The organism is Natronorubrum sediminis, from assembly GCF_900108095.1.
Lineage (GTDB): Archaea > Halobacteriota > Halobacteria > Halobacteriales > Natrialbaceae > Natronorubrum > Natronorubrum sediminis.
The window spans coordinates 451,457-507,701 of record NZ_FNWL01000002.1 but is presented as its reverse complement, the minus strand read 5'-3'; the positions used below and the strand labels follow the sequence as shown (position 1 = coordinate 507,701).

General features: G+C 61.6%; 57 protein-coding genes (2 of these 57 cut by a window edge). 31 read left to right on the top strand and 26 right to left on the bottom strand.

What is annotated here, in order from left to right:
• A protein-coding gene (locus BLW62_RS09770) for a transcription initiation factor IIB (RefSeq protein WP_076582376.1) crosses the window boundary here: on the bottom strand, positions 1–458 show its start. 505 nt of this gene lie to the left of the window's left edge; 458 of the gene's 963 nt are visible here — the first part of the coding sequence; its start codon is at positions 456–458; its stop codon lies off the left edge, out of view.
• A 162-nt stretch (positions 459–620) separates the two neighbouring features.
• Between BLW62_RS09770 and rnhA the strand changes: the two genes are divergently transcribed.
• The gene (rnhA, locus tag BLW62_RS09765) at positions 621–1,214 is read left to right on the top strand and encodes a ribonuclease HI (RefSeq protein WP_090506884.1); all 594 of its coding nucleotides are present in this window, start codon (positions 621–623) and stop codon (positions 1,212–1,214) included.
• Positions 1,215–1,289: 75 nt separating this feature from the next.
• Entirely contained in the window at positions 1,290–1,955 is a 666-nt protein-coding gene (locus BLW62_RS09760; RefSeq protein ID WP_090506883.1) for a DUF7108 family protein, read from the top strand.
• Between the two features lie 25 nt (positions 1,956–1,980).
• On the opposite strand, the gene BLW62_RS09755 is transcribed toward BLW62_RS09760, so the two are convergent.
• A complete protein-coding gene (locus BLW62_RS09755) occupies positions 1,981–2,340 on the bottom strand; it encodes a PadR family transcriptional regulator (RefSeq protein ID WP_090506882.1) in 360 nt (119 codons plus the stop codon).
• Between the two features lie 205 nt (positions 2,341–2,545).
• Here BLW62_RS09755 and BLW62_RS09750 point away from each other — a divergent pair, with 205 nt between their 5' ends.
• The 3 genes from BLW62_RS09750 to BLW62_RS09740 all read left to right on the top strand — a co-directional run bounded on the left by BLW62_RS09750 (position 2,546) and on the right by BLW62_RS09740 (position 4,908).
• Positions 2,546–3,079: an inorganic diphosphatase gene (locus BLW62_RS09750; protein WP_090506881.1), complete on the top strand. Its 534-nt coding sequence runs from the start codon at positions 2,546–2,548 to the stop codon at positions 3,077–3,079.
• A gap of 149 nt (positions 3,080–3,228) precedes the next feature.
• Positions 3,229–3,363, top strand: coding sequence for a hypothetical protein (locus BLW62_RS19100; protein ID WP_257787639.1), 135 nt, complete (start codon positions 3,229–3,231; stop codon positions 3,361–3,363).
• A 201-nt stretch (positions 3,364–3,564) separates the two neighbouring features.
• On the top strand, positions 3,565–4,908 hold the full coding sequence (locus BLW62_RS09740) for an alkaline phosphatase family protein (RefSeq protein WP_090506879.1): 1,344 nt from the start codon (positions 3,565–3,567) through the stop codon (positions 4,906–4,908).
• A 90-nt stretch (positions 4,909–4,998) separates the two neighbouring features.
• On the opposite strand, the gene BLW62_RS09735 is transcribed toward BLW62_RS09740, so the two are convergent.
• Together BLW62_RS09735 and BLW62_RS09730 are read right to left on the bottom strand one after the other, a co-directional pair.
• Positions 4,999–6,006: an agmatinase family protein gene (locus BLW62_RS09735; RefSeq protein ID WP_090506878.1), complete on the bottom strand. Its 1,008-nt coding sequence runs from the start codon at positions 6,004–6,006 to the stop codon at positions 4,999–5,001.
• Complete coding sequence (locus tag BLW62_RS09730) at positions 6,003–7,322, bottom strand: aspartate aminotransferase family protein (protein ID WP_090506877.1); 1,320 nt, start codon at positions 7,320–7,322, stop codon at positions 6,003–6,005. Before BLW62_RS09730 ends, BLW62_RS09735 begins: the two co-directional genes overlap by 4 nt.
• An 86-nt stretch (positions 7,323–7,408) precedes the next feature.
• On the opposite strand from BLW62_RS09730, the gene BLW62_RS09725 reads away from it, so the two are divergent.
• The 9 genes from BLW62_RS09725 to BLW62_RS09685 all read left to right on the top strand — a co-directional run bounded on the left by BLW62_RS09725 (position 7,409) and on the right by BLW62_RS09685 (position 16,350).
• The gene (locus tag BLW62_RS09725; protein ID WP_090506876.1) at positions 7,409–8,431 is read left to right on the top strand and encodes an NrpR regulatory domain-containing protein; all 1,023 of its coding nucleotides are present in this window, start codon (positions 7,409–7,411) and stop codon (positions 8,429–8,431) included.
• Positions 8,432–8,512: 81 nt separating this feature from the next.
• A complete protein-coding gene (locus BLW62_RS09720) occupies positions 8,513–9,943 on the top strand; it encodes a sodium:solute symporter family protein (RefSeq protein WP_090506875.1) in 1,431 nt (476 codons plus the stop codon).
• A 74-nt stretch (positions 9,944–10,017) separates the two neighbouring features.
• Entirely contained in the window at positions 10,018–10,437 is a 420-nt protein-coding gene (locus BLW62_RS09715) for a DUF371 domain-containing protein (protein WP_090506874.1), read from the top strand.
• A 51-nt stretch (positions 10,438–10,488) separates the two neighbouring features.
• Positions 10,489–11,298, top strand: coding sequence for an endonuclease III domain-containing protein (locus tag BLW62_RS09710; RefSeq protein WP_090506873.1), 810 nt, complete (start codon positions 10,489–10,491; stop codon positions 11,296–11,298).
• A gap of 133 nt (positions 11,299–11,431) precedes the next feature.
• Positions 11,432–12,082: a 5,6-dimethylbenzimidazole synthase gene (gene bluB, locus BLW62_RS09705; protein ID WP_090506872.1), complete on the top strand. Its 651-nt coding sequence runs from the start codon at positions 11,432–11,434 to the stop codon at positions 12,080–12,082.
• Between the two features lie 273 nt (positions 12,083–12,355).
• The gene (locus BLW62_RS09700) at positions 12,356–13,486 is read left to right on the top strand and encodes an ABC transporter substrate-binding protein (RefSeq protein WP_090506871.1); all 1,131 of its coding nucleotides are present in this window, start codon (positions 12,356–12,358) and stop codon (positions 13,484–13,486) included.
• A gap of 41 nt (positions 13,487–13,527) precedes the next feature.
• Positions 13,528–14,679: an ABC transporter ATP-binding protein gene (locus BLW62_RS09695; RefSeq protein WP_090506870.1), complete on the top strand. Its 1,152-nt coding sequence runs from the start codon at positions 13,528–13,530 to the stop codon at positions 14,677–14,679.
• Complete coding sequence (locus tag BLW62_RS09690) at positions 14,676–15,554, top strand: ABC transporter permease (RefSeq protein WP_090506869.1); 879 nt, start codon at positions 14,676–14,678, stop codon at positions 15,552–15,554. The genes BLW62_RS09695 and BLW62_RS09690 overlap by 4 nt, the downstream gene beginning before the upstream one ends.
• On the top strand, positions 15,547–16,350 hold the full coding sequence (locus BLW62_RS09685) for an ABC transporter permease (protein WP_090507563.1): 804 nt from the start codon (positions 15,547–15,549) through the stop codon (positions 16,348–16,350). Before BLW62_RS09690 ends, BLW62_RS09685 begins: the two co-directional genes overlap by 8 nt.
• Before the next feature lie 47 nt (positions 16,351–16,397).
• Here BLW62_RS09685 and BLW62_RS09680 read toward each other — a convergent pair whose 3' ends face one another.
• Complete coding sequence (locus BLW62_RS09680; RefSeq protein WP_090506868.1) at positions 16,398–17,360, bottom strand: EamA family transporter; 963 nt, start codon at positions 17,358–17,360, stop codon at positions 16,398–16,400.
• A 280-nt stretch (positions 17,361–17,640) separates the two neighbouring features.
• Positions 17,641–19,575, bottom strand: coding sequence for a beta-CASP ribonuclease aCPSF1 (locus BLW62_RS09670; RefSeq protein WP_090506866.1), 1,935 nt, complete (start codon positions 19,573–19,575; stop codon positions 17,641–17,643).
• Between the two features lie 332 nt (positions 19,576–19,907).
• Here BLW62_RS09670 and BLW62_RS09665 point away from each other — a divergent pair, with 332 nt between their 5' ends.
• A complete protein-coding gene (locus BLW62_RS09665) occupies positions 19,908–20,390 on the top strand; it encodes a DUF7984 family protein (protein WP_090506865.1) in 483 nt (160 codons plus the stop codon).
• Positions 20,391–20,402: 12 nt separating this feature from the next.
• Here BLW62_RS09665 and BLW62_RS09660 read toward each other — a convergent pair whose 3' ends face one another.
• Complete coding sequence (locus BLW62_RS09660) at positions 20,403–21,062, bottom strand: hypothetical protein (protein WP_090506864.1); 660 nt, start codon at positions 21,060–21,062, stop codon at positions 20,403–20,405.
• Positions 21,063–21,253: 191 nt separating this feature from the next.
• On the opposite strand from BLW62_RS09660, the gene nucS reads away from it, so the two are divergent.
• Together nucS and BLW62_RS09650 are read left to right on the top strand one after the other, a co-directional pair.
• Positions 21,254–21,994, top strand: a complete 741-nt coding sequence (gene nucS, locus BLW62_RS09655) for an endonuclease NucS (protein ID WP_090507562.1) — start codon at positions 21,254–21,256, stop codon at positions 21,992–21,994.
• 107 nt (positions 21,995–22,101) lie between these two features.
• Positions 22,102–22,560, top strand: coding sequence for a DoxX family membrane protein (locus BLW62_RS09650; protein WP_090506863.1), 459 nt, complete (start codon positions 22,102–22,104; stop codon positions 22,558–22,560).
• A gap of 77 nt (positions 22,561–22,637) precedes the next feature.
• Here the strand turns inward: BLW62_RS09650 and mutS are convergent, their stop codons facing one another.
• Positions 22,638–25,439: a DNA mismatch repair protein MutS gene (gene mutS / locus BLW62_RS09645; protein ID WP_090507561.1), complete on the bottom strand. Its 2,802-nt coding sequence runs from the start codon at positions 25,437–25,439 to the stop codon at positions 22,638–22,640.
• A gap of 335 nt (positions 25,440–25,774) precedes the next feature.
• Between mutS and BLW62_RS09640 the strand changes: the two genes are divergently transcribed.
• A complete protein-coding gene (locus BLW62_RS09640; RefSeq protein WP_449289556.1) occupies positions 25,775–26,476 on the top strand; it encodes an RAD55 family ATPase in 702 nt (233 codons plus the stop codon).
• Positions 26,477–26,505: 29 nt separating this feature from the next.
• Here the strand turns inward: BLW62_RS09640 and BLW62_RS09635 are convergent, their stop codons facing one another.
• Positions 26,506–26,943 carry a universal stress protein gene (locus tag BLW62_RS09635; protein ID WP_090506861.1) on the bottom strand — a complete coding sequence of 146 codons (438 nt, stop codon included), beginning with the start codon at positions 26,941–26,943 and terminating at the stop codon, positions 26,506–26,508.
• Positions 26,944–27,228: 285 nt separating this feature from the next.
• Here BLW62_RS09635 and BLW62_RS19285 point away from each other — a divergent pair, with 285 nt between their 5' ends.
• Positions 27,229–27,360: a DUF7503 family protein gene (locus BLW62_RS19285; protein ID WP_449289555.1), complete on the top strand. Its 132-nt coding sequence runs from the start codon at positions 27,229–27,231 to the stop codon at positions 27,358–27,360.
• Between the two features lie 135 nt (positions 27,361–27,495).
• Here the strand turns inward: BLW62_RS19285 and BLW62_RS09630 are convergent, their stop codons facing one another.
• The 3 genes from BLW62_RS09630 to BLW62_RS09620 are packed head-to-tail and all read right to left on the bottom strand — an operon-like array spanning position 27,496 to position 30,951.
• Positions 27,496–28,185 carry a hypothetical protein gene (locus tag BLW62_RS09630; protein ID WP_090506860.1) on the bottom strand — a complete coding sequence of 230 codons (690 nt, stop codon included), beginning with the start codon at positions 28,183–28,185 and terminating at the stop codon, positions 27,496–27,498.
• Positions 28,148–29,680 (bottom strand): nucleoside triphosphate pyrophosphohydrolase family protein, encoded by a 1,533-nt coding sequence (locus BLW62_RS09625; RefSeq protein ID WP_090506859.1) that lies wholly within the window; start codon positions 29,678–29,680, stop codon positions 28,148–28,150. Before BLW62_RS09625 ends, BLW62_RS09630 begins: the two co-directional genes overlap by 38 nt.
• Positions 29,677–30,951, bottom strand: coding sequence for a DUF7504 family protein (locus tag BLW62_RS09620; protein ID WP_090506858.1), 1,275 nt, complete (start codon positions 30,949–30,951; stop codon positions 29,677–29,679). Before BLW62_RS09620 ends, BLW62_RS09625 begins: the two co-directional genes overlap by 4 nt.
• 150 nt (positions 30,952–31,101) lie before the next feature.
• Here BLW62_RS09620 and BLW62_RS09615 point away from each other — a divergent pair, with 150 nt between their 5' ends.
• Positions 31,102–31,494 (top strand): DUF7344 domain-containing protein, encoded by a 393-nt coding sequence (locus BLW62_RS09615; protein ID WP_090506857.1) that lies wholly within the window; start codon positions 31,102–31,104, stop codon positions 31,492–31,494.
• Positions 31,495–31,615: 121 nt separating this feature from the next.
• Here BLW62_RS09615 and BLW62_RS09610 read toward each other — a convergent pair whose 3' ends face one another.
• The 4 genes from BLW62_RS09610 to gvpA all read right to left on the bottom strand — a co-directional run bounded on the left by BLW62_RS09610 (position 31,616) and on the right by gvpA (position 34,077).
• Positions 31,616–31,948, bottom strand: a complete 333-nt coding sequence (locus tag BLW62_RS09610; RefSeq protein WP_090506856.1) for a CHY zinc finger protein — start codon at positions 31,946–31,948, stop codon at positions 31,616–31,618.
• Between the two features lie 139 nt (positions 31,949–32,087).
• Entirely contained in the window at positions 32,088–32,660 is a 573-nt protein-coding gene (gvpO, locus tag BLW62_RS19000) for a gas vesicle protein GvpO, halophile-type (RefSeq protein ID WP_090506855.1), read from the bottom strand.
• A gap of 88 nt (positions 32,661–32,748) precedes the next feature.
• Positions 32,749–33,786, bottom strand: a complete 1,038-nt coding sequence (gene gvpN / locus BLW62_RS09600) for a gas vesicle protein GvpN (RefSeq protein WP_090506854.1) — start codon at positions 33,784–33,786, stop codon at positions 32,749–32,751.
• Between the two features lie 6 nt (positions 33,787–33,792).
• Positions 33,793–34,077, bottom strand: coding sequence for a gas vesicle protein GvpA (gene gvpA, locus BLW62_RS09595; RefSeq protein ID WP_090506853.1), 285 nt, complete (start codon positions 34,075–34,077; stop codon positions 33,793–33,795).
• A gap of 435 nt (positions 34,078–34,512) precedes the next feature.
• Between gvpA and BLW62_RS09590 the strand changes: the two genes are divergently transcribed.
• The 8 genes from BLW62_RS09590 to gvpM all read left to right on the top strand — a co-directional run bounded on the left by BLW62_RS09590 (position 34,513) and on the right by gvpM (position 39,504).
• Positions 34,513–35,136: a GvpL/GvpF family gas vesicle protein gene (locus tag BLW62_RS09590; RefSeq protein WP_090506852.1), complete on the top strand. Its 624-nt coding sequence runs from the start codon at positions 34,513–34,515 to the stop codon at positions 35,134–35,136.
• Between the two features lie 3 nt (positions 35,137–35,139).
• Entirely contained in the window at positions 35,140–35,394 is a 255-nt protein-coding gene (gene gvpF, locus BLW62_RS09585) for a gas vesicle protein GvpF (RefSeq protein WP_090506851.1), read from the top strand.
• Positions 35,394–36,197: an Hsp20/alpha crystallin family protein gene (locus tag BLW62_RS19150; RefSeq protein WP_090506850.1), complete on the top strand. Its 804-nt coding sequence runs from the start codon at positions 35,394–35,396 to the stop codon at positions 36,195–36,197. Before gvpF ends, BLW62_RS19150 begins: the two co-directional genes overlap by 1 nt.
• Complete coding sequence (locus BLW62_RS09575) at positions 36,194–37,129, top strand: hypothetical protein (protein WP_090506849.1); 936 nt, start codon at positions 36,194–36,196, stop codon at positions 37,127–37,129. Before BLW62_RS19150 ends, BLW62_RS09575 begins: the two co-directional genes overlap by 4 nt.
• Before the next feature lie 167 nt (positions 37,130–37,296).
• Positions 37,297–37,953, top strand: a complete 657-nt coding sequence (gvpJ, locus tag BLW62_RS09570) for a gas vesicle protein GvpJ (RefSeq protein WP_090507560.1) — start codon at positions 37,297–37,299, stop codon at positions 37,951–37,953.
• Positions 37,950–38,294, top strand: a complete 345-nt coding sequence (locus BLW62_RS09565; RefSeq protein ID WP_090506848.1) for a gas vesicle protein K — start codon at positions 37,950–37,952, stop codon at positions 38,292–38,294. The genes gvpJ and BLW62_RS09565 overlap by 4 nt, the downstream gene beginning before the upstream one ends.
• Positions 38,291–39,211 carry a gas vesicle protein GvpL gene (gene gvpL / locus BLW62_RS09560; RefSeq protein ID WP_090506847.1) on the top strand — a complete coding sequence of 307 codons (921 nt, stop codon included), beginning with the start codon at positions 38,291–38,293 and terminating at the stop codon, positions 39,209–39,211. The genes BLW62_RS09565 and gvpL overlap by 4 nt, the downstream gene beginning before the upstream one ends.
• Complete coding sequence (gene gvpM / locus BLW62_RS09555; protein ID WP_090506846.1) at positions 39,208–39,504, top strand: gas vesicle protein GvpM; 297 nt, start codon at positions 39,208–39,210, stop codon at positions 39,502–39,504. The genes gvpL and gvpM overlap by 4 nt, the downstream gene beginning before the upstream one ends.
• 73 nt (positions 39,505–39,577) lie before the next feature.
• Here gvpM and BLW62_RS09550 read toward each other — a convergent pair whose 3' ends face one another.
• From BLW62_RS09550 to BLW62_RS09535, 3 genes are all read right to left on the bottom strand, one after another.
• Positions 39,578–39,793, bottom strand: a complete 216-nt coding sequence (locus tag BLW62_RS09550; protein ID WP_076582316.1) for a hypothetical protein — start codon at positions 39,791–39,793, stop codon at positions 39,578–39,580.
• 1,068 nt (positions 39,794–40,861) lie between these two features.
• Positions 40,862–41,923, bottom strand: coding sequence for a zinc-dependent alcohol dehydrogenase family protein (locus BLW62_RS09545; RefSeq protein ID WP_090506845.1), 1,062 nt, complete (start codon positions 41,921–41,923; stop codon positions 40,862–40,864).
• Between the two features lie 1,325 nt (positions 41,924–43,248).
• Positions 43,249–44,802, bottom strand: a complete 1,554-nt coding sequence (locus BLW62_RS09535; protein ID WP_090506843.1) for a class I adenylate-forming enzyme family protein — start codon at positions 44,800–44,802, stop codon at positions 43,249–43,251.
• A 186-nt stretch (positions 44,803–44,988) separates the two neighbouring features.
• Here BLW62_RS09535 and BLW62_RS09530 point away from each other — a divergent pair, with 186 nt between their 5' ends.
• Positions 44,989–46,239: an acyl-CoA dehydrogenase family protein gene (locus BLW62_RS09530; RefSeq protein WP_090506842.1), complete on the top strand. Its 1,251-nt coding sequence runs from the start codon at positions 44,989–44,991 to the stop codon at positions 46,237–46,239.
• A 446-nt stretch (positions 46,240–46,685) separates the two neighbouring features.
• On the opposite strand, the gene BLW62_RS09525 is transcribed toward BLW62_RS09530, so the two are convergent.
• The gene (locus BLW62_RS09525) at positions 46,686–47,843 is read right to left on the bottom strand and encodes a thiolase family protein (RefSeq protein WP_090506841.1); all 1,158 of its coding nucleotides are present in this window, start codon (positions 47,841–47,843) and stop codon (positions 46,686–46,688) included.
• A 43-nt stretch (positions 47,844–47,886) separates the two neighbouring features.
• Positions 47,887–48,924, bottom strand: coding sequence for an MBL fold metallo-hydrolase (locus BLW62_RS09520; RefSeq protein WP_090507559.1), 1,038 nt, complete (start codon positions 48,922–48,924; stop codon positions 47,887–47,889).
• Positions 48,925–49,075: 151 nt separating this feature from the next.
• Here BLW62_RS09520 and BLW62_RS09515 point away from each other — a divergent pair, with 151 nt between their 5' ends.
• Complete coding sequence (locus tag BLW62_RS09515) at positions 49,076–49,870, top strand: enoyl-CoA hydratase/isomerase family protein (protein WP_090506840.1); 795 nt, start codon at positions 49,076–49,078, stop codon at positions 49,868–49,870.
• 95 nt (positions 49,871–49,965) lie between these two features.
• Here BLW62_RS09515 and BLW62_RS09510 read toward each other — a convergent pair whose 3' ends face one another.
• The 4 genes from BLW62_RS09510 to BLW62_RS09495 form a co-directional block, all read right to left on the bottom strand.
• On the bottom strand, positions 49,966–50,703 hold the full coding sequence (locus BLW62_RS09510) for a 3-hydroxyacyl-CoA dehydrogenase family protein (RefSeq protein ID WP_076582305.1): 738 nt from the start codon (positions 50,701–50,703) through the stop codon (positions 49,966–49,968).
• A gap of 93 nt (positions 50,704–50,796) precedes the next feature.
• Entirely contained in the window at positions 50,797–52,146 is a 1,350-nt protein-coding gene (locus BLW62_RS09505) for an MFS transporter (protein ID WP_090506839.1), read from the bottom strand.
• Between the two features lie 48 nt (positions 52,147–52,194).
• On the bottom strand, positions 52,195–53,781 hold the full coding sequence (locus tag BLW62_RS09500; RefSeq protein WP_090506838.1) for a class I adenylate-forming enzyme family protein: 1,587 nt from the start codon (positions 53,779–53,781) through the stop codon (positions 52,195–52,197).
• A 114-nt stretch (positions 53,782–53,895) separates the two neighbouring features.
• Positions 53,896–54,666 (bottom strand): SDR family NAD(P)-dependent oxidoreductase, encoded by a 771-nt coding sequence (locus tag BLW62_RS09495; protein WP_090506837.1) that lies wholly within the window; start codon positions 54,664–54,666, stop codon positions 53,896–53,898.
• Between the two features lie 294 nt (positions 54,667–54,960).
• Between BLW62_RS09495 and BLW62_RS09490 the strand changes: the two genes are divergently transcribed.
• Positions 54,961–55,956: an FAS1-like dehydratase domain-containing protein gene (locus tag BLW62_RS09490; RefSeq protein WP_090506836.1), complete on the top strand. Its 996-nt coding sequence runs from the start codon at positions 54,961–54,963 to the stop codon at positions 55,954–55,956.
• Positions 55,957–56,072: 116 nt separating this feature from the next.
• Here BLW62_RS09490 and BLW62_RS09485 read toward each other — a convergent pair whose 3' ends face one another.
• A protein-coding gene (locus BLW62_RS09485) for a Zn-ribbon domain-containing OB-fold protein (RefSeq protein ID WP_090506835.1) crosses the window boundary here: on the bottom strand, positions 56,073–56,245 show its final stretch. It continues 268 nt past the right edge of the window; the window shows 173 of its 441 coding nt (coding positions 269–441); its start codon lies off the right edge, out of view — the gene reads right to left on this strand; the stop codon is at positions 56,073–56,075.

Sequence of the window (56,245 nt, the reverse complement as noted above, 5' to 3'; positions counted from 1 at the left end):
GACCGTGGGACACCCAGTGCGGATGCCATTCGGTCGATTTCGCTGAGTGCGAACTGCAGGTTTCGTTCGCCGGCGTCTTTGGTTCGGATGCGTTCTTGCCACTTGCGCAGTCGGTGCATCTGACTGCGTTTTTTGGACGAGATAGAGCGACCGTAGGCGTCTTTGTCCTTCCAGTCGATCGTCGTCGTCAGCCCCTTGTCGTGCATCGTCTGTGTCGTCGGCGCACCGACACGAGACTTCTCCTGGCGTTCCTGATGGTTGAACGCACGCCACTCGGGTCCAGGATCGATCTTTTCTTCCTCCACGACGAGCCCACAGTCTTCACAGATGAGCTCACCCCGGTCGGAGTCCTTAACGAGATTATCCGATTCACACTCGGGGCACGCACGAACCCCCTCCTGGTCTTCGGTCTCGTCCGTCTCACGCATTCGCTCCCGCTGGCGGGTGGACCGTGTCATCGCACTTTTATAGTAGTATCACCAAGGTATATAAATCCTCGGTAACCGCTTTTGCCGGTTGTCGAAATTATGCCGATATGGGGCAATAGAGGCACTCAGGTGCGAGGTTTACGATTCGGAACCGGAAAGCATTTATCCGGCTCTCGACGAGAACAGCTACGAATGCCGGTTATCGAGTGCGACGTCGAGACGGCTCGAGAACGACTCGAGGACGCAGGTGTGTCGGTCGAGTCCGGAAACACGGATCACGAACGGTGGCGAGCGAGTCGAGGTGGCGCGACAGCCGTGGCCTACGACGACAAGGTCGTGATTCAGGGCGACCGCCCACGGGATCTCGAGGCCATCCTGCGCGAGGGAGGCGGTCGCGCACACGTCTACTTCGACGGCGCTTGTCGTGGCAATCCCGGTCCTGCGGCGACGGGCTGGCTCATCGTGACGGGAGACGGTATCGTCGCCGAGGGCGGCGAACGGATCGGTACCGCGACGAACAACCAAGCCGAGTACGAAGCGCTGATCGAGGGGCTCGAGGCCGCTCGCGAGTACGGCTACGACGAAATTCACGTGCGCGGTGACTCAGAACTGATCGTCAAGCAGGTTCGCGGCGAGTACAATACGAACAACCCTGAACTCCGCGAGAAACGCGTCACGGTCCACGAACTCCTCACCTCGTTCGACGAGTGGACCCTCGAGCACGTTCCACGCGAGGTCAATGATCGCGCAGACGAGTTGGCTAACGAAGCCCTCGACGACCGCTGAGACGAGAGTCGTCTGCAACTGTCCCACGAAATCCAGACCAGCACACCAAAACCGCTCGAGTGCGTACCGACTGGTATGACCGATTCGAGCGAGATCCCTGCAGATTCTCTATCCGATGTCGCGACGCATCGAGACAAGGACGACCGGGAAGGAGACGCCGACCCAGGCGAGGACGCGGAGCTTCCGGTTGACGTCGTCGATGAGGCGGAGCGACTCGCGCGACTCGAGCGTTCCGTCGGCGACGACGGCGAAGCGCAAGCACACGCGACTCGACGAGCGACACTCCTCGCCGAGCACGACTTCACGTCGCGGATTCGCGAAGACGACGGTGAGGACGTGTTGGTCTTGCATCCGGACGAGTGGCACGACGACGAGGAAAACGTCATCCGGACCGACCGAATCGACGATACGTCCCGTGCCGTTGAACTCCCGCTCGAAGGGACGAGAGACCCCGACGATTGGGACGCGGTCAACGCTCACAACCGGGCGCTCGTCGAGCAGATTCGAGCGGCGCACGGCGACGTTCACGGCGACAACGTCGCTTCGCTCGCGGATTTTGTCGGCAACCACTACGCAAAACGGATCGAGGACCTCACCAACGAGGAACTCGAGGAGTTTCGGACGGAGTACTTCGTGCGAAACGTCTGGCCGTCCGAACGACAACGGGAGGCACTCGAGAAGTCACTCGAGTACGTGTACGAACAGGTTGGGGAATCGACCCCGGACCCGCACGATCGGTGAAATTCTGGTGGAATTGACCGCGCGATTAGTAGCTGTTCTGGACGATTTCTTCGACCTCGGCCGCTCGGTCGTCGCCGGTGACGATTTTCGAGAGCGACCACTGAACGCCGTCGAGGACGGCGTCGTAGCCGTCGTCAGTGAGCGAGTACTGATTCGTTCGTTTGTCGAGTTCGCTCTTTTCGATGAGACCGAGGTCGACGAGTTCGTCGAGGTTCGGGTAGAGTCGTCCGTGATTTACTTCCGTTCCGTAGTAGTCCTCGAGTTCGCGTTTGATCGCCAGGCCGTACATCGGCTCTTTGGCGAGAATGATGAGGATGTTGTTCTGGAACGCAGTAAGTTCGCGTGCAATGCTCTGTTCGCCGGTAATTGATTGTGCCTCTGACATACCTGTGGTAATGTCATCAGACTATTTAAGACTTGCCAACTATTCCTTCATCAGTACCGATCTAACGGCCGCTGATCGGGTTTGCGTCGCCGACTACTGGTGGATCTCGTCGGGGTGTTGTCTTGTCGGTGTCCGATGACCTTCAGTTAAGATATGACACTCGATTACGAAAGTACTTTTTGATCGACCGCGGAGAGTGCAGTACATGGTCAACCTCTGGGAAGACCTCGAGACCGGACCGAACCCGCCCGAAGAGATCTACGCCGTCGTCGAGTGTCTCAAGGGTGAGCGAAACAAGTACGAGTACGACAAGGACGTGCCGGGCGTCGTCCTCGATCGGGTGCTTCACAGCAACGTTCACTATCCGAGTGATTACGGCTTCATCCCGCAGTCGTACTACGACGACGAGGATCCCTTCGACGTGCTCGTGCTCGTCGAGGATCAAACGTTCCCCGGCTGCGTCATCGAAGCCCGTCCCGTCGCCCTAATGAAGATGGACGACGACGGTGAGCAAGACGACAAGGTCATCGCCGTTCCGAGCGAGGATCCACGCTATGACCACATCGAAGACCTCGACGACATCACCCAACAGCAACTCGACGAGATCGACGAGTTCTTCGCGACCTACAAGAACTTAGAGGAGGGCAAGGAAGTCGAAACCCTCGGTTGGGAGGACAAACAGGCCGCCTACGACGCGATCGAACACGCACAGGACCTCTACGAAGAGAACTTCTCCTAATACCAAACTCGACTCACGGCGCGTCCGTTTTCGATATTTGTCCGCGGTATCGATCAGCGCCGATTCTCGAGAGTTATCTCCACCGGCGTGACTCATGCATTATGAGCATGGGTAATTTTATCCCCGCTGCGACCGAAACACGACTCGTTATGGCAGCAACCAACTCGTCCGCCCGATCGTCCGCTCCAGCAGACGACGCGGCCAAATCCGGCGTTGGAATGGCACACCTGACGGTCGTTCCGACGAACTTCGAGCCTCCAGAATCCGACGACCGCGAGGAGTAATTCGCGACGCTCCGAGCGACGGTTCCGACCCAGACTCGCCGTCCGACGATTTCGACCCCGCCCCGCTCCGATCCCAACCCCTCTCACCAGAACTCAGCAACTCGAGCGCTCGGTGATCGCGTCACGTCAACGAGTGCCATCCCTTCTCAATACAGTGTTCCGAAACGAACCTTCTTGTATCCGGTTGAACTACGTCCGCCCATGGGTCTGTTCGACCGATTGCGGGGCGATGAAACGCCTCGAGTCGCATTTATTGGGATCGACGGCGTGCCGTACAGTCTCCTCTCGGAGAACGAAGAGCTGTTTCCAAACGTCGCTGCGATCGCCAACGACGGGACGGCCGGCGAAATATCGAGTATCGTCCCACCCGAATCCAGCGCCTGCTGGCCATCGTTGACCACCGGCAAGAATCCGGGTGAAACAGGCGTCTACGGCTTTCAGGATCGAGAGGTCGGCACCTACGATACGTACGTTCCGATGGGCAACGAGGTCCAGGCCGATCGCGTCTGGGATCGCGTCCAGGAGGAGGGACGGCGGGCGACGGTGATGAACGTCCCCGTCACGTTCCCACCGCAACGAAACGTCCAGCGGATGGTCTCGGGCTTTCTCTCGCCCGACCTCGAGAAGGCAGCGTATCCGGACGACGTTCGCGACTACCTCGAGTCGCTCGACTACCGTATCGACGTCAACCCGAAACTCGGTCACGAGGCGGACAAGGAAGCCTTCATCGAGGACGCTCACGAGACCCTCGACGCGCGCTTCGAGGCGTTCGAACACTACATCGAAGAAGACGACTGGGATCTGTTCTTCGGCGTCTTCATGACGACCGACCGGGTCAACCACTTCCTCTTCAAGGACTACGAACGCGACGGAGAGTACAAGGACGACTTTGTCGAGTTCTACCAAAAGGTCGACGACTACATCGGTCGATTGCGCGAGGCCTTGCCCGAGGACGTGACGATGATCGTCGCCTCCGATCACGGCTTTACGAGCCTCGACTACGAGGTCCACTTCAACGAGTGGCTTCGGGAGGAAGGGTGGCTCTCCTTTGGCACCGACGAGCCACAGGAACTGGGCGACATCGCCGACGAGACGACGGCCTACTCGTTCATCCCCGGGCGGTTCTACATCAATCTCGAGGGTCGCGAACCACGTGGCAGCGTCTCCGAAGACGAGTACGACGACGTCCGCGACGAACTCAAAGCCGACCTCGAGGCACTCGAGGGGCCGAATGGCAACCCGGTCGTCGACCGCGTCGTCGAGAAGGAAGCGGCGTTCCGGGGCGACCACGACGACATCGCGCCGGATCTCGTCGCGATTCCGAACAACGGCTTCGACCTCAAGTCCGGCTTCAAGGCCGATTCGGACGTCTTCACGACGGGACCGCGAAACGGCATGCACAGTTTCGACGACACCTCGCTGTACATCGATCATCCTGACGCGACGATCGGCGACGCCGACCTCTTCGATATCACGCCGACTATCCTCGACCTCATGGACGTCGAGTACAGTCGCGGCGATTTCGACGGAGCGAGCCTGATCTAAGCGTCACTCGATCGTCGACGGTCGAACGAACGAAAACGAGCGCGTCGATTTGTTTTCCTTGGAGGGGCGAAATAACGGACGCGAAAGCGGTTACGCGCTGGCGAATTTTTGCTCGAGGAATCGCACGAGGAGGTACGCCGCGAGTCGCTGGGTGCCCTCGGTCGGGTCGTACGTCGGCGCGACTTCCATCAGGTCGACCGCCCCGACGCTGTCTCGAGCGCCGAGGATGTCCATCACGGTGAGCGCTTCTCTGGCGGAGAGTCCGCCAGGGACGGGGGTTCCAGTGCCGGGTGCGACGGCCGGATCGACGCCGTCGATGTCGAAGGTGACGTAAACGGCGTCGACGCCGTCTGCGGCCGCGTCGATTGCGTCGGTGACGACCGAACGGATTCCCCGCTCGCGAACGTCGGCCATCGTAAAGAGGTTCAGCCCGGACTCGTCGGCGAACTCGAAGAAAGCGGGGCTCTCGTAGCCACGAATGCCGACGTGGCTCACGTTCTCGTACTCCGCGTACTCGGAGTCGGCGATGTGGTGGGTCGGCGAGCCGTGGAAGTGCTCGCCAAAGATGGCGCTCTCACTAACGGTATCCGTGTGCGCGTCGATCTGGACGAATCCGATGCTGTCGGCGTCGATTCCTTCCGCGAACCCTCGCACTGAGGGGTACGTACAGTAGTGATCGCCGCCGAGCAACACGGGAAACGCCTGTTCGGCCGCCGTCGCGACGTGAGCAGTAATGCTCTCGGCCGTCGTCTCTCGATCCATCGGGAAGATCGGCACGTCGCCGCAGTCCGCGACGGCGAACTGGGAGAAGTCGACTTGCTCTCCGCTGTCCATGTTCGTCAGGCCGCCTTTGTACCCCGAGAGGTACGCCCACCAGGCGCTGGCCCGTCGAATCGCTTCGGGTCCGTATCTCGCACCCGGGCGGTTGCTGACCGCACCGTCGTAGGGCGCGCCGAGTACCGCCGCGTCGACGTCGTCGAGATCGTCGACGCTTCGGGGGTCGCCTTTCAGGAACGTGTTGTGTCCCGCGTAGGCCAGTTCGACGTCCGATCCCGTCGTCTGCTCGCGAAACGCCGCCGCAGGCGACTGCTCGCTCATCGACCCACCTCCGACTCGAGCGCCGAGCGAAGCGCCGCGACGATCCGCTCGAGTTGGTCCCGGTCGATGGTCAACGGCGGTTGTAGGCGAATGACGTTCGAGTAGTAGCCGCCGACGCCGATGACGATACCTTCCTCGCGGAGATCGGCTGCGACGGACTTCGCCAACGTCGCGTCTGGTGCGGGGGCAACGCCTCGTGGCCCGTCGGTGGACGGATCGACGATCTCGAGCCCGTACATCAACCCGAGCCCGCGCGTGTCACCGACGACGTCGAACTCGGACTCCAGGGCTGCGAGTTCGTCCTCGAGCCACGCGCCCTGTTCGCGTGCGTTGTCGACGATCCCGTCCTGGAGTTCGTCGAGTGTCGCCAGCGCGGCCGCACAGGCGACTGGGTTCCCGCCGAAGGTCGAGAGGTGGTCTCCCGACTCGAAGGCGTCTGCGATCTCCTCACGGGCGGTGAACGCGCCCAGTGGGAGGCCGTTGGCAATTCCTTTCGCCTGGGTGATAATGTCCGGGACGACGTCGAAGTGATCGACGGCCCAGAGTTCGCCCGTTCGACCGTAGCCGGTCTGGACCTCGTCGGCGATCAACAGCGCGTCGTGCTCGTGAGCGATTTCCTGGACGCGCTCGAGCCAGCCCTCCGGCGGGACGATGATGCCCCCTTCGCCCATGACGGGTTCGACGACGATGGCTGCGAGGTCGTCTGCCGTGTGGGTGCCAATGACCCGTTCGACGTTCTCGGCGCACGCAGCCGTACACGTCTCGCCCTCACAGGAGGGACAGCGATAGCCGTATGGTGGCTCGACGTGGGACACGTCGTTTATCGTCGGTGCCATGCCGTTCTTGTAGGCCTTGTTGCCGGTCAGCGCGAGGCTCCCGAGGGTGCGACCGTGGAACCCCATCTCGAGGGCCAGCACTTCGGTGCTACCGGTGTACTTCCGTGCCAATTTGATCGCACCCTCGACGGCTTCGGTGCCGGAGTTACAGAAGAAGGACTTGGTGAGGTCCCCCGGCGTTTCCGTTGCGAGGCGTTCGGCGAGTTCACCGACGGGGGCGTTGGGGTGGACGTACGAACAGCCGTGGACGAACTCGTCGAGTTGATCTTTCGCCGCCTCGACGACGGCTTCGTTGTTGTGCCCGACGTTCGTCACCGAAATGCCCGAGAACGCGTCGAGATACTCGTTGCCCTCGAAATCCTCGAGCGTTTCGCCCGACGCGCGTTTGATGGGCACGTTGAGGTTCTTCCAGATCGGCGTGAGATACGCGTCGTACTGGTTCGTTACTGCCTCGTTCGACCGTGATGTCTGTTCCGACATGGTGGAAAGGTATTGCCACCATCTTTGGGGTGCACCACCAAAAGTGTGGGGTACGTTTATTTCCCAGGACTGGACAGTACTCACCAATGGCTGACTCTCTCGATCGTCGATCGTACGATCTCTTGCGTCTCATCGCCGACCGCGAGCCGATCGGCAGCATTCGACTGGTAGAGTCCATGCAACAGCGGGGATACTCGATCAAAGGACGAACCGTTCGTCTCGCGCTCTCTGATCTCGACGAACGCGGGCTAACGGAGAAGGTTCCCGGGAAGGGACGTCGACTAACGAACGAGGGCCGAGCGGAACTGACGCGTGGCGATATTCACGGTCGGCGCGAACAGGTGCGCGCACGAATCGCGACGTTAACGAGCCAGGTCACGTACGACCCCTTCGACGATACCGGCGAGGTGATCGCCTCGCGAGCGATCGTTCCGGACGACCACATCGACGACGCACTCGAGGCACTCGCTGCACTCAGCGAGACGCCGGTCGGACCGGTTCCGGTAGCGATCGAGCAGGCTGGCGACGAGTACCGACTGTTCGTCCCCTCGAGTCTCACGCTCGACGGCGTCTTACTCGCTCGCGGGATCAAAACTGATCTCAAGACGGCGGGGCTCGCGGAGTTCCATCCCGATCCAGACGCAACGGGGAGTCCCGCGTCCACCGCCTCTCACGCCGACGCGCGAAACGGCGGGACCATCGTTCGCTACACCGACGCGATCAGCGGAAAGCAATCTACGATGGACGTCGTGTCCCTGTTACTCGAGGCCGGTCGGACGACCACGAACCGGCTTCTCGATGGGGAGGATTCGGCCCTTTTAGTCGTCGACAACCGCGAAATCCCACTCGTTCGCTACGAGGAGACGCGCGATATTTCGGATGCGGTTCGAGATCGCCTCGGTGGCATACTCGACCTCCGGCGGCCACGAGCGAGCGGACCGTTCCCGCTCGAGACGCCGTCGTGGGATTTCGCCTCGCTCACGTACGGCGCGGGTGAAATCGCCCTCTCGATACTCGTCGAACGATCGTTACTGACGTCGTTCGAAACGCTCGCCGGCCTAACGGCTCGGAGCGAGTTCGAATCTGCTGCGAACACGGGCTTCACGTGATCGGTATCGGCAGTTTTGGGGTTCCGTACTAGCCACCCAGTCACGAAACTCCTAAATAGGATTAGGTGGCATGATGTTTCCATGACAGAGCTACTCATTGACGGCTCGATCGTCGCACTCTATTTCGCGGCGATGGTCGGCGTCGGGTACTGGGGATACCGACAGTCGGAATCGCTCGACGACTACTTCGTCGCGGGCCGAAACATCCCACTCTGGATGTACATTCCGGTGATGTCGGCGGTTATTCTCGGCGGGGCATCGACGATCGGCAGCGGCGGACTCGGCTACGAACACGGCGTCTCCGGTGCCTGGCTCACCATCTGGCTCGGCGTCGGTGTCGCGGCGATCGGTGTGCTCATCTCCACCGATTTGGCGAATCTCGAGGCCTACACGATCGGTGACATTCTCGAGCGTCGCTTCGACCAGTACTCCGGCACTGTCGGCGCGGCAATCGCGGGCGTCTACGCGCTGACGATCGCCATTACGCAGATCATCGCGATTGCGACAGCGCTCAACGCGCTTTTCGGCATCGAGATGACTCCAATGATCGTCGTCGCAGGCATCATCGTCGTCATCTACACTGCCCTCGGTGGGATGCTCTCCGTGACGATCACCGACTTCGTCCAGTGGTTCATCATGACGTTCGGTATTTTCCTGCTGGCACTGCCACTCGGCCTCGTCGAAGTCGGCGGCGTCTCGGGGCTAAGTGCTGAACTCGAGCCCTCGTACTTCAGTCCCACCGGAATTGGGGTCTCTACGGTCGTGAGCTACTTCCTCCTGTACTGTCTGGGGATCATGATCGGCCAGGACATCTGGCAGCGCGTCTTCACGGCCGATAGTCCAGAGACGGCCCGTATCGGAAACATCGCGACTGGGGCGTACGCGATTTTTTACGGAATCGCAACCGCAGTGCTCGGCATGATCGCGCTGATCCTGTTCCCGGGACTCGACAACCCCGATCTTGCACTCCCGATGATGGTCCTCGAGGTCATCCCCGTCGGCCTCTCGGGACTCATCCTCGCTGGCTTTATCTCCGCGATGATGTCGACCGCCGACTCGGCGCTGCTCGCCTCGAGCACCCTATTTACGAACGACGTCTACAAGCGCTTCGTCGACGACGACGCCTCGGACGAGCGCTATACGATGATCTCTCGACTGTTGATCCTCGTCCTCGGCGCGGGTGCAACTGCAACGGCCGTCTGGATCGGCGACGTCGTCAACGCGCTGACGCTCGCGTACAACCTGCTCGTCGGCTCTATCTTCGTTCCGATCTTCGGGGCGTTCTTCTGGAAAGGAGCGACCTGGCAGGGGGCGATCACTTCGATCGTCGTCAGTAACGTCGCCGTCGTGGGGAGTATGGTGCTCTACGGATTCGGATCTGACCTCCCGATCGTCATCGGACTGGCCATCAGCCTCGTCTGCTTCGTCGTCGTCAGCGTCCTCACCGGGCCGCCATCCAACAGGGAGGACACCGAGTGGATCGACACCGAGTCGACCGAACACTTCGAGTAGCTCATCCCCGCCGCCCCTACCTCGGGTGAATTCGAACCCGTTTTCCGACCGTAGCGAGTTCGCTGTCCTATCCAATGTCTCTCGAGGAAGTCATCCACGCTCGCGGTCACGAGCACGTTGCAGCCGAGCACGCGAGCACGTTCGAGGTCACGACGGACGACTATCTCACGCCGGCGGGCGACTGCATCCTCGCGATCGACGCCGACCGCGCGCCGACCGACTTCGACCCGGAGTTCGTCGACGCCTGCCGGGACGCGAACGCGACGATCACGATCACGATCGAAGCTGACGGCTACGCGGAGTCCGTGACGGGGCGTGGCGATCCCGACCTCGAGTTGACCAACGAGCGAAGTATCGTCGGCCGGACGAGCGAGTACGTCGACGACCGAACGATCGTGAACGACGCCGAGTTCGCAGCCGAGGGCTTCGATCGGGACCTCGTCGACGCGCTGGCCGACGGTGCCGCGGCGACGGTGACGATCAGCGTCGAGTGAGCGGAGAACGGGGCCCGTCGTCGTTTTGTCTCGTGGACTCCAAGGACCGCTATGAGCGACGATCCCGAGCCGACGGTCAACATCAGCGGCGGTACGGCTGGCGGCGGCGTGGCCGTCGAGTTCGACCCCGAGAGCGCGGACACTCGCGCGGAAGAAATCGTCGACCGATTAGGCGAACGCTACTGGCAGAAGACCTACGGCGGACAGGACGCCTTCACCTGCCTCGTCCGCACGATCTTGAGTCAGAATACGAGCGACAAAGCGAGTCAGCCCGCCCACGACGCGTTGCTCGAGCGCTACGGCGGGGAGGGAGACCTCGCAGAGTCCCTCGCCACTGCCGAACGCTCCCAGCTCGCCGAAACGATCAGCGCCGCGGGACTCTACAATCAGAAGTCCAAAATTATCATTGAGACGGCCGAGTGGGTGCTCGAGGAGTTCGACTCCGCCGTCGCCTTCGACGAGTACGTCACGGACGAGGCACCGGAGACGGTTCGTGACACGCTCCTCTCCGTCCGCGGCGTCGGGCCGAAGACTGCCGACTGTGTCCTGCTCTTTGCGGGGGGCCGCCCCGGAATTTTTCCCGTCGATACGCACGTCCACAGAATCTATCGCCGCCTCGGAATTGCGCCGGCCGACGCGGATCACGAAACCGTCAGGGAGGTCCTCGAGCGCGAGGTTCCCGCCCCAAAGTGTGGCTTCGCCCACACCGCGACGATCCAATTCGGCCGCGAGTACTGCACGGCCCGAAAACCGGCCTGTCTCGAGGATCCCGACGCCTGTCCGATGGGTGATCTGTGTGAGCAAGTCGGCGTCTACCCGGAGACGGACGAGGTGGTCGATCCGGCGGATGCGCCGGGGTAACCGACGAAGATTCGATTAATCGCGTCGTCTATTCTCGAGGCCTCCTTTATACGCAGGCGTCCCTCCGCGCCAGCGACGCTCCCGTCCGCGCCGATCATCGGGTTTAACCAACCGCACTTGATCTTCACAAACAATGGTTTCATTCACCGATGCAGAACGCGATGCGCTCTACAAGGCAATTTACGCGCGCCGGGACATTCGGCGATTTCGCTCGGATCCGGTGCCCGAGGACGCTCTCGATCGCCTAATTCAGGCCGCTCATCACGCTCCGAGCGTCGGCTTCTCCCAGCCGTGGGACTTACTCGTCGTCCGCGAGGACGAGACGAAAGCCGAAATCGCCGGGATTGCCGAGCGAGCGATCGCTGCCGCTCGAGAGGGCTACGAGGAGCCGCGTCGATCCGAGTTTGCTCAGTTGAAACTCGAGGGCATCCGCGAGGCACCGATCAACATCTGCGTCACCTGCGATCCGACGCGCGGGGAACCCCACGTACTCGGACGGAGTTCCATGCGAGAGACGGACGTCTACTCGACGTGTCTCGCCGTGCAGAACCTCTGGCTTGCGGCTCGAGCGGAAGGGGTGGGCGTCGGATGGGTGAGCGTGCTCTATCCTGCAGAGGTACGGGACGTATTGGAAATCCCGGCTCACATCGACCCGATTGCGTACCTCTGTATCGGCTATCCGGAGGGCGGCTTTCCCGAAAAGCCCGTCCTCGAAACCGAAGGGTGGCGCGAGCGACTCGAGGTGGACGAACTCGTCCACGAGGGAGGGTGGGGGGACGAGTGAACGTCCGGGCGGTGTGACGGAGGTCCGGGTCCCGCTCGTCGCCTGCGCGCACGTCTCGGACGGAGGCGAATGGGAGATGACTGTGGAACCGACGGGACCGATGGAACTGACGCCTGTGTCGGAGGAGTGACCGACTCATATCCATGATTGGTTTGGGGAGAGAGTCAACCGAGACGAACGCTCGAGTCGGCCTCGACCAACGACAGTCGTCTGTCCACTTCATCGGAGTTCACAACGTCTTTATGTCGCCATCAAAGAAGAACCGGATCACCAATGGCTGCAGACCCAGATGGGGTTGCAGAGACGAGCGAGACAGGTTCCGAATCAGTCGCCGACGCGTCGGCGATCTCGCGTCGAGGGCTGTTATCGACGACGGCGGTCGGTTCGGCCACCGCGCTGGCGGGATGTGCGGAACTCTTCGGTGGGGACGAGGGGCTCCGCGTCATGGTCTGGAGCGGGAACTACGCTGACCGGTTCGAAGATGGACTGGTGAGTCAGTGGGAGGCAGACCACGACACCGAGATCCAGATCGAACGCGGCTGGGGCGGCGTGTTAGAGCAGATACGAAACGCCCCCGAGGACGATCCGCCGTTCGACGTGACCGTCGCGGAGGGCAACTTCTACTACTACGGCCGTCAGGACGACCTCTTCGAGCCGATCGACCGAGACAACATCTCCAACGAAGATGAGATCATGGACTTCTTTACGGAGATTCGCGACCCCGAGTACGGGATGCCAGTCGACGGCGCGCCCTGTACGATCATCCACCGCGAGGACGCCGATGTCGACCCCGAAACGTGGGCCGACCTCTCCGGCGACACCGTCGCCGACAGCGAGGGCGTCGGCATCGACACCGGCTTCTGGTGGTACCCGATGTACGCCGCGGCGCTCGGGATGGGCGAGGAGGGCGACGCAGAAGAGATGTACGACGATACCAATCACGAGGAGATCCTCGACGGCGTCGACGAGTGGGGCGTCGACGAGTGGGCCAGTTCCGGCGAGGACATCTGGCAGGCGTTCGACAACGAGGCGATCGACGTCGCGCAGTGGTACTACGACCAGACGGCCTACGACATCGACGACGAAGACGGACTGACCCACACGATGCCCGAGCAGACGACGGGGTGGATCAACAACTGGTGTGTCGTCCGCGGCACCGACATGCAAGACGAAGCCGAGGAGTTCATCGACTTCATGCTGGACGCCGAGGTCCAGTCGGAGTGGGCCGAAACACACCCGATGATGTTCAGCAACGAGAACATCGAGTATCCCGAGGAACTCGAGGACGACCTCCCGACGACCGACGAGGAGGCTCGAAATGTCGCGTTCCCGGATTGGGAGTACCTCTCGGATTACGACGGCGAACTCTCCGAGGCGTTCGACAGTATGCAACACTCATCATAGACAACTCACACGGATTTCCATTTCACTTCATTTCAACAGTCATGACCGATATAACCCTGCAGAGACTCGAGAAACGATACGGAGAGACCACCGCCGTCGAAGACGTCTCCGTCGAGATCGACGACGGCGAACTGCTCTGCCTGCTTGGACCGAGCGGTAGCGGCAAGTCGACGACGTTGCGAATGCTCGCCGGCCTCGAGACGCCAACCGAGGGCGCGATCCGACTCGACGGCGAGGACGTCACCGATCAGCCGGCCTACGACCGAAACACGTCGACCGTGTTCCAGGACTGGGCGCTGTTCCCGCACAAGACGGTCCTGGAGAACGTCGCCTTCGGGCTCAAGATGCGCGACGTGTCGAAAGACGAGCGCCGAGAGCGCGCCCAGGCGATGCTCGAGCGCGTCCAGATGGGCGGCTACGGCGACGAGGATCCGACGACGCTGAGCGGCGGCCAGAAACAGCGCGTCGCGCTCGCGCGCTCGCTTGCCGTCAACCCGGATGTCTTGCTCTTGGACGAGCCGCTGTCGAATCTCGACAAACGACTCCGAGAAGACATGCAGATCGAACTTCGTGAGATCCACGACGACCTCGAGGAGACGTTCGTCCACGTCACCCACGACCAGGACGAAGCGTTCACGCTCGCCGACCGTATCGGCATCATGAACGAAGGCGAGCTGATCCAGGTCGGCGATCCGGACGAAGTCTACGAGAACCCCAAGAACCGGTTCATCGAGGCCTTCCTCGGCGACACCAACTTCGTCGACGCGACGGTTGTACAATCGCCGGGAGAGACGGTCGCCGTCGAAACCGAACTCGGTGCCGAACTGGTTCTTCCGAGCAGCAGCGACCACGGCCTCAAGGCCGACGACGAGCTCACGCTCTCGCTTCGACCGGAGATTCTCTCGATCGACCGGGGAGCGCCCGGCGCTGATACCACTTCGCCTGCCGATCAGCGGGCGGTCACCGACGGCAGCACGACCAACGCCGTCACGGGAACGATCGCGAACGTCATCTATCGCGGCTCGACCGTTCGCTACTCCGTGTCGATCGACGGCGCGTCGGTGTTCGCCGAGCGAACGAACGCGAGTTCGGGGTCGCTGTCGGCCGGCGACGACGTGACTCTCGAGTGGAACAGCGAAGACGTCCTCGCATTTCGCGCGGACGGAGTTCGTGTACCGCTTTATAATCCATGACGGAGATATCGTCCACCTCGACGTCGACGCTGTCGAACCCGATTAGCTCCGCCTGGTCCCGGCTGACTACCCAGTCGGGGTCGCGTCGCGCGCTGTTGCTCATGGCGCCGCTGATCGTGTTCGAACTCCTGATCTTCGTGATCCCGTTCGCGATCCTGTTGCGGATCAGCTTCGCCGCTCCCTCGAGCGACGGGGTGTACGCCGACGGAACGTGGTCGCTCGAGGCCTACCAGCAGGTCGTCGCCACCGACCTGATCTGGAGTATCGTCGGCTACTCGTTTTTCCTCGGTGCCGTCGTGACGGTGCTTTCCGTCGCGATCGGGCTGTTCTACGCGTACGCGATCTGGCGCTCGAGCGGGCTCGTGAAGTCGCTCCTGCTGTTTTCGGTCGTTCTCCCGTTGCTAACGACGCTGGTCATCCGGACGTACGCCTTCGATCCGCTGTTGCAACCCGCCGGCCTCCTGTACAGCACGGTCGGCGTCGTCATCGCACAGCTCTACATCGTCCTTCCGTACGCCGTGCTGGCGATTTACAGCGTCATGGCGACGACCGACTGGCACGTCGTCGAGGCCGCCCGCGACCTCGGGGCGAGTCGGCCGCGATCGGTCCTCGAGGTCGTCGTGCCGCAAGTGATGCCGGGAATCATCGTGGCGGCGGTGGTCTCGTTCGCCTGGAGCGTCGGGGCGTACGCAGCGCCGGAACTCCTTTCGAACAACATCACGTTCGCCATCTACGTCGAGCAGTTGATGCTCAGCGATATGAGCTACCCCACCGCAGCCGCGCTCTCGGCCGTCATGCTCGGTCTGATGTCACTCTGCATCGCCGCGATCTTTGGCGTCCTCAATCGATTCGGAGGTGAGTTCGAACTTGCATAGAGAAACCGTCGAAACCGTCGCGTTCCGCGCCGGCTACGTGGCGCTGTTCGCGCTCATGGTCACGCCGCTGTTAGTCGTCATCGCAACCTCGTTCTCGGACGGTGCCCGAATCGCGTTCCCGCCCGAGAACCTCTCGCTGGTCTGGTACGGCGAGTTCTTCAACAGGATCAACTGGCTCGAGGCCTTTACCAACAGCATCCTCGTCGGGGTCGGCACCGCGGTGCTCGCGACCGCGCTGGGCGTCCTCGGAGCGTTCGGCCAGGAGTTCGACGACGGCCTGTTAGGGACTGTTGTTGCACCGCTGGTTCTCGTGCCGTTGTTGATCCCTCCCGTCGTCCTCGGCATCACACTCTTGATCTACTTCAACGAAGTCGGCCTTCGGGGCTCGTACGCGAGTATCATCCTCGCACATACCCTCTGGGCGACGCCGCTGGTCTACTTCGTGATGCGGTCGGTGTTCAGCCGTTTCGACTGGCAACAGTTAGACGCCGCTCACGACCTCGGTGCCGGCCCCGTCCAATCGTTCGTCCACGTCGTGCTCCCGAACGTGAAACACGGCGTCTTCGTCGGTGCCCTGCTCGCGTTCATCATCAGCCTTCAGGAGTTCGTGATGGCGCTGTTCCTCTCGACATCCAGCACCGAGACGATCCCCGTTCTGGCCTGGACCGAACTCCGGCAGGCGATGGATCCGATGGTGAGCGTCGTCTCGACGTTCCTCATCCTCATCTCGCTCGGTGCGCTTTCCCTCGCGGTGATCGCGACGAACCTCGAGTGGGTTTCGAAGCAACTCTCCTGACGACTCGAGACGCTCCTCGAGTCGGTTCCGTTCGCCGTCGTCGACCCTCAACCGTAGCTGAGCTGAATCAGTATCGTCCCGGCGAGGATGATCACCGACGCCGACGCCTTCTGCACCAGCGTGAACGGATCGAACTGCTCCGTCAGGAGCGCCGGTGCGAGCTTCGACAGCGTCAGCGCGCCGACGAAGACCAGCAGCACGTCGAGTTTGGTGATCGCCGTCGCCAGCGAGACGGGGCCGTGCTCGAGCGCTCGCAGAAACGTAAAGAGCGCGACAGCGTTCAACAGACCCCCGACGAGCAGCAGTTGGGTGCCGTTCGTCAGTCGCCAGTGACTGCCCTCGGAATCGTCAGCCCGGAGCCGTGAGCCGGCGTGGAGCGGTGCGATCGCGACGACCGACAGCAGGCCGCCGAGGCTAATCCAGAAGAGGAGTTCGACGGTTCCGAAGCTGTCGGTTAACGCCTTCATGCCCGTGTTGAGTACCGCGAAGGCAACTGCGGCCCCGGCGGCGATGGCAACCGTCGGAAGGCGCAGTCGCTCGAGGACGGACCCCTCGCCGTGTTCGTAGGAAATTGCGAGCGCGCCGAAGACGACGAGGCCGACCCCGCCGTAGACGCCCGGCGGAAACGCCTCACCGAGCAACACGTAGCCGAGGATCAACACGAAGATGATTTCCATCGCCAGCGCCGGCACGAACCGCGAGACGTCCCCGTTGACCAGTCCCCAGTAGTAGACGCCGTAGGCTACCGTCGAGACGACGCCGAAAGCGAGCGCCGCCAGTACCGACGCCGATAGCAGGACCGACGTCACGCTGCGCTCACCGCCCGTAAGCGCCGACCATTCGAGGGCGGCCCCGCCGAGAACGTAGACCGCATAGAAGGGGACGCAGGTGTAGACGGTCAACAGAATCGGATCGTCGATTTCCGTACCGCTGACGACTTTCGAGAGCAGGGCGATCCCTGCGTAGACGGTGGCAGTCACCAGCGCGTAGCCGAACCAGATCGATGTCACGCAACGATCACCGCAGTGTGCTGGCGTTCAGTTCGAAGACAGTCGCGAGCAGCAGAGTCGAGACGCAATCGAAATCCGTGGCCGTCCATCCCTGCCGACGAAACCACTCGAGGCGGAAAAATCGGACGAAGCCACCGAATCCTGTGTTGCGTCGCAATCGCTGATCGCCCACCGTGGTTGGTGCAGACAGCTGCCGTTCGTTCACGGCGAACGCTCGGGTCACGGGTGAATGAAGCGGCCCGCGAGGGAACCAAAAATCACGAAGCGGTTTCGGAGACTGTTACAGGAACCGGAACGTCTCGAGGTTCTTCGGTGCGAACGTCCGCATATTGTAGTCGTGATAGAGCGCACTCGAGAGGTCTTGCGTCGAGCGTTCGTCGCCGTGAACACAGAGGACTTTCTCCGGGCGCGGGTTCATCGTCTTGACGAAGTTCTCGAGGCCGGCACGGTCGGCGTGGCCGGAGAAGCCGTCGACGGTTTCGACGTTCATGTTCAGCGAGAGGGTGCCACGGCCGTTGCCGCCACCCATCGCGCCGACTTCGCTGGTCGGAATCTCGTCCCAGCCGTTCTGGATGCGCCGACCGAGAGTTCCCTGTGCCTGGTAGCCGACGAAGATCAGCGTCGAATCCGGATCCGGACCGATGTGGCCGAGCCAGGACATGATGGGACCGCCGGTGACCATCCCCGACGTCGAGAGGACGATGCAGGGTTCGCCGTCAGCGACCTCCTGACGCTCCTCCTCGCCGGCGTCGATATGGTTGAACTCCTCGGCGAGGAACGGATTCTCGTCGTCGTGGAAGATCCGATCTCGGAGGTCGTCGCGCAGGTACTCGGGATAGGTCGTATGGATGGCCGTCGCCTCCCAGATCATCCCGTCGAGGTGGACTGGCATCCGGGGGATGTCGCCGCTGCGCATCGCCTGTTCTAAGACGAGCATGATCTCCTGAGAGCGACCGACTGCGAATGCGGGGATCACGACCTTGCCGCCACGCTCATAGGTCTCCGTGATGACTTCTTTGAGCGTTTCCTCGGAGTCTTGTTGGTCGGTCTGGTAATCGTTCCGACCACCGTACGTCGACTCTAAGACGAGCGTCTCGACGCGCGGGAAGTCGTTGGTCGCCCCGTTGAACAGGCGGGTGTCCTCGTAGTGAATGTCCCCGGAAAACGCGACGTTGTAGAGGCCGTCTCCGATGTGGAAGTGGCTGACAGCCGAGCCGAGGATGTGCCCCGCGTTGTGGAAGGTGAGTTTGACGTCGGGCGCGATGTCCGTGACGTCGCCGTACTCGAGTGGAATACAGTGTTTGATCGCTTCACGAACCTGTTCGCTTTCGTATGGGGGCGTGCGTCCTTCCTTGGCGGCGACGTCGAGATAGTCGAGCGTGAGCAGCCCCATCAGGTCTCGCGTTGGCTCGGTACAGTATATCGGGCCGTCGTAGCCGTATTTGAACAGGAGGGGGATGAGCGCGGAGTGGTCGAGGTGGGCGTGCGTGAGGACGACGGCGTCGATTGTCTGTGGACCAGCGCCGAAGGCCTCCGGTGCGTGGAGGTAGGGAACCTCACCCTCCGCACCGGGTTTGTCACCACAGTCGACGAGAATCCGCGTTTCGGGTGTCGAGAGGATGAACGAGGCGCGTCCGACCTCGCGACAGCACCCGAGCGTCGTGATACGGACGTACTCGTCGTCGGACATCTCCTCGCGGTGGATCTGTCGGCCGACCGTCTCGAGGATGTCCCGTCGCTCGTCGCGTTCTTGCTTGAGGAAGCTCCGGACGTTCGACACCGTGGAGGATTCGATCGGTGGGGTGCGAACGACTTCGGGCGTCCAGCCGACGTTCTTGGTGATATCGCGGAGCGTCGAGCCGTGGCGGCCGATCACCATGCCCGGCTTTTCGGCTTCGATGACGACCTCACCGGTATCTGCGTGAAAATCGAGATCGGTGACGCCGGCTTCTTCCGGAATGACGTCCATGATCTCTTCGCGGGCCTCTTCGGGCCGCGAGAGCACGCTCGGGTCGGGGCGAACGGTGATCCGCTTTCGAAGCTTACTCGCGAGTTTTCGAATGAGGTCGCCCTTCTGGGCGAACTTCTTCGGGTCACGCGTGTAGACCACCAGTTCGGGGCCTTCGTATTTCACCGAGGAGACCGAGATGTCGGCCGGTAACTCGCTCGTGATCTCTGCTTGCAAATCGTCGAGTTGCTGCTCTACAGTACTCATATGTCGCCAATTGTGGCTTGCGTGAACTCGCCGACTGGAATGCGTGTCGAATGGGAGTCGAGTGATCGGGGACCGACGAACGCATTAATAACACGACCGCCACGACGTGTCAGACGCAGTATCGTCGAGCGCCGTCGTGAAACACCGTCTGTCGTAGACGGTGTACGATCCCGAATCATCGCGTTGTCCCGTGCTGTGACGAACACGCTCCCAGGTCGGTGTCCTGGTTCGTGCGGGAAGATGCCAGGGAGAACCCGCTTATTCGACGCTATTATTTGCGTCGTATATAAGCCTTCGCAAAAACCAGGGATCTCCGACACGAACGGGGGGCTATGGACCTCACACCGGCGCGTGTCGTCACGGAACGCGATTGGGTCGCAACGCGAGCGGGAACCGTCGTCCCCATCATCAACGACGTCCGAGACGATCTCGGAGGGATTTTCGAGACGAACGTCGATCACGTCACCGAAGAACAGTATCTCGAGGAAGTCGACGCCGTCTTCGCGGACGGCGACCTCGCGGTCAACGTCGCCGCGATGGTCGCGATCCTGCGAGAACTCGACGTCGAGGGGGATTATCCCGGCTTCGTCGTCGACGAACTCCTCGGCCGCGAACTCGCGGCGACCATCGCCGGCACGCAACCGTTGCGGACCCTCGGCGAGGCCACGTTTCACTACGCGGATCTGCAGGTACACGGACCCGAAAGCGAAAATGCGGGAGTCGACGACCTCGAGGCGGCCCTCGCTGCCGGGTTCCAAGAGCGGATTCCCGGCTGGGACTGGACCGAGCGCGAGAGTCCGTTCAGCGTCGAGTAATGGTCGCGCTGACTACCCTTCGTCGTCGCCCGCGTCGCTGTCACCGTCGTCGCTCGAGTCATCCTCGCCGCCTGAATCGTCGTCAGATTCAGACTCGTCTTCGTCCGTATCATCGCCATCGTCGTCGTCAGCGTCCTCGTCACCGTCTTCTACTTCGTCCTCGTCCGGTTCTGGCTCTGGCTCGGGTTCGGGTTGACCGTCGTCCGATCCCAGCGCTATTTCGTACTCCTCGCCAGCGAGAAGGCCGTCTATCTCGCCTTCTTGGAGCAACTCGATCAAGCGCTCTTCCGAACCAGATAGCAAGAACGCACCCTCTTCGCCGACGCCGGCTTCGATCGTAATCTCGTCGTCGTCGGCGTGCGCCGACTCGAACTCGACAGCGGTGGACATCACGATTTCTTGTTGGCGAGCCATCATCTCCTGTTCGACTTCGGCTTCGTCGATTTCACCGGCTTCGACCTCGGCCATCACCTCCTCTTGGAGTTCCATCATCTCCTCGTCGGGAGGGTGCGTAAGGGCGGTCACGCCCTCGGATGGCTCGATATCCGGCTCTTCGTCGACCTCGAGTTCCTCGTCGTTGTCACCGACGAGTGAGCTACAGCCAGCGAGTGATGCGGTCGCCCCCGCGCCGGTCAATTGCAGTACACGGCGTCGGGTCGGATCGGGTGTCATCGTGGCCGGATTTCAGGGGCGTGGTCGAATAAACCCTCGTACTCGCTGTGTGCACCCGAATCGTCCTGTCGTGGCCTCGGATCGGTTCGCTGTTGGAGGCACCCGCCGACCGTCCGGGGCGCTTTTAGGGATCGGTCGGCTACGACTCTGCAGTGACGTCCGGCCAGCCGTCTGCGAAATCCTCGACCGCGATTACCCTCGAGCAGCCCTCGCTCGAGGGGGCCCGCGATGCCGTGGTCGCCGGAATCGACCGAGACGCCCTCGTGACGATCTTCGGACGCTGTACGGTCGAGTACGACGGCCGCGCCTCGAGTACGCTCGAGGCGGGCGACAGACACGTCATGCTCAAACCGGATGGGACGACGCTCGTCCACACCGACGAGGGCCAACAGCCCGTCAACTGGCAGCCCCCGGGCTGTGAGCACGAGGTGTACTGCGAGGATACCGAGGAGACGACGAGCGAGCCGGCGCTCGTCCTCGAGAGCCAGCGCTCGACACCCGAGGAGCACCTCCTCGTGCAGTTCGAGCGCGTGTTGCAGGTGTCGACGTTTTCCGGAACCGACGAAACCGACCTCACACTTTCGGGGACCGAAGCGGACCTTCGCACGCGCATTCTCGAGAATCCCGACCTGCTCGAGCCCGGATTCACGCCGCTGGCAACCGAACGAGCGACGCCGGCGGGTGCGATCGACATCTACGGCGAGGATACGGCCGGACGGACGGTCGTCGTCGAACTCAAACGCCGCCGCGTCGGCCCCGACGCCGTCGGTCAACTCCGGCGGTACGTCGACGCCCTCGAGCGCGACCTCCACGCCGACGCGTCGCTACGGGGGATTCTGGTCGCCCCCTCCGTCACGGACCGGGCCAGCCGACTTCTGGGCGAACACGGCCTCGAGTTCGTCTCGCTCGAGCCACCCGGTGACTCGCAGTAGCCCGATTCTCCATCGATTGGTTTCGCTTCGACGGGGTCCGCTCTCATCGGCGATCCATGCACCTGCTACCCGGACACCTACTCCCCCTCGAACTGTGCGTGATATCCATGCGAGTACGATCGGAGTCGACCGCACGCCAGAATCGCTCGAGCGACGAATCCGCCGACTCGAGTTCGACAGCGCCGATCACCGAGACACCGATCTTCCGTCTCGGGAGAGCACTCTTCGGCGGCATTCTCGCCTTCAACGCGCTCGAGAACCTGCGGAATCTCGAGGAACGAATCGCCTACGCCGAGGCGAAGAACTCCCCCAAGCCGGGCCTCTCGGTCCCGACGATCAGTGCGGGCTTACTCGTCGGTGGCCTCGGCGTCGCACTCTGGCGCGTGCCCGCGGCGGCCGCCGCAGCGGTCGCGGGCTTTCTGCTCGGCGTGACGCCGGTGATGCACGACTTCTGGAACGTCGACGACCCCGAGCAGCGACAACAGGAGTTGATCCACTTTCTGAAGAATATGGCGCTGTTCGGTGCCGCGCTCGCGTTCCTCAAAATCGGCCAGCAATCGGCGTGATACCCGGATACAAACGAGAATTGGTCTCTACGGGGAATCAGACCCTACTGAAGGTGCCCCAGATTCAGCCTCACCTGTCACTCCTCGAGTAACCGTTTCAATCGATCGAGTTCGGTCAACGCTTCGACGGGCGTGAGGTGTGCGAGGTCGAGCGCTCGGAGTTCGTCGGCCACGTCGGTCGAGACTTCGTCGACGTCCGCTTCGCCACCTAACGAGGGTCGCGACCCGACGGTTCGCTCACCCCCGTCGGCGCTCGCGAGCGCTGCAGTTGGATCAGCGTGCTCGTCCCCTTCGCCACCCTCGAGACCAACCCCGCTATCGCGTTCGGCCGTGTCCGCAACTAGTTCCCTCGAGCGTTCGACGACCTCGTTGGGAACCCCCGCAACGGTGGCGACCGCGACACCGTAGGACCCGGTCGCCGCACCCGGCGCGATATCGTGGTGAAAGACGACGTCGTCGTCGCGCCGTTCGACCTCGAAGTGGAGCGAAAACGCCGACTCGAGGTCGTCGGCGAGTTCCGTCAGGGGGTGGTGGTGAGTCGCGAAGAGCGTCGTCGCACCGACGTCGTCGTGGAGGTGCTCGGTGATCGCCTGGGCGATGGCGAGTCCGTCCGCCGTCGAGGTTCCGCGGCCGACCTCGTCGAGTAAGACCAGCGAGCGCTCGTCGGCCTCCTCGAGGATCGTCGCGAGTTCGTCCATCTCGACCATGAACGTCGAGCGACCGCCCGCGATGTCGTCGCTCGCACCGACTCGAGTGAAAATCCGATCAACGGGAGTGAGTCGCGCGGCGGTCGCCGGAACGAAGCTCCCGACCTGTGCGAGCAAGACGATCTGTGCGACCTGTCGCATGTACGTCGACTTACCCGACATATTCGGCCCCGTGATGATGGCCAGTCGCTGCTCGGGCGTCAGTCGAGCGTCGTTGGGCACGAACGACTCCTGCGTTCGCTCGACGACTGGATGACGACCGCCGTCGATCTCGATCTCGAGGCCAGCGTCTTCCTCACCCGTCTCGTGCTCGAGCAGTTCGGGGCGACAGTAATCGTACTGTGCGGCGACGTCCGCCAGCGAGACGAGTGCGTCGAGCGTCGCGAGGGCGTCCGCAAGGTCCTGCACTCGTTCGACTTCGTCCGCGGTCGTCCGGCGGATCTCACAGAAGAGTTCGTACTCGTGCTCGTCGGCACGCTCTTGTGCGCCGACGATCTGGTCCTCTCGTTCTTTGAGTTCCGAGGTGACGAATCGTTCCGAGTTCTTGAGGGTCTGTCGACGCTCGTAGTTCTCGGGCACCGACTCGAGGTTTGGGTTCGTCACCTCGATGTAGTAGCCATGAACCGAGTTGTAGCCGACTTTCAACGAGTCGATGCCCGTCCGTTCGCGCTCGCAGTCCTCGAGGTCGTCGATCCACTGTTTGCCGTCGCGGGCGGTCGAGCGCAACTCGTCTAAGTGTTCGTCGTACCCGTCGGCGATAATTCCACCGTCCGTGATCTCGATCGGCGGGTCCGAGACGATACCGTCGTCGATCAACTCGCGCACGTCGGCCAGCGGATCGAGACGCTCGTGAAGGTCGAGCAGGCGCTCGCAGTCGGCGTCGGCCAGGCGCTCTCGAACGTCGGGGACGACGGCTAACGTATCGCGCAGCGAACGCAGGTCGCGTGCGTTCGCTCGTTCGCGAGAGATGCGTCCGATCAGTCGCTCGAGATCGTAGACGGCCCGGAGGTCGTCGTGTAGCGATTCCCTCGTCTGGACGTCCGACTGTAACTCCGAGACGGCGTCGAGTCGCGCGTCGATCCGTCGGGGCTCGAGCAGCGGGCGACGGATCCAGTCGCGAAGCCGCCGGCCGCCGAGTGCACAGGCCGTCTCGTCGAGCACGTCGACGAGCGTCGCGTCTTCGCGACCCTGCACGGCCCGCGGCTCGAACAACTCCAGACTCTCGAGCGCCACGGCATCGAGCAGCAGGTACTCCCGCGGGTCGTAGCGCGTGAGGTGCGTGATGTACTCGAGACGGGTTTCTTCGGAACTGGTGTCGGCGGACTCTGCCCGGTTGGTTCCGTCGCCATCGTCGCCGCCGCTTCGCTCGTCTGCGCCGCGCTCGCCCTCGTGCGTGCCGCCACGGACGTACTCCGCGTACGCGAGCAACGCGCCGCAGGCGCTGATTTCGACCGCACTCGCCAGGAGCGCGTCGGGGTTACGGACGTACCTCGAGAGGCTGTCTTCCGCTTGCTCGCGTTCGAAGGTGTTCGGGTCGAACGGCGTCACCATGCACGTCTCGGGAAGCAGATCCGTCGGTGCGTTCGGCCCGACGATGGCTTCCGACGGATCGAACCGACTCACTTCGTCGGCGATGGTCTCGTTCGCGCTCGAACTCGTCGCGAGAAAGTCGCCCGTCGAGACGTCAAGCAGGGCGAGCGCGATTTCGTCCTCGGTCTGTCCGCTCGAGTGTGGGTCGCCGGCGAGGGCGGCGACGAAATTGTTGTCGTCGCTGGCGAGGAGTTCGTCCTCGGTGAGCGTTCCCGGCGTGATGACTCGCGTTACGGCCCGTTCGACGACTCCCGGTGACTCGCCCGGCTCTTCGACCTGATCGGCGACGGCGACCCGGTAGCCGGCCTCGAGTAACGTCTCGATGTACGACTCGGCGTTGTCGATCGGAATGCCGGCCATCGGGTACTCGCCGGTACTGTCCTCTCGGCTGGTAAGGGCGATTTCGAGCAGGCGGGCGGTTCGCTCGGCGGCCCCACAAAATGCCTCGTAGAAGTCGCCGACCTGAAAGAGCACGAGCGCGTCGTCGTAGCGGGTGCAGAGATCGTGGTACTGACGCATCATCGGCGTCAACTCGTCGCGTTTCTCGGCCATCTTTTCGGGTGGGCCAAGCGCCGGATCCATACCGAGAATGCCGGCCCCGAACGCGGAAATAGCTTGCTGGATCAACCGGTCGACTCGAGACGACGCGGTAGTAGACAGCGACGCGTCACCCGAGAATGGCCCGATAACCATCAGAAAATTATCGTGTTCGAGTGAGAGGATTTGTGGAGAGAACGTGCCCAGGTTCGACTCGTCTCGTCGCTTCCTTTTTATAAATGTATAAGATAGTTATTACTACTATCTCGAGTCGAGACCGATTTCAGAAGGCGAGGTGTGGACGGGGTAGAGGGTTTGAGAAAAGCAATTCCTATTCGTAACGCGTGGAGTTATAACGCTGTATTTCTAATTCACAGATAATGAACGAATCCCAGCTCACCGGTCTCGACGTTTTGGACCGACAGTTCAACGGAGGTGTACCAAACGGGTCTATCGTAAGTCTGTTGACAGACCCAATGACCGAAGGAGAGGTCCTGTTACGGAAACTGACTGTTGCCGAAACCGTCCTGTATATCACGACGGTTCGTACGCCCGAGACGGTTCGTGAGTGGTTAACCGACGCCGAAGCACTATCAACGCGCCCTTACTCGAGGCCGTCCGCCTCGGATTCCAATACTCACCAACCCGAGAGCGTCTCGGTGACGATCACGTTCGCAGACTTTGAGACGCCGCTTTCAGCTGTTGAGCAGAAGATTGCTGCACTGTCCGCTCCGACGACGATTATCCTCGACTCGATCAACCGTCTCGAAGACGAGTCCGAACAGGAGTATCTACAGTTTCTCACGCGACTGCAATCGATCGTCCACGACGCGGGTCACGTTCTCTACGTCCACGTACTCAACGACGGGCAACTGGAACCGACGGAAATCACGAATCGAGAACACACGCTCAACGTTTCTGACTCGGTCTGGACACTCTCGAGTGAGCGAACCGATTCTGCTATCGAGCACTATCTATCGATCGAGAAGAATCGATTTGGACCCGTCCTCTCTGAACCCCTCGAGTTGAACTTCGACGACGGCGTCAGCGTCGATACCTCGCGGTCGATCACGCTGTCCTGAAACGCGTTGAGGGCGATACCGAACGGCGTTCACGCGGTGAATACGGGAACGTCGAGTTCGCCGATCGCTCGATTCGTGACCGAACCGATGAGGGGTTTGTCCGGGTCAGATCGGCCGCGTTTGCCCATGACGACGAGGTCGATGCCGTGCTCGTCGACGTACTCCCGGATAGCCTGGAGGGGCGTATTCGGCGTGACCGTCGTTACGGTCTCGACCCCGGCATCGTCCGCGAGTGCCTCGATCTCCGCTACGAACGTCTGTCCTTTCTTTTCGATTCGTGTTCGTGTTTCTTTGATATCGCTCGGAACAGCGACGAAGTCGGCGTCGCCCATGTCGATCGCGTACAGGACGTGTACAGTCGCAGCGTTTCGTTGGGCCAATTTGATCGCCTGCTGGGCACCGTTGTAGGCCGCCTCGCTCCCGTCAGTCGGGACGAGGATATCGTCGAATTCGTCGGTCGCGTTCATAGGTGTCATACCACGCGTAAAGAAGTGATTCTTGCCCATGCTAGTCGCCACACGGGAACGTTACGAGGACTGCTCAACCCGATGAACCTCTTGGGCGAATCCCTCGAGCGTACCCCTCAGGAAACGACCGGTAGTAATCGACTATTGCTCCCTAATTAGTAGGCTACGGGATGACTAGACAAAGTAAATCAACTATTTCTATTTAATCACTCCATTGGAATATTATTTCATTCAGCGTTTAAAACCAAAAAGCCCACAATAACACCCTCCTGATGATCAGTTGCAATGTCCGAGAGAAACCCATGCACGGATTACCTGGCGAACAACCCACGATTAATCGGCGCGCTGTTTACGATTTGCCTGCTCATTTCCCAGGCCGGAACCGCAGCTGCAGCGAACGGTGGAACGATCTCGTAAGTGCGCTCACCAGTTTCGAATTCGAACGGCTTTTCTTGCGGACATCGTCGATAGGACACTAGCCTCGCACGTATCGGTCCCAGACGACACCACCTCGAGTGAGTCGCGCCAGCACCCTCGAGTAGTCACGTCGAATTACTCGGCGTCTGAATCTCTGCCGGGAAGTTCCGTCGGCGCGATGTCGGTTGACCACCTAAACTCACCGTCGATAACGGTGGGGACCCGCTCGAGTGAGAGCAACGAGACGACGTCGGGAAGTGACATCGTAAGCGCCGGGAGGTCGCCGCCGACGAGGAAATATCGATCGACGCTCGGCGCGTACGGTGTGTAACACGACCCCATTCCGCGACCGATTACGGGGAAGGTTGCGATCCGAACGTCGTAGCCGTGCCCGTCCGATGCCCGATCGATCTGCAGGAGATTCGGCGTCCCATTTTCCGATTGAGCGATCTGAATCCCACCGTCGCCGATGACGGTGTACCGTCCGTCCACCGTGTGTCGTTGACTGACGACGGTCAGCGCCGAACGCAGCGAGTACCCTCTGTTGAGAAGTCCGGCGATGAGCCGTCCGACCGGAATCGCTTTCGTATTGTTGATCGCGCCAGTGGTGACGATGCCGCCGATGCTGTCGCGTTCGATCATCACCTGCCCCTGATCGTACGACCGACAGCCGTTGAGCAAGAACGTGTCGACGCCGACCGCCTCGAGTTCGGTTGCGTCGAGCGTGCCGTCCTGGCAGACGAACCCCGATTTGTTAACGTGACCGACGTAGTGGAGGAAGTCGAGATCACACGTGACCGACGTAGTGGAGGAAGTCGAGATCACGTTGCAAGACGTCTGCGAGTTCGCGACACGAGAGGTTTCGGTACGACGAGACGTCGAAGGGGAGATCCTTTCGATCACCGTAGAGTGCCGCTTCGCTCACCTCGGGGGCCATCTGCGCCTCGTTGCAGACGACACCGATTTCGATCGGTCCGTCGGCGGGTTCTGACGTGAATCGATTTCGAACGCTCTCGATAGAGAGGTCGTTCGCGTTGACCGAGCGACCCTCGCCAAACCAGGCCTGTTCGAGCGTGTCGGACGACGAAATCCGAATGTAAGACGGCTCGACGGCTGGTTCTACGGGTTCGGCTTCACGGGAGACGCTCCTGGTGAGCGCGCCGTAGCCGGGCGGTTCGGATGCCGTATCGACGTGTTGGTGCTGTTGCTCGACGCTGATCAGTGACAGCGTGTTCGCCGCGTAGGAGAGAATCTCGATCGATTCGGGATCCGGCGAGACGTGCGTCGAGAGTTGCCACGTTGGGACGAGGTCTTTCGTTACGTCGAATGGGACGTCCACGTACGTCGTCACCCGCTCGGCAATCGGTGCCGCATAGAGCGTCTCCAACGGTAAGTCGACGCGCTCCTCGAGTTGCCTTCGTTCGGCGAGGTCGATCGGGTACTGACCCTCCGTCCGAACGACACAGTCTAGCACGAATACGTGTTGTAACACGTCAGTAACCGCTTGCTCGAGTGGTGTGCGCTCAGCGTTCGTCTCCGACGTGCCGACGCCGGTACGCTCTCCCCGGATCTCACTCGAGTCGGCGAGTGAAACGATCTCCGTTCCGTTTGCCAGCAGGCGAGGTTCTGGGCCTGGAACCACTCGAGCGCCGAGATAGTGCGAGAGCGAAGCGACCGCATAGATGGCCGGGAGCTCCGGTGGAACTTCGATCTCGAGTCCCGTCTCTGGAACGTCGATCGAATCGGGGATCATCAGCGTCGAACCGACCTCGAGTTGGGGTGGATGGCCTCGTTGTGATGGAAACGACCGTTCCGGACTGGTCGTCTCGAGTGAGGAACCGAACGTCGACACTGCCGCCATCACGTCTTCCGGGTCTGTCGTCGTGGTAACCGTGGCGGCCGGTCCTTCGGAGTACGACTGCGCGGCCAGTTCCACGTGAGTCGTCTCGTCGAACGAGATGTGCATACTGTCGCTTAGCGACTGGACGGTCACGGGTCCCGACACTCGCAGGAAGAACTTGATCGCCGCGGCAATCTCGATTTCGTACTCACCTGCTGGAAGCGTTTCGTGTGTGAAATTATCGCACTCGACAAGCAGCGTCTCGTCCGTGTTACGAACGAAGACCGGAACGACGTACGGTAACGTGATTTTTTGAATGTGACAGCTCGTGACCGCATCGACTGGCTCGTTGAACGAGGGACGACTAGCCGGCGTGAGTGACACGGGTTCGTCGGTCGAGAGCGAGAACTGGCGGCCTTCGACGCTATCGACGGCGACGATTCCGGGCCCGTCCTCGTTCGCGCGGAACTCAACGGTCATTTGAGCGGAAACCAGGCAGTTTCGTACCCGGTTTCGGTCAGACGCCACCGCTGTTCGACGTCGACGTCGCCGACTCGCAACTCGACGACCGCATCGAACAACGGTTCGAGCGAGGCCACTGCGTCGCCGTCTCTCGGAGATGAGAGGTGGAAATGACCGATTCCTCGATGTTCACGAACCTCCTGCCCGATTCCGTCGATGGCGGCTTGCGTCCGCTCGAGAGAGGTAGCTTCGAGCATCGAGTGAACGGAATCGACGCCGACTCGCAACTGACCGCGATCCGACAACTCGCCGTCGACGATCGCGTTGTGAACGGCCCCGGGGAGGGATTCGATGCTGTCGGTATGAGAAATAACGGTCGGTCCGCTGTCTGCGTCGTGGTCGAGCGGGCTGTCTCCGACGGGGGCAGCGGCCGTCGATCGGGTGGCGGAGGGACGATGGTCGAGCACGGTGGCCGTCGATTGTGGGTGACCGGCCATCGAGAGCCGTCGTTGAGCCGTCGCCACATTCTGGCCGTGGTGGACGAACAGTGGGGTGTTCTCTTCTTCCGAAGAGCCGAGCAACGTTGCCGTGGCACGATCGAACGCGTCCTCTGGAACGGCGCCCGCGACGAGAACGGTTCCGCCGGCCCGTTTTAACACTGTCAGCGACGGTTCAGTAGCGATTGTGCCATCGGGTTCGATCTGCACTTCGTACCCGTTCGTCGAGAGGAGCAGTCGACTGTCGGTGCGCTCGTCGGTCAACCGCGGGTGAAGTGTCCGCTCGAGGGCGTCGGCATCGAGTTGCTCGAGGAGCGAGTCGACGATATCGGCGGTGGAGGGTTTGGCACTCGAATCCGTACCAGTTGCAACGTCGCTCGCGGCCGTCGAAATTGCCCGTCCGATGGACCAGACGAGCGAGGGGTCGTCCGACCACTCGTGGTGAATCTGGGCTGTAGGGTTCAACCGATTGGGGGTTCGGTTGGACGGATAGGCTGCAACGTGGCCGGAATCCGTGGCGACCACGGATACGTCCTTCCACGACGTCTCGACCGCGACACGGAGTCCGGTCGGGGACTCACGCGGAACAGAATCCAACAGCTGATCCACACTGTCGGGATCAATACGATCGTAGAGTGCTGCAAGCTCGTACGGATCGGTATCCAGCATGTCCGCCGCAGAGGTGACGAGCGATGAGGTCACGTGCCCATTCCCCAGGTCGACCGCGTGCGTCACTTGAGGCGCACTGCGTATTGGGAACGGCCAGCGGCAGTCCACCTCGTCGATTTCCATATGAGTACTCCAGGGGTCCCACCGACGTGAATCATTCGATTGGGTACCCCGAGAAAGATAAGATGTAACGTATTTACTAAACGACGCGTTAGGGCCGCTGAAGCGGCCGTTACCCGCTTACTTTTACCTATCCACGGCATTCGTCCTACTATGAGCGGTGATGATCGGCCGGAGAACGGAGACATCCCGATCGGCGCAAGCGAGGAGAGACGCAACTGGGTCGACGAAATCTTGCACGCGCTCGCGGATAGCGAACGACGATTTCTGATCTATCATCTCCATTCGGTCGACGTTACAGACCTCGAGACGCTCGCTTCGAGGATTGCTGTTGCACGCGAAGGCAAACCGATCGACGACATTCCACAGCCAGTGTACGAGGAGATCAAACTGAGCCTTCACCACTCAGATCTCCCGCAACTGGCCGAAATCGGCGCGATCGACTTCGATCCGCGAAATGGGGATATCCGTTGTCGAACGTTTCCGGACACGTTGAAAGCATTAGTCGAAACGTGTGAAGATATCGAAGAGATCCAGTACGAGTAGCCCTCAGCCCGCCGCCATCACCCGTCTCCGGTTCGGCCCCCGTGTGCGTTTTGTTGTCGTTGCGCACTCGTTCGATAGTTTGTCCGTTTCGTCGCGTGTTATCCGAGTTCTACCGGCCGACTCATCGATCACCAGGTGTAAAGTAGCGTGATGCGTGCTCGTGACAACCAGGGTTGAACGGAGTGTCACACGACGGACAGCGATGGTCGGCCTCGAGATACGCCGGAACGGTCAGTTCGGTGGCACAGACACCACACAACACCGAGGGCTCGTCGAATCGATCGCTCGGCCAGGGAATCGCTTCGTGATCTGCGACGGCCTGGTGACACCGAAAACAGGGATAATAGTGCTCACAGCAGTCGAATTTGAACGCGACGACGTCTCGGTCGGTTCGATAGTGTGTGCATCGAGTGTCGTCGTCGACAGTCAGCCCGCGGACGGAGTGAGTGGACACGGATCGTAGTCGCCGCTACACGAGCGTGCTATTTCGCCGTTGTGTTCTCGAACTCGAGTGGACACGACCGATAGTCGACGTACCAGGGACGTCGGAGTCGACTCACGAGAGATGTCGTCGTCCACTCAGTAGGGCAGCCTCACTCGAAGGCTGCCGTATCGCCGCGACGGTATCGATCGAGGCGGCGATAGCCGTGAACGACGGCGTCTTCGGTGAGTTCGATCTCGTAGCGACCGATGATGTCTTGGGTGTCGGGAACCGAGCGGCGTTCGATTACTTCGACGACCGCCCGCCAGCCGTTGTCGGTCGGTACGATTTCGCTGACGGCGTCGAACTCCCGACCGATGAGTTCGCCGGCAGACGATTGGACGGACTGGCGAACGCCGAGGACGCCGGCGATCTGGTCGTGTTCGGTCTCGACGTCGACGTCGACGTCGTCGGGATCTGTCTTCTCCTCGTCGCTCATCTCGACCGAGCCGAGCGAGTGACTTCGGGACTCCTCGGTTTCGGATTCTGCTTGTTGTTCGTCTGCTGAGTCTGATTCCTGTTCGTCCTGTTCCGATTGTGCTGATTGACTATCACTCACTGTCTGATCACTCTCGTCGTGTTGGTAGCAAAAGCCATCCTCCCGGGCCGGCCGTGAGCAGCGCTCACCGTCCGCGGTGAGCGCCTTACACTGATCCGTCGACTGCTCTGTATCGGCTTCGGCCATTGGCGTCTGGTGAATCGTTGTCGGCAGTTCGTGGCTGGCACCTCGAGTCGGTGTCGGTGTCGCTGTCCCTCGCGCTGATCGAGCGGAGTTACACCGACTCGGCGATCTGTGTGCGCAACGCTTCGATATCGTCCGGACCCTCGCCGGCGATTTTCGGCGCAAGTACGTCCATGAAGACGTCGGTCAGTAGGTCGTCGTCGAACTCGCCGTCGGCAGCACCGTTCTGGCGGGCGTCTTCGAAGACGGCGAGACCTTTCGCGGCCGTGATGGCTGCTCGCGTTCCGACGACGACCTCGAGGTCGTCGCGCAGAGTTCGCGTCGTCTTCACGATCGTTTCGACGTCCGCCTCGGAGAGGTCGACGTGCGAGTCGACGATTTCGCGTTCGGTCGTTTCGTCGTGGTAGTCGACGTGAACGCCGACGAAGCGATCGAGCAAGGCGTCCTGTTGTTCGTGGACGCCCGCGTACTCGACGTCGTTCGAGGTCAAGATCGCTCGGAACTCGGGGTGGACGTCGATCGATCGATCCTCGCCTCGCTTGCCCGGTCGCTCGAGGACGCCTTCCTCGAAGACCGAGAGCAAGACGTTGTGGGCCGAGGGGTCGCTTCGGGAGAACTCGTTGTAGACGAGCGTCGCGCCCTCGCGGACGGCGACCGAGAGCGGGTTGTCGACCCATCGTTCGCGAACGATTTCCGTTTGCTTACTCACGCCGCTGACGAAGCGGTCGTCCTCTTTGTAGCGTTCGCCGCCGGCGTGGTCGCCGACGAGTGCTGCGGTGTCGACTGCTTCGTCACCGTTGAGCCAGACGACCGGGCGGCCACGTTCTGCGGCCGCCGAGAGCGCGAGCGCGGTCTTCCCACAGCCCGTCGGACCGATGAGATGGACCGGTTGATCCGCTCGCAACCAGCCCGTAATCCTGTTTCGCAGGGACGTGACGGCGTCGGTTTCGACGAACGGCTCCGGTGCAACCTCCTCGGGATCGGAGAGTGGACTGTCGCCGTTTTGTGATCGGGCCTGGGATGCCTTGCGGGCCAGTTCTTTCTTCGCTCGCCGACCCTCCTTCCCGGAGCGGTCGCTCCTGATCTTCCGACCTCTGACCTTGCGCTTGCGCGAGGAATCGTCGGCCATGAAGTGTTATCCAGCGGACTGGGGTGACGATTCTGGACGTTCTTCGACCTCGAGTTCCTCGAGTTCTTCGAGGTCGCCCTCTGACGTCGCTTGCTCAATTTTTGCAATCTCCTCCGCGTAGTGCAGGAAGGTGTCGACCGAGGCGACGACGACGCGGGCTTCGATCGTCAGCAACTCGATCCCGACGACCGAGACGCGAGCCCAGATATCGATAACGACACCCTTGTCGAGGATGCGATCCAGCACCTCTGCGAGACTCGAGGAGTCGGGTCTCCGTTGTGGTTGTGCCATACTACGGCGACACGTTCTTTCCGACTTCCTAACACGGCTTTCACTGCACGTGCAAGCCACCCTCACATATTTGGGAAACACAGCCATCGACTGGTAGAAGACCTGTACAGTCAGGATAGTGAAACGCTCACTCGAAGACGGCTAATCAGGTTGCGGCTGCACCTGCAAGCACCACGATAACCCATCGTGGTATCGAATCTCACGTGACGTGTTCCTCGAGTACCCGCGGGTGCAGTTCACGTCGCGCGCGTTGACGCACACCCATTCGGGTAGTCGACGCTCCCTATCCATGATCTCTCGATCGAACGCGACGACTCGACAGCACTCACTGGCCGGTAGCCGACGTTCACCGAAAACCAGCCACGCAGCACACGCAGCACACGCTGGTGGCTCTCGCAGACGAACTCAACCGAGTCGAATCGAGGTGTGCAAGCGATGACGAACCGGTACGTCTACGGCGTCATGAACGACGATCCAGTGGAGTTCGAGGCAGACGCCGTCGCCGGGGCCGACTACGTGTACACGGTGTCTCACCGTCGGCTCAACGCAGTCGTCTCCGACATCGACACGACCGATCCCGAGGAGACCGACGAGGACGCACAACGTCACGACGAAATTCTTCGGGAAATCATGGAGCGCGACGGTGGACGGACGATCGTTCCGATGCAATTCGGCATGGCGTTCGAGAGCGACCGCGCGTTGAAAAACATCCTCCGGGGTGCGCGACCGGCGTTTCGCCGCGCGATAAACGACATCGAGGGCCGGATCGAACTCGGGCTGAAAGTGGTCCGCGAGGAAGACGCCGACGTCGACGAGGAGGCGATCGAAGCGGCCGTCGCCGACGAACTCGAGTCCATCGCCGACCAATCGGTGCCGAACGGCCTGTTCAGCGACCGACTCGTGCTCAATCAGTCGTATCTCGTTGCGAAGGAAGACCGCGAAACGTTCGACGACGCCGTCGCGGAACTCGAGGAGGAGCACGACGACCTGATCTTTCGGTACACGGGCCCGTTCGCACCGTATAGCTTCGTCGACGTGGCGATCGGCACCCAGCAGTAAACCATGTTCATCATCAACGACCTCCTGTTCCGGCCGTTTGTCAGCATCGTCGACTCACTACACACGATGGCGCTCAACGAGATGTACGACATCGAGGCCCTACAGGACGAACTGAAGGAGAACCAGTTGCTGTACGAACTCGGCGAGCGCCCCGAGGAGGAGTACCGACATCGCAAGCGCGAACTCGAGGAAGAGATCGAAATCGCGCGGGACGTCCACCAACGGCTCACGAGCGGCCGCGTGGAGGTGAAATCCTAATGACATCGCCAGATGACTCGAACGACCGACGGGAGGAACCGCCCGACGAGCACGACGACTCCGTCGATATCGACGACGCCGACGACATCGACGAGACCGAAGAATTCGACGGGGATGCCAGTTCCGACAGAGGGACAGGCCTCGACGACACCGACGGGACCGACGAAAGCGCAGCGTCCAACGACCCAACAGACGCAGACGACCTCGATGAAGACGACGACCGAGCGGCCGGCGACGCCAGCCACGTTCCCGTCGGATCGACGCGTGAGGAGTCGACCAATCGGGACGGAAACTGGCTCTCGAGTCTTCTCTCGGCCCTGGAGTCGCTCGAGCGCGGAGCCGCGTCCGGCCGGCGGCGGACGAATCGGACGGTGCTCGACTACGATATTTCGATCAGGTCGGGAAGGGATCGGCCCGGCGAGGGTGGGCGGCGTCCATCGTCACCCGAGATGGGAACGGACGAGCGTCCGGATCGACAGTCCCGATCACGAACACGACGTCGAAAATCTCCCACGTCGGGGGCTCATCTGACGACCCGAACGACGAGCGACGAACTCACCGTTACGGCAGACGTTGCCGGCACGGACCCGGACGACGTCACCGTCGGCTTCGACGACTCGGCGCTCGTCGTCGCCATTTCGGGAACCGAACTCGATCGAGTCGAGGTCCCCTGGCGCGACCGAACGGCCGACGCGACGATCAAAAACGGCATCCTCACCGTCCAGGTCGAGCCTACCGACGAGGGCGCACACGAGGGTGACGAGGGAGGCCGGTCCGAACCGAACGGAGGGAGCACACCGTGAGCGACGACGACTCATCACTCGAGGAAGCCAGCGACGTCGCCTTCGAGACGCTCCTCGAGAACGGGACGGAGAGCCTCGAGCGAGTGACGGAGACGCTCGAAGGAGTCGACGATCTCGACTCCCTCGAGGACAGCACCCTCGAGTCGTTGCTCGGCGACGTCGAGAAGCTCACCACGGTTGTCTCGGAGGTCGAAACGATGCTCGAAACGCTCGAGGTGAGCGACCTCCCCGAGGCCGTCGACGCGGGCGACCTCCTGGATGCGATTCAGGGAGAGGCTATCCCCGACGCGATCGCCGACGAAGAGACCGGGGCGACGGACGTCGTCGACCTCTCGCAGGTGCTCTCGGCCATCGACCTGCTCAACGCCTGGGACGCGGCTGATCTCGGCAAAGTCTGGGAGCAAAAACGGGCCGTCGACGACGCCGTCGAGGACCTCGCCGACGACGCTGACGACGACGGATTGGCCGCGAAGGCCGCCGAAACGGTCTCCGACGACGACGAGAGCCTCCTCGGTGACGACGATGACGACGACGGAGAACTCCTCGAGACGGATCTTAGCGGGGAGGAAGCCATGGAACTGCTCGGAGACATCGACATCGAGGACGATCCTGAAGCCTATCAGGTCGCCATCCAGCAACAGGCAATGAGAGGGATCGAAGCGTTTCGCGAGGCCCTCCTCGAGACCCACGAGGAGTTCGAAGAGATCGTCGAAGAGAACCGAAAGAAGACGAGCCAGGAGGGTTCGCGAACGAACTCGCGCAACCCAACGGCCGTTTCGACGATGCAACTCGGTAGCAGAGACACCGGCGGTGGAACGCTCTACTCGACGGTTCCGAAACAGGTCAAGGGCTCGACTGCCTCCGGCTTCACGCGCATCTACGGCCGTCGATTCAAAATCGAACGAGAACGAAAGAGATCACAACATGACTGACCGAATACCAGCCAGCCGAAACGAGGTGAACCACCCAACTGCGTCGACCACCCTGCCGTCCGATACCGAAATCCAGCCGTTCGATTCACGGGAAACAGGGGCCGGAACACCAATGCAGCCGACCCACTCGCTCCGTCAAACCCGCTCCGCTCCAGGAGGTGAGCCACGTGAGTACTGAATTCCAACCGCGAAAACACCGCGGAGACCTCGCAGAAGTCGTGGAGATGCTCCTCGACAAAGGCATCGTCATCAACGCTGACATCGCCGTCTCGATCGGCGACACCCAACTCCTCGGCGTCCAACTTCGCGCCGCGATCGCGTCCTTCGAAACCGCGGCGAAGTACGGCCTCGAGTTCCCGGAAGGGACCGACATGCGCCGCGTCGCTGCTGCCGCCGGAGAGCCAGAACTTGCCGAGATGGATCGACCAGCGCCACCGATCGATCCGACGCGAGCCGTCAACGTCACCCCGAACGAGACCGAGGAAGACGGCGACGACTCGAGCAAGTCCGAAACGGACGACGACTCGAGCGAGCCAGAAGGAGAAACCGACTCGGGAGAAGGCGACGAACAAACCGTCTCGAGCGTCTTCGACGGACTCGAGGGAATCGAAACGGGGACCGGAACCGACGAGTCTGACCGTGGCACCGAGCACTTCAACGCACGTCCGAATCCGAGAGAGCCGACGAGCGGCGGGTTCGACCTCCTCAGTGACGAGTCGGACGCCGACGGTGCCAACGAAGATAGCGGGGGCGGGGCAGACGAGGAGACCGGAGACGAGGACGAAACCGCCGAGGCGACGAGTGCGGGGGCCCCCGATACATGAAACAGATCGACGTCGGCGACGGCGAAGACGCGAGAGAAGGGCTGATGTCGCTCGTTGTCACTGTCGTCGAACTCCTGATGGACGCCTTAGAGCGCGAGGCGGTTCGTCGCATGGAATCGGGGGACCTCTCCGACAAGGAGATCGAACGTCTCGGCCAACAACTCGCGCGGATCGAGGCCGAACTCGACCAGCTCAAATCCGACGAAGGAATCGAAGACAGCGTCGACAACCTCCGCGGGGATCTGGACGGCCTCGTCAGCGACGCGATCGAACAACTACACGGGAAGACGACGAACACGAATTCGCCCGGATACTCCGTCTTCGAGGGTGATGACACGTGAGTTCCGATCGAAGCGACGAACACGAGGGGCGTGAACACGGGGCAAACGAACACGCCGAGGCAGACGCCGTCCCGTCGATCGACGACGGACGGTATCTGTACTGTCTCGTGCAGGTCGATGAGAGCGACGGCGAACCGACCCTCGAGACGACGGGCGTCGACGGCGAACCCGTTTCGGTCGTCGCGGAAGACGGCATCGGTGCGGTCGTTCACGCTTGTGAGGAGATCTACGATTCGGACGATCTCGCACAGATTAGACGCTGGCTCGTCCGCCACCAGACGGTCGTCGACGAGGCCGGTGAGGCGTTTGGGACGCCGGTCCCCTTCCAGTTCGATACGATCCTCCAATCTGACGACGAGGGCGTCCGGGAGTGGATTCGATCCGAATCCGACACGCTCGAGCAAGTGCTCTCGGGGCTCGCGGACCACTGGGAGTATCGAATCGAAGTCGTCGAAACCGATCCGATCAGTGACGAGGCGTTGATCGACCACGACGAGCGATTGCGCGAACTCGACGAACAGATGAGCGGGTCCGAAGACGGCACGGCCTTCCTGCTCGAGAAACAGTTCGATCAGCGACTCACCGAAGTCCGCGCGAATCGTCGCGAATCGATCACCGCCGACCTCCAGACGCGAATCGACGAGCACGCTCGGGAGGTCCACTCCCTCGAGCGAAAAGCCAGTGCGTCGATCTCCGACGATATCGCCGGTTCTGAAGAGACGGACGACGGCGAAACGCTCTGTCGGCTGACGGTCCTCGCACACGAAGCCGACGAATCGTCGATCGGGTCGGTACTCGACGACGTAGCGGCCCACGACGGCCTCGAGGTTCGATTTACGGGGCCGTGGCCGCCGTACACGTTCGCCCCCGAACTGGGCGGTGGTGAGGACGCGACGAACGCACGATCACAGCCATGAAACCGGAAAAGAACGACGACGCACTCGTGGACGTCATCGACGTGTTGCTCAGAGACGGGGCCGTGCTCCGGGCGGACGTGATCGTTTCGGTCGCCGGCATTCCCCTTATCGGGCTCAAACTCTCCGCTGCTCTCGCGGGGATGGACACGATGACGGAGTACGGCTTCTTCCGAGAGTGGGATCGCGAGCACCGAGGGGTCGACGATCCGGGGTACGATCGAGAACAGCGCTTGCAAGCGAGAGAGCGAGACGAAATCGCCGTCGGCAGTAGCCACGTCCGACGTGACTCGTAAACTATCGGGTTCTCTCGGGGACGGGATCACCGAATCGATTCGTCGGTATCGACTCCGATTCGGGTGGTGACCGTCAGGCGAATTTCGGTCGTTCGGTCGTCAATTCGACATCGCCGGTAACGGTTTCCTCGTCGTGGTCTTCGTCGTAGATGTACTGGCCTGTCGACCCACAGAGGGTACACTCGTAGGTTTCGGAGATTTCGTTGATCATCTCACCGTCCTCGAAGTAGACGCGGCTCTGCGTGATCTGCAAGAATTGGGCGGTCTCGCAGTTACTGCAGGTGATCATACTCGACCGATGGCTATGACCAGTTGTAGTTATCCGGCTTGTAACGGAAAGCCGCGACCGCCTATGGAGTTCTTACCAACTGTTTTACCCGAACGTGAGCTACAACCCGGTCATCGTTCGAACGCATTTGTCACAGTGTCACACGACCCCTCGTAACCACCGCCTAATCACCCGAATGGCGCGGATTGCTCGTCGGCCAATCGACCTCGAGCGACCTTACTCGCAGTCCTCCAGAGTCTCGTTATCGATGGATAGGGATTCGTTTCCCGGACGGTGAGTTAACCACCGAGACGAGTTGAACACGCACCGATTCGACGTTCGACTGAATTCGACGGCTGGCCAGTCGATTTCGAACTCGTGTGAACATCTTGGGAGCGATGGGAATTGAGCCAACGGAAACGAGTGAGGAGGACGAAACCGACGTTCAATCGTTCGAACGCGTGCAAATCGTCGGTCTCCCCATCCCAACGACGGCCTCTGGAGGGGTCACCCCAACGGACTCCATCACGGGACCTGCTCCACGACCACCACCGAAGAGACTCCCTCAAACGCCATCGGGAGGAGAAATCGGATATCGTCGTGTCAGCGATATCGTGGTTGCGCGCACTCGAGACATGATGGGACACGTCAGCGTTTCCGTCACCGAATTCGGTCGTTGGCTCGTGCTAGTGCCCTCCTGTCAATGGATTGTCTCAACTACTCGTGGACAAGTAGCTGCATAACAATGGGTAACACACCCATCAGTGGTGCTGCGGGGATGCAAGGCCCCGTCGGGTACACGCTCCACCAGTCTGCGACGTGTTGACCAGCCAATTGGGTTGCACTCGTACCCGGATCGCTCGGAAGTGGACTCGCCCCCGCTTCGAGTTAGCTCATGTCTCTCACGCCAGGGCGGGCTCCCGTCCCCGCCCGGGTTTTGAGCTACCAAGGTACCGATACGCGACTCGAGCGAGTGTTCTCCACGAGAATTCGAACGTAGTCAGGACGTACACCGTCGAGACAGCGGTGCACTCGTCGAGCGATTCGCTACGAAGGTCAAAATCGTGTTTGGAAGACGGTTAGGGCTGCTTAGAACTCGGTGACGACGGGAATACCGACCGTCTCGTAGTCGTCCATCGAGCCCAGCGTCTCCGGCAGTTCCTCGAGTGAGAGCGTCTCGCCGATGATCTTACTCGGCTCGAGCGTTCCCTGTGCGATCAGGTTGAACAATTCTTCGTAGCGAACCAAGGGCATGCCGAAGGAGCCGTGGAAATCGATCTCTTGCATCGTCATTACGTCGACGGGGAGATCGATCTGACCCTGTTCCTCCCCGGTCGTCAGTCCGACCTGGACGTGATCGCCGCGGGTGGCGAGGCTGTTGACCGAGTTCTGGCAGGTCTCGGCGATTCCAAGCGCGTCGAGGGAGACGTCTGCGCCGCCGTCGGTGAGGCGCTTTACTTCCTGGGGGGCGCTGTCGACGTCCGCGCCGTTTATCGTCTCGACGGCACCCAGTTCCTCGGCACGCTCGAGTTTGGAGTCGAGGACGTCGATCGCGATCGGGTGTGCGCCAAGCGCCTGTGCGATGTGAATCGCCGAGAGGCCGACGCCACCACAGCCGTGGACGGCGACCCAGTCGCCGGGACGGATGTTCGCGCGGTCGGCCAGCGCGTGGTAGGCAGTCATGAACCGGCAGCCGAGGCCGGCCATCTCCGTGAACCCGACGGAATCGGGGAGTTTGACGCAGTTGTAATCGGCTTCCCGAACCGGGAAGGCCTCCGCGAATGCACCCTGTGCGTACTCCGAGAGGCCGAGTGGCAAGACCGTTTCACAGTTGTTCGCCCGACCTTCTCGACAGTGTGTACAAGTGCCATCGCCCAGATGGAACGGCACGGCGACTCGATCACCCTCCTCGAGCGTTTCGACGTCGTCGCCGACGGCCGAGACGACACCGGCCGGTTCGTGGCCGAGAATTTGGCCTTCGGGAACGCCAGCCCCGATCCAGCTCCAGTCGCCTTGCCAGGCGTGCCAATCACTGCGACAGACTCCACACGCTTTCGTCTCGACGATGACCTGATCCGGTCGCGGCTCCGGATAGTCGACGTCGTCGATCTCGAGTGGTTCCCCATGCTCGTCGATTACGGCGGCTCGCATACGTTCATCATTTTACGTGGCAATACAAAAGTATGTGACATACGAATGTCGTTGGTTGTGACGAACGAACGCGCACCGGAACTTTGCGCAATCGTTTACACACTGCCCTCCCCCACTCTCCAAAGCTACCTCTTTCACAGAATACTCTTACATACGACACATATCGTAGTGTCCGGTGCGTCAGCTGGACGGGCGTCCGTCGGTATTCGGAGACAAGTGCCAGCCCGTCTCCGATCGATTACATCGATTTGCACGCTCCAGACAAACACGGCTGCCGAGTAGCTGTGCACTGACTTGCAGTCACTACGACAGTTGATGTGAGAGCGACAGTCGAATCGAACGCGAGACACCACACTTGAGTTTGAACCGACTCGAGAACAATACGTGGCACTTGTATACGCCTATCTGTTCCGTCTCGAGCGTTTTCTTTCGTCGAACCGGGTTTCAGTCGATCGATAGTCCACCCCCATCGCTTCTTCCAAAAGCGGACGGTCCGTCGGTAGCAACTGAGCGCTTTGGCGACTGGTTCGAATGGATGGAACCCGGAACTCCACTCCTCGAGTCGTCCGGCGAACTGGTGGCCGATAGCTACTAATTCATCGGTCTCGGGGCTCGAGTCGACACGCGTATCGCCGAATTGATGGAAGTGACTGGAATATGATAATAATGACAATGCATTGATTTTTAAACTATTTTCCTCTCGAAATCGGCAGGGAACTGACAGGGAATTGGTTCGGTCACTTCCCTGTTTTGGGTCCCAGCATCACTGGAAACGAGATGGGATGCCGGGACTCGCTAACGCCTGTAGTGCGTCTTCCAGCGCTTGTCCCAAACGTTACACACGTAATCGTGTAACGCTGTTTGCCATCACTTTCTCGACAGCTAACTACTATCGATGTTGTTCTGTCCGGTTGAACACGTCCCTTTCGTGAGATATCGACCGAAACCGGAGCAAGAACGGACTATGATGTGTCTCGGTTCGTATTTACTCGATTTGCTGTGGTGAACACGTATGGGGGCCTCTGTCGTGTACCCTCAAAACGACCGAACAGGGACACAATCACGGGTCGAATGATCGCGACCGGACGAACGGTTCGTGTAGAGAGTTCAGGTGTGTGCGACGCACACGGTTGAAATCGACCGTAGTGATTCAGTGGCTCGATTGAGACTGGCGTTCCGCCTGAGTGAACGCACTGGCGGATACTCGTTCAACTGTTGAACCGAATTCTGTGAAGGGGTACCTGACACAATCGATGAAACGGTTCAGACAGCGGTGTCGTTCGACCCAGTAGATTCAGCGAGACTGTTCGGCCCCTTCGAACGCTTCACTCCTCGAGTTTGTACTTCTGGATCTTCCCGCTGGTCGTTCGCGGGAGTTCGTCGATGAACTCGACCTCACGCGGGTGTTTGTACGCGGCAACTCGCTCGAGGAAGTACTCTTTGATCGCCGCTTCAGTCACGTCGACGCCGGCTTCGACGTCGGGTGCGAGCACGACGTACGCCTTTGGAACCTCATTACGCCGCTCGTCCGGAATCCCGACGACGGCACCCTCGGCGACGGCGTCGTGTTCCGACAGCAACTCCTCGAGTTCGCTGGGATAGATGTTGTAGCCCGCCGAGTTGATCATGTGTTTCTTCCGGTCGACGATCTCGTAGTAGTTGTTCGCGTCTCGCCGGGCAATATCACCGGTGCGGAAGTAGCCGTTCTCCGTAAATGCGGCGTCGGTGGCGTCGGGTAGGTCGTGATAGCTGTCCATCACCTGTGGGCCGCGCACGAGGAGTTCGCCCTCCTCGCCGGGTGGGACCTCCTCACCGGCCTCGTCGACGATCTTGCAGTCGGTCTGGCGCGTCGGTTGCCCGATCGTCCCGTGGCGAAGACCGAACGTGGAACTCGCCTGCGAGTGGGTCGCCCCGTGGGTTTCGGTGAGGCCGTAGCCTTCGCCCATTTCGACGCCGGCGACGGCTTCGAACTCCTCTTGAATCGCGACGGACATCTTCGCGCCGCCCTCGCCGGCCGATTCGAGGCTCGTCAGGTCGTACTCGCCGAAGTTCTCGCTGTTGACCATATCGACGTACATCGCGGTGACGCCGACGTAGTGGGTGATCCCTTCCTCTTCGATCAGTTCCATCGCCGCGTCGCCGTCCCAGTTAGCCGCACTCCGGAGAAAGACACTTCCGCCGCGCAACAGCGGCTGCCACGCCGTGTGCGTAAAGCCCGTGATGTGATACAGCGGCAACCAGACGAGGCTCCGGACGTCCTCGTCCTCGAGTTCGCCTGTCTGTGAAAGGACGGAGAACATCTGCGCACGGAAGTTCTGGTGGGTGAGTCGGACACCCTTTGGCTTCCCCGTCGTTCCCGACGTGTACGGCAACAGGGCCAGGTCGTCGTCCGAGCGTTCGACGAACAGTTCTTCCTCCCGAACGTCTGAAAACATGTACACGCCCTCCTCGGTACTGCCGACGCCGATAACTACCGGCTCCCAGTCGATTTCCTCGAGTGCCTCCTGCAGGTGGGGCAACAACGCCGCGTGAGTTAGAACGGCCGACGCGTCGGTATCCTCGAGTTGGTAGGTGAGCTCCCGACGGCGGTACTGTGGATTGACCGGGGAGACAGCTACGCCGGCTTTGAACGCCCCCAGCGCACCGATGAGGTACGCCGGGCAGTTCGGCAGATACTGGAGCATTACGTCGCCGGGGTCGACGCCGAGTGCTGCCAACCCGCCAGCAAAACGGGCGCTCTCTTCGCGGAGTTCGTCGTGAGTCAGCGTCGTTCCGTGGTATTCGATCGCCGTCGCATCGCCGTGGAGACGGGCCGTTTCGTCGTGCAATCGTGCTGCATTCCCCGCTCTCGCGGTCTCGCGGACATCGTCGAGATCCATGTTCTCATATAACACACTCTGGTACTAAAACGTATCCCGGCCAATATCTCCTCGCTCGCAATTATTGGCTGTGTACGCGGGACCGCCCGACGGAACAGAGACGGACGAGTATCGCGACTTCATTTCACAACGTTGTATCTGACCGCTTTGTTGTACATTTACAATGTTGTATGTGCATATCCCGGTATGGAGTACCACGACTCCGAGAAGGCGAAAGAGGTTGCAGGGCGGGTAGAGGACTTCATGGAGGAAGTCGTCCTCCCTCGCGAGCGAGAAGCGCTCGCCACGGGAGAGCAAATCACGATGGACGAAATCCACGATTTCTGGGATCAGGCGAAAGAACGGAACCTGTTTGCCCCCCAAGTGCCCGAAGAGTACGGCGGGCAGGGACTCGACTTCCAGGACATGCTGCCGTCGTTCGAACAGGTCGGGCGCTCGCTCATCGGCGCGCTCGCCATCCGTGCAAACGCCCCACAGGAAGGGAACATGCACACCTTCGAAATGGTGGGCACCGAAGAACAGAAAGAAGAGTACCTGCGACCGCTCGTACAGGGTGAGATTCAGACGGCGTTCGCGATGACCGAGCCGAAACAGGGTGGTGGCTCGGACCCGAAGATGCTCCAGAGCACGGCCGTCAAAGACGGCGACGAGTGGGTCATCAACGGCCACAAGTGGTGGACGTCCGACGGTCTCAACGCGGACTACTACCTGGCGATGGTCCGCACCGATCTCGATGCCCATCCCTACTCGGGGACGTCGATCATCCTCGTGCCGTCCGAGGCTGACGGTGTCGAAGTCGTCCGCAACGTGCCCCACCTCGGCGGCCACGGCATCACCGAGCGCAAAGGTGGCCACGCCGAAGTGAAGTTCGACAACGTGCGCGTTCCCGTCGAGAACACCCTCGGCGAGGAGAACGAGGGCTTCCAAATCGCGCAGATGCGCCTCGGTGGCGGCCGACTCACCCACTGTATGCGCTACTCCGGCATGGCCGAGCGCTCACTCGACGTCGCGAAGGCCTACCTCGCAGAGCGCGAGGCCTTCGGCACGACACTCGAGGAAAAGCAGGCGCTTCGCCACCGAATCGCGGACGCCGAAACCCGACTTCACGCCGCTCGTTGTATGGTCCGTCACGCCGCCCGCGAACTAGACCGAAACGACGCCCGGATCGAGGTCGCGATGGCGAAGATGTTCACCGCGAACGTCACGAACGAGACAATCGACCTCGCACTCCAGTGTTGTGGTGGCAACGGTATCGGGAAGGACCTCCCGATCGCACACTTCTACGAGAACGTCCGCGCGTTCCGGATCGTCGACGGCGCTGACGAAGTCCACCGCCGCTCGATCGCCCGCTGGGCCTTCGAGGACATCGACGAAGCTGAAGTGGAGAACGCACTCCAGTTCGACGAGGACCTGCGAATCGACGCCCTCGACGAGTAACGCACGCGGTCTCCGAAAGACGTTTTTTTGTCGTCGGTGTCCGACTTCGAGAGTCGAACAACGGTATGTCAATTCGACCGACCGACATTCGACCGACCGAGATTTAACCGACCGAACAATCTGTGGTGGCGCGCGCTGATCCGCGGTGAGCCACCGGCGAAGCGCGGATCGACCTGTGCGAGGGATGAGCGAGCGAGCGACGCGAGAGAGTGAATCGGCTGGGGAGGACGTGGGAATCCCTCGCTGCCACTATTCACAGTTGTAGGCGATGTTTCGGTGAATATACAGTTGCAAGCGATGTTTCGGGGAATATACAGTTGTAGGCGATGTTTCGGTTCATACACAGTTGTAAGCGGCGTCTCGAGGGAGCCAGTCACGACGAGCGCGCGTTTCCCGTCAGAAAGCGGGCCTTCCCCGTCGCGATCTGTGACCCGTCCGAAGACGGCTCAAACCCGCTCGAGAATCGTCGCGATTCCCTGCCCGAAGCCGATGCACATGGTCGAAAGCGCTCGGTCTTGTCCCGTTCGCTCGAGTTCGTGAGCTAATTTCGTGGTGAGCATCGCGCCGGTCGCGCCGAGTGGGTGGCCGTGAGCGATGGCTCCGCCGTTGACGTTGACCTGCTCCCAGGACGCGCCCGTCTCCTCGAGCCAGGCGGCGACGACGGCGGCAAAGGCCTCGTTGACCTCGAAGAGGTCGATGTCCGAAATATCTAGGTCGGCCTGCTCGAGGACCTGCTCGGTCGCCGGAATCGGTCCCGTAAGCATCGTCACGGGGTCGACACCGACGACTTCCGTCTGGACGATTCGAGCCATGGGTTCCCAGCCGTGTGCTTCGGCCGCCTCTGCACTGGCGACGAGCAGCGCCGAGGAGCCGTCGACGATTCCCGAGGAGTTGCCGGGGTGGTGTCTACCGTTGCCCTCCTCGCGGAAGGAAAGCGGGAGGTTCGAGAGCGTCTCGAGATCGGTTTCCGGACGCGGATGTTCGTCCTGTTCGACGGTGACGGGTTCGCCGTCCACTTCCGTCTCCACGGGCACGACCTGATCGTCGTAGCGCCCTTCCTCCCACGCCTCGCCCCAGCGGCGCTGCGAGTCGACGGCGATCTCGTCGAGTTCCTCGCGCGAAAAGCCGTAGTTCTCGGCGATGCGTTCGGCTCCCTCTCCCTGATGCGTGAGTTCGTCGAAGTGCTCGAAGTAGGTGTCCGTGACGCCGGCCCCGTCGCCGCCGTCCGACCCCATCGGGACACGGGTCATGTGCTCGACGCCGCCAGCGATCAATACGTCGTGTTGACCGGCCATGACGTTCGCCGCGGCGAAGTTGAGCGCCTGCTGGCCCGAGCCACACATTCGATTGAGTTGCACACCCGGAACGATATCGCCCCAACCAGCGACCATCGGCGCGAGCCGGCCGATATTGAGTCCCTGCTCGTCGATCGGCGAGACACAGCCGTAGATCACGTCTTCGATCGTCTCTGGCTCGAAGTCGTTGCGTTCTTCGAGGGCCTTCAGTGGCTCTGCCGCGAGGTCTTGTGGGTGAGTGTCCCGAAACGAGCCGTCGCGTTTTCCGAATGGCGTTCGAACTGCGTCGACGATAACTGCGTCGTGCATGACACACCATTACACGACCACACTGATAGCAATTCTGTTCGCGTTACACGTGTTCGTGTTCGTCTTCGTATTCGTCGTGTTCGTATTCACGTTCGTGGTATCGAACCCCCTCCTCGAGGCTCGAGCGAACGCGGCCCTCGCGCTCGAGCGTGGCCAGCGAGCCGACGATTTCGGGCATCTTCCGGGCTCGTTCACGAACGGAGTCCGTCTGCTCGAGTGCGACGTCGGTTGCGGTGAGCGCGTCGTCAGCCTGCTCGAGAACCTCGAGACAGGCTTCGAGTTGGGTCTCGAGGTCGGTGATCGATCGGTCGACGACGGCGTCGAAGCGGTCGTGGACGGGCCCGTGACCTGGATAAACACGATCGAACGAGTGACGCTCGAGTCGTTCGAGGGCCTCAAGGTAGGCCGAAATCCCGTCGCGAACGCCGTCGTCGAAGTTGACGTGGAGGGCGATCGCCCGGAACGGTTCGATGGCCATGTCACCCGCAAAGACGACGCGTTCCTCGCCGAGCGTCGTTGCGTAGCAGTAGTGTGGTGCGTGATGGCCGGGCGTGTAGATCGGGTCGAACGTTCTGTCCCCGATCGTCACGGGTGTTTCGTCCTCGATCCAGTTGTCTACCGCCTCGAGTGGCAAACAGTCGCGGTGAGACCGATGGGCATCGAGAAGCCGCTCGAGAGAATTCGGAATGTAGCGCTCGTCGACTCCCGCTTCGTGGAGGTTCCGTCTGGTCGCCATCTCGACGGTCTCGAGGTCGCGTTCGAATCGGTCGCGGGTCTGTCCGGGCGCGTGGACCGTCGGGTTTCCACGCTCGCGAAGGGGCTGGACCTGCCCGGCGTGATCCGTATGCGGGTGCGTAAGCAGGAGGTGATCGATCGCTTTGGGATCGACGCCGTGGGATCGAAGTCCCTCGAATAACTCGTCGCGACCCTGCTCGCCCGCCATGCCGGCGTCGACGAGGATCGGTTCGTCTCCGGGAATGAGGTACGCTGCGACGTGACCGGGCGGCCACTCGACGCTGCACTCGAGGCGGTGAACTCGTGACCGAGCGCTGTCCGCACTCGGTCGATTCGTCCGTGACACGAACTCACATTCGAGGTCGGTGTGGGTGATGGTTTGTTCACCGGCAAGGCTTACGCGAACTGTCGGTTCGAGCGAGTACATTCGGGGGAAGAGACGCGATTCGCACACCCGATTCGTGTACTTATTTGGTGATCGATACTGACTGTCAGCCATGGACGACCTCGACACAGTCCTAGTGAAGTACGACAGTGAAACTGGCATCGGCACGCTCACGATGAACCGTCCGGACGCGCTCAACGCTCTCAACGGACAGCTCCGAGACGACATCATCGCCGGGCTCGAACAACTCGAGACCGCGAATGAAGACGCCGACGGCGTCGCCCTGCGAGCCGTCGTGCTCGAGGGGGCCGGTGAGAAGGCCTTCTGTGCTGGTGCGGACATCGGCGGCTTCTCGGACGAATCGGCCGGCGGCTCCTCCGGACGCACGCACTACGACTTCATCCGGGACTTCCCGACGCCCGTCATCGCGAAGATCGACGGCTACTGTCTCGGTGGCGGCCTCGAGACGGCCCTCGCGTGTGACTTCCGGCTGGCGACCGAGGGGAGTACGTTCGGCTTCCCCGAAGTCGACCTGGGAATCATCCCCGGTGCGGGTGGCGTCCAGTACGTGACGAAACTGGCCGGCCCGGCGGTCGCGAAGGAACTGGCCATGCGCGGCAACCACATCTCGGCCGAACGCGCCGATGACGAGGGGATCATCAACCACGTCTACGACGCGGATTCCTTCGACGAGGACGTCGACGACTTCGTCACCGAACTCGCCGGACAGGCACCCCTCGCCGTGCAGGCCGTCAAAAAGTCCGCCCACATGGCCGTCCACTCCGGCCTGAACGAGGGCCTGCGCTACGACAGCCAGGTCTTCGCGGAGTTGTTGACGACAGAAGACCACGCGGAAGGTGCCGCGGCGTTCGCCGAAAAGCGCGACGCCGAGTTCGAAGGAAAGTAAGAACGCGCTGTCTCGTTGGTTCTCGACTTCTCGATTTCTCGGTTTCTCGGTTTCTCGATTTTGTGGGTTCGCGGGTTCGCAGTTTTTGTGTTCGTTCAGTCCCACTCTTCGCCGATCCCGCGCAGCGAGAACGGGCCGACGGGGAGGTTGTAGCCGTCCTCGAGCGCTTTGTCGACCTGATCTTCGGTCGCGATTCCCTCGTCGACGATCTGCTGGGCCTCCTCGCGCATCGCCGCGTGACAGCGGTTCGCGATGAAGCCGTAGGTTCCGGGTGCGTCGTCGATGGTCACTCGCGTCTTGTCGAGTTCGTCGATCAGTTCTTCCGCGCGTTCGACGACCGCGTCGTCGGTCTCCGGTGCGCGTACGATTTCGACCATGTCCATGACCGGAACCGGGTTGAAGAAGTGCGTTACGGCCACGCGAGAGGGGTCGGAGACGGCGTTCGCGATCGCGGTCACGGAGAAGCCACTCGTGTTCGAGTACAGCGGCTGGTCGTCGGTGACCTCGTCGAGATCACGGAAAACCTGACCCTTGATCGCGAGGTTCTCGGTCACGGCTTCGATGACGAAGTCGGTGCCGTCCGTCGCTGCCGCGAGATCCGTCGTGAACGTGATTCGCTCGAGCGTCTCTGCCTTTTCCTCCTCGGAGAGATAGCCGCCGGAAACGGCGTCGTCGAGACCGTAGTTACCCGAAATGACGCGCTCTCTGGCCTCCTCGGCCAATTCCTCGTTGATCTCGCGGACGCGAACGTCGTAGCCGTTTCGTGCGAGTACCTGTGCGATGCCTGCACCCATAATTCCGCCACCGACGACGGCGGCTGTGTCTCGGGACATGATATCACGCTTCACAGGAGAGACCTTAGTTCTTGTGAACACTCCGCTTGATGTCGACTTTCTCCGAAACAGACGGGTGCGCGAGACCGATGTTCAGTCCGCGTTCACAGTCGTCGTCGAGACCGCCGGGTCCCGAAGGAGCGGAATCGAGACGACGGTGAGACAACTGACGACCAACAGCGCACAGAGTACGTACGTCCACTGGTAGCCGAACCAGCTTTCGACGGCGGGAATCGCGACGAGCGGCCCGAGACTCAACCCGATTTCGCCCATCACGTTGTAGACGCCCCCCATCCGACCGAGTTCGTCCCCCGGCGTCAGATCGCCCAGAATCGCGAGCAACGCGGGTGCCGACATTCCGATGCCGAACCCGATCAGGACGATGGCGACGAGGAGCAACTCGAGGACGGGGTAGTACGCGATGACGAGGAACCCGACGGCCATGGCGACGAACGCGGGGACCGTCAGGAGCGACCGATCTCGCATTCGATCGGAGACCCAGCCCGTAAACAACGTCGTCACGCCGGACGTGACCACGCCGAGTGCCATGACGACCCCGCTAATTCCCGCGGCCTCCAGTGCGGAGATCTGCATTCCGTGGACCTCCGCGTATCTGGCGAGCGTGACGAGGACGATGCCGCCCCAGAGCAACTGAATCGTGAAGTTTCCGTAGCCGATCGCGAGGACGGCTGGCCGCTCGCGGAGGATGGCCGGAATGTCCCGAATTCTCGCGGCGTCTCTATCGGTCCCGGCGTGCACGTCCGGCAAGACGAGCGTGGCGATCGTTCCGGCGACGAGTGCGAGAATGCCGCCGACGAGAAACGCGATTTCCATCCCCGCGAGGTCCGTTAGCACGCCGCCGACGATGAGGCCAGCCGGAAAGCCGAGCGAGTCGAATCCGCGCATGTAGCCGACCCACTGGCCGCGGTTCTGCGTCGTCGTGACGTACGTGATGGTCGCGAACGCGCCGATGAAGACGAACGCGCTGCCGACACCCCAGAAGAGACGAGCCAGGACGAAGACGACACCCGGCGCGGATACCTCGCCAACGATTGGAAACGTCCCGAACACGTACGCCGGCGTGTACAGGCCGGCGATGTAGCCAAAGGGTGCCAGCGCCTGCGTGTAGAGGCCGAAGATCATCGGTTTTCGCGTCCCGTAGCGGTCGATGATCGATCCTGCCGGCGTGTTCATGAACAGCCGAGCGATTCGATTCGCCGACAGGATGATGCTCAACATAACGGCGCTGATGAGCAGGTGTTCGTCTAACAACGGGAGCGTCGGATAGGCAACCCCCGTCGCGACACCGCCGAAGAACACGCCGCCGATGACCGCGAGAGCGATCGTTCGGATTTCGCGATTCGAGTACGTCTTCGACTCGGACGCTGACTCCGAATCTGGCGGTTCGTCACCTGCGGATTCCCCTTTCCCTCGGTCATTCATCGAAGCGCGGGGCCTCCGTTCACTACGTCCCGTGCTGGCGTTGGGCGCTCACTCATCGACATACTCTCGACCGAACTCCTCGCGCAGAACCGTCTTCTGTACTTTCCCGCTCCCGGTTTTGGGCAGTTCATTACGGACTTCGACGTACCGAGGGTGCTTGTACGGTGCGAGTTCGCCGAGGACGTACTCCTCGATTTCCTCGTCGGTGATCGACGCCCCGTTCGTGGGCACCACGGCTGCGGCGACGGTCTCGCCCCGTCGCTCGTCGGGCACGCCGAAGACGGCGGCCTCGAGTACGCCCGGATGATCGTAGAGCGTGTCCTCGATTTCGCGGGGATAGACGTTGTACCCCGCCGTGAGGATCATCTCCTTCTCGCGCCCCTTGATGTAGTAGTAGTTGTCGTCGTCTCGAGACGCGATGTCGCCCGACCGGAAGAAGCCGTCATCGGTGAAGACGGCCTCGTTCGCTTCGGGATTCTTGTAGTAGCCCGCCATAACCTGTGGCCCGTCGATGAGCAACTCCCCTTCCTCACCGGTCGCGACTGGCTCGTCGTTCTCGTCGACGATTTTCGAGCGCGTGTGCCCGGCGGGTTGGCCGACGCTCCCCGGCCGATTGCCGAGTGTCGACCAGCGAATGGTGTGCGTCGTCGCCGTCGTCTCCGTGAGTCCGTACCCCTCTGAGAGCGTGACACCGATTCGCTCCTCGAACGCTTCTTGAACCGGCTTCGGCAGTTTGTCGCCACCCTGTCCCGCCCGCTGGAGCGCCTCGAGGCCGTGTTTCTCCGGGTCGTAGGCCTCGAGCAAGTCGCTGAACATAGTCGCGACGCCGATGAACGCCGGAATGTCGTGTTCGTCGATCAACTCGAGAACGCGTTCTGGGTCCCACTGGTCGGGTCGGAGTAAGTGAAGCGTCCGACCCGAACACAGCGAGGAGAGCATCTGCAAGAGGCCGGTGATGTGGTACATCGGGAGGATAATGAGCGAATCGCCCTGAATGGGACTCGCGCTGTAATTCGAGACGCTGGTCGCGATCTGGACCCGGAAGTTCCGATGAGTGAGGAGGACGCCTTTCGGATCGCCGGTCGTCCCCGACGTGTAGGGCTGAAGCAAAACGTCGTCGTCCGAGCGCTCGACGAGGTCGCCGTGGCTGTCGTCGCCTCCCTCCGCAACCGACGACAGTGACGTGTGATCGGTGTCGGCGCTCGTACTCACGATTTCGGCCTCGAGACCGGCGACGGCGTCGACGACGTGATCGCTCGCCTCGCCGTCTACCACGACGGCCTTCGCGTCGGCGTGGTCCACCTGATACTCGATTTCGCGGCGACGGTAGGCCGGGTTCAGCGGGCTCGCGACGATTCCGCTCCGAATGCACGCCCAGACGACCGCACTGAACGCGATACCGTTTGGCATATAGAGACAGATCCGATCGTCGGACTCGAGACTGAGCCCGACCAATCCGCGGGTGTACGTTTCGACGAGGCGGGAAAACTCCCGGTAGGTTACCGTCTCACCGGCGTGTTCGATCGCGATCTGGTCGGGCTGTTCGGCGACCGCCCTGTCCAGGAGGTTTGCAATGTTTCCGTCGTAGGGCGATTCGAACAGCGACGCTGCCGGAACGAGCTCGAGGTCATCCATTTGTCAAGTAGTTTGTCGATATCACTGAAAAGTGTATGGATCTTGGTAACACGAACCGGAACCCTCGTCGGTCGGTTGATACCGACGACGCCGGTCAGCGATGCCGACGGGAACTCACTCGAGGCGCGGCGTTCCCTTGATCGTCATCGTCTCGCCGACGATGTAGGAGGAAGCCGGACTGGCCAGGAACTGCGCGAGGTCCGCGACCTCTTCGGGCCTCCCGATCGTCCGATCCGCTCTCGAGCGATCGATCGCGTCGGCGTCGTCGTCGACGCCCATCTGGGATTTGACGCCCTCGGTGGCGACCAATCCGGGCGCGATGCAGTTGACCCAGATGTCGTCTTCGGCCCAATCGGCGGCGAGCGAACTCGTGAAATTGATCACAGCGGCTTTCGCCGCGCCGTAAGGGCTCATCTGTCTCGAGCCGCGCTGACCGGCGACGCTCGCGATGTTGATGATCTTCCCGCCGCCGTTGTCGCGCATGTACTCGCCCGCGGCCTGACAGCCGTGGAACGTCCCGTGGAGGTTGATGTCGACGATAGTCTTCCAGCCGTTCTCGCTGATCTCTGCGACCGGCGCCTGAAAGCTCGCACCCGCATTGTTGATGAACACGTCGAGCGATCCGAACTCGCTCACGGTCTGATCGACCAGTTCGTCGATCGACCCACGGTTTCGCACGTCGCACTCGAGGGCGAGCGCGCGCCCATCGGCGTCGCCCTCGTTGATCGCGCTCGCGACGGGTTCGACGTTGTCCAGTTCTCGAGAGGTGACGACGACGTTCGCGCTGTCGTCGGCGAAGCGTTCGACCATCGCCTTCCCGAGTCCGCTCGAGGAGCCCGTGACGACCACCGTCTCTCCTTCGAGGCTGAATTGGTCGGTCGTCATCGATATCGCCTCACGTCTGGCTGATCCACTGTCGGCCACAATGTGGCATTTGCTATCATGATACAACACGATACTTCGACGATCGATGTAATAAATCATGTGACCGGTCGCGTCTTCGAACCCAGTTTCCGCCTCGCCTCGTTGACCGCGAGGAATACGCTTATGAGATTCGTCGAAAAACCGTAGGGAAAATGATGGACGAATACAGCGAGACTGCGCGTCACCTGCATAGTCAAGGTCCGGAATCATGCCGCCGATCAGCCATCGGGGGTGTCGCTCGTGCCGAGTAAGTCGATGGCCGACCTCGAGGCCATGGTCGGCGACTCGCGAGTCACCGTCGAGGATTTCCGGATCGAACCGGGCAAAGTCGAGGAGTTCGCCCGCTCGATCACCGATCCGAACCCCGTCTTTCGCGACGCTGGCGTCGCCGACGAACGCGGATTCGACCGCCTGCCCGCGCCCCTGACGTACGCTCGAGTCAGCCGGTTCCCCCGCTATCGACCCGACGACCTCGAGATGTACGGCTTCGACCTCGGTTTTCGACCGGAGTACGTCCTCCACGGCGAGCAGGGCTACGAGTACGAGCGGCCGCTGCAAGTCGGCGACGTGCTGACGGGGACGACCACCCTGACGGACGTCTTCCAGCGCAACGGCGGGCGCGCCGGAACGATGACGTTCGCCGTCTACGAGACAGAGTACCGCGACGAAGGCGACGACCTCGTGCTCACCGATCGGGCGACGGTCATCGAGACCGACGGTGCCGTCGAAGACGACGAGAGCGACGCTGAAAACGGCGAGGACGGGACGGGCCCGACGGACGGAGACGATTCGACGGCCACCGACGACACCGTCCCACCCGCGGCGGCGGTCGACCGAGTTCGCTCGGCGGACGACCTCGCCGTCGGCGATACCGGCCCGACGGTCGTCGTCGAGGACCTCGAGCGAGTACACTTCGTCAAGTACGCGGGCGCGAGCGGGGATTTCAACCCGATTCACTACGACGAACCCTACGCCCGCCAAGCGGGCAACGAGAGCGTCTTCGGCCAGGGGATGTTCACCGCCGGCGTCGCGTCTCGAGTGGTCACCGACTGGTTCGGCCTCGGGGCCGTCGACTCCTTCAGCGTCCGCTTCCAGTCGCAGGTCTTCCCCGACGACTCGATCGCTGCGACGGCTGAAGTCGTCGACAGGCAGCCCGACGACGGCGTCGTCGAGGTCGACCTCGCGGTCGAGAACCAACACGGCGAAACGCTCCTAACCGGCTCCGCCACGGCGACGCTGTCCGACGACTGAGCGAGCGTCTGGCGGGGCAGCGATTTTCGATTGTACCAAGTCTAGGTGTCTCGAGGCCACCTCGTCTCCCCGAGAAAGCGAAACGCAGGACGAACGCCTCGTTTTGCGCGGCTCACTCACCGAGGCACGAACACCGGGATCGCCGCCTCTTCGGAGACCTGCCAGAAGGTGACCTCGAGTGGCATGCCGACTTCGACCGTCTCCGGGTCGCACTCGAGCAATGCGAGCAGCCGCGGCCCCTCCTCGAGGGTCACCGCGGCGACGACGTACGGCGTGCGGTCGCTAAAGC

What these genes read in the sequence shown, in the direction of transcription:
- BLW62_RS09565 (WP_090506848.1), top strand. Translation starts at nt 37,950, where the DNA reads ATGAAACAGATCGACGTCGGCGACGGCGAAGACGCGAGAGAAGGGCTG.
- BLW62_RS09620 (WP_090506858.1), bottom strand. Translation starts at nt 30,951, where the DNA reads ATGGAAATCGACGAGGTGGACTGCCGCTGGCCGTTCCCAATACGCAGT.
- BLW62_RS09660 (WP_090506864.1), bottom strand. Translation starts at nt 21,062, where the DNA reads ATGACACCCGATCCGACCCGACGCCGTGTACTGCAATTGACCGGCGCG.
- BLW62_RS09715 (WP_090506874.1), top strand. Translation starts at nt 10,018, where the DNA reads ATGTCTCTCGAGGAAGTCATCCACGCTCGCGGTCACGAGCACGTTGCA.
- gvpF (WP_090506851.1), top strand. Translation starts at nt 35,140, where the DNA reads ATGTTCATCATCAACGACCTCCTGTTCCGGCCGTTTGTCAGCATCGTC.
- BLW62_RS09650 (WP_090506863.1), top strand. Translation starts at nt 22,102, where the DNA reads ATGCGAGTACGATCGGAGTCGACCGCACGCCAGAATCGCTCGAGCGAC.
- BLW62_RS09590 (WP_090506852.1), top strand. Translation starts at nt 34,513, where the DNA reads ATGACGAACCGGTACGTCTACGGCGTCATGAACGACGATCCAGTGGAG.
- BLW62_RS09515 (WP_090506840.1), top strand. Translation starts at nt 49,076, where the DNA reads ATGGACGACCTCGACACAGTCCTAGTGAAGTACGACAGTGAAACTGGC.
- BLW62_RS09505 (WP_090506839.1), bottom strand. Translation starts at nt 52,146, where the DNA reads ATGAATGACCGAGGGAAAGGGGAATCCGCAGGTGACGAACCGCCAGAT.
- BLW62_RS09670 (WP_090506866.1), bottom strand. Translation starts at nt 19,575, where the DNA reads ATGAGTACTGTAGAGCAGCAACTCGACGATTTGCAAGCAGAGATCACG.
- BLW62_RS09535 (WP_090506843.1), bottom strand. Translation starts at nt 44,802, where the DNA reads ATGGATCTCGACGATGTCCGCGAGACCGCGAGAGCGGGGAATGCAGCA.
- mutS (WP_090507561.1), bottom strand. Translation starts at nt 25,439, where the DNA reads ATGGATCCGGCGCTTGGCCCACCCGAAAAGATGGCCGAGAAACGCGAC.
- gvpN (WP_090506854.1), bottom strand. Translation starts at nt 33,786, where the DNA reads ATGGCCGACGATTCCTCGCGCAAGCGCAAGGTCAGAGGTCGGAAGATC.
- BLW62_RS09665 (WP_090506865.1), top strand. Translation starts at nt 19,908, where the DNA reads ATGGACCTCACACCGGCGCGTGTCGTCACGGAACGCGATTGGGTCGCA.
- BLW62_RS19100 (WP_257787639.1), top strand. Translation starts at nt 3,229, where the DNA reads ATGGCAGCAACCAACTCGTCCGCCCGATCGTCCGCTCCAGCAGACGAC.
- BLW62_RS09695 (WP_090506870.1), top strand. Translation starts at nt 13,528, where the DNA reads ATGACCGATATAACCCTGCAGAGACTCGAGAAACGATACGGAGAGACC.
- BLW62_RS09490 (WP_090506836.1), top strand. Translation starts at nt 54,961, where the DNA reads ATGGCCGACCTCGAGGCCATGGTCGGCGACTCGCGAGTCACCGTCGAG.
- BLW62_RS09730 (WP_090506877.1), bottom strand. Translation starts at nt 7,322, where the DNA reads ATGTCGGAACAGACATCACGGTCGAACGAGGCAGTAACGAACCAGTAC.
- BLW62_RS09700 (WP_090506871.1), top strand. Translation starts at nt 12,356, where the DNA reads ATGGCTGCAGACCCAGATGGGGTTGCAGAGACGAGCGAGACAGGTTCC.
- BLW62_RS09690 (WP_090506869.1), top strand. Translation starts at nt 14,676, where the DNA reads ATGACGGAGATATCGTCCACCTCGACGTCGACGCTGTCGAACCCGATT.
- gvpA (WP_090506853.1), bottom strand. Translation starts at nt 34,077, where the DNA reads ATGGCACAACCACAACGGAGACCCGACTCCTCGAGTCTCGCAGAGGTG.
- BLW62_RS19150 (WP_090506850.1), top strand. Translation starts at nt 35,394, where the DNA reads ATGACATCGCCAGATGACTCGAACGACCGACGGGAGGAACCGCCCGAC.
- gvpO (WP_090506855.1), bottom strand. Translation starts at nt 32,660, where the DNA reads ATGGCCGAAGCCGATACAGAGCAGTCGACGGATCAGTGTAAGGCGCTC.
- BLW62_RS09725 (WP_090506876.1), top strand. Translation starts at nt 7,409, where the DNA reads ATGGCTGACTCTCTCGATCGTCGATCGTACGATCTCTTGCGTCTCATC.
- BLW62_RS09750 (WP_090506881.1), top strand. Translation starts at nt 2,546, where the DNA reads ATGGTCAACCTCTGGGAAGACCTCGAGACCGGACCGAACCCGCCCGAA.
- BLW62_RS09735 (WP_090506878.1), bottom strand. Translation starts at nt 6,006, where the DNA reads ATGAGCGAGCAGTCGCCTGCGGCGGCGTTTCGCGAGCAGACGACGGGA.
- BLW62_RS09615 (WP_090506857.1), top strand. Translation starts at nt 31,102, where the DNA reads ATGAGCGGTGATGATCGGCCGGAGAACGGAGACATCCCGATCGGCGCA.
- BLW62_RS09525 (WP_090506841.1), bottom strand. Translation starts at nt 47,843, where the DNA reads ATGCACGACGCAGTTATCGTCGACGCAGTTCGAACGCCATTCGGAAAA.
- BLW62_RS09720 (WP_090506875.1), top strand. Translation starts at nt 8,513, where the DNA reads ATGACAGAGCTACTCATTGACGGCTCGATCGTCGCACTCTATTTCGCG.
- BLW62_RS09635 (WP_090506861.1), bottom strand. Translation starts at nt 26,943, where the DNA reads ATGAACGCGACCGACGAATTCGACGATATCCTCGTCCCGACTGACGGG.
- BLW62_RS09530 (WP_090506842.1), top strand. Translation starts at nt 44,989, where the DNA reads ATGGAGTACCACGACTCCGAGAAGGCGAAAGAGGTTGCAGGGCGGGTA.
- BLW62_RS09640 (WP_449289556.1), top strand. Translation starts at nt 25,775, where the DNA reads ATGAACGAATCCCAGCTCACCGGTCTCGACGTTTTGGACCGACAGTTC.
- BLW62_RS09500 (WP_090506838.1), bottom strand. Translation starts at nt 53,781, where the DNA reads ATGGATGACCTCGAGCTCGTTCCGGCAGCGTCGCTGTTCGAATCGCCC.
- BLW62_RS09545 (WP_090506845.1), bottom strand. Translation starts at nt 41,923, where the DNA reads ATGCGAGCCGCCGTAATCGACGAGCATGGGGAACCACTCGAGATCGAC.
- BLW62_RS09760 (WP_090506883.1), top strand. Translation starts at nt 1,290, where the DNA reads ATGACCGATTCGAGCGAGATCCCTGCAGATTCTCTATCCGATGTCGCG.
- bluB (WP_090506872.1), top strand. Translation starts at nt 11,432, where the DNA reads ATGGTTTCATTCACCGATGCAGAACGCGATGCGCTCTACAAGGCAATT.
- BLW62_RS09740 (WP_090506879.1), top strand. Translation starts at nt 3,565, where the DNA reads ATGGGTCTGTTCGACCGATTGCGGGGCGATGAAACGCCTCGAGTCGCA.
- BLW62_RS09510 (WP_076582305.1), bottom strand. Translation starts at nt 50,703, where the DNA reads ATGTCCCGAGACACAGCCGCCGTCGTCGGTGGCGGAATTATGGGTGCA.
- BLW62_RS19285 (WP_449289555.1), top strand. Translation starts at nt 27,229, where the DNA reads ATGTCCGAGAGAAACCCATGCACGGATTACCTGGCGAACAACCCACGA.
- BLW62_RS09495 (WP_090506837.1), bottom strand. Translation starts at nt 54,666, where the DNA reads ATGACGACCGACCAATTCAGCCTCGAAGGAGAGACGGTGGTCGTCACG.
- BLW62_RS09625 (WP_090506859.1), bottom strand. Translation starts at nt 29,680, where the DNA reads ATGACCGTTGAGTTCCGCGCGAACGAGGACGGGCCCGGAATCGTCGCC.
- BLW62_RS09550 (WP_076582316.1), bottom strand. Translation starts at nt 39,793, where the DNA reads ATGATCACCTGCAGTAACTGCGAGACCGCCCAATTCTTGCAGATCACG.
- BLW62_RS09710 (WP_090506873.1), top strand. Translation starts at nt 10,489, where the DNA reads ATGAGCGACGATCCCGAGCCGACGGTCAACATCAGCGGCGGTACGGCT.
- gvpM (WP_090506846.1), top strand. Translation starts at nt 39,208, where the DNA reads ATGAAACCGGAAAAGAACGACGACGCACTCGTGGACGTCATCGACGTG.
- BLW62_RS09755 (WP_090506882.1), bottom strand. Translation starts at nt 2,340, where the DNA reads ATGTCAGAGGCACAATCAATTACCGGCGAACAGAGCATTGCACGCGAA.
- rnhA (WP_090506884.1), top strand. Translation starts at nt 621, where the DNA reads ATGCCGGTTATCGAGTGCGACGTCGAGACGGCTCGAGAACGACTCGAG.